The sequence below is a fragment of the Pseudomonas sp. DR208 genome (assembly GCF_019823005.1).
Lineage (GTDB): Bacteria > Pseudomonadota > Gammaproteobacteria > Pseudomonadales > Pseudomonadaceae > Aquipseudomonas > Aquipseudomonas extremorientalis.
This window is the reverse complement of record NZ_CP081944.1, coordinates 5,981,020-6,036,401: the sequence shown is the minus strand read 5'-3', so window position 1 is coordinate 6,036,401 and position 55,382 is coordinate 5,981,020. Positions and strand designations below refer to the sequence as shown.

Below are 55,382 nucleotides of genomic sequence, written 5' to 3'. Positions count from 1 at the left end.
TCAAGCTCGGGGCGCAGTTGCTCAAGGATATCCGCCAGGTTCAGCTCTTGCGGGCGGTTGACCACCAACCCCATGGCACCATTGGCCGTGTGCTCGACGATGTAGGTCAAGGTCTGCGCAAAGTTCGGGTCGGCCATATGGGGCATGGCGATCAGGAATTGATGCTTGAGGTAGGTCGGGCTGACGTTTTTCATGTTCGATAGTGTGGCGGTGGAGGGGCGAACTGACAAGCTGGTGATGTGCCACAGCTGGTAATTGTCATCAATTGCTCGACAGCCGATCGCCCTTGGCAAACTTCCAGGTGCGGATGATTTCCAGGCGGTCGACGTCGTTCAAATCGCCGCTGAACGGCGCAAAGGGCGCGGCCAGGCGCACGATGCGCTGGGCGGCCTGGTCCAGCAACGGCTGGCCGGACGACTCGAGCACCTGCACTTCATAGAGCGTGCCGTCGCGGTTGATTGACACCAATAGTCGCAAATTTCCGTAAATCTGCTGGCGTCGGGCTTCCTCCGGGTAATTGAGGTTACCGATACGCTCGACCTTCTTGCGCCACTCGTCTTTGTACCAGGCGCCTTTGTCGCGCATGGTCGATGCGGCGTTCAGCCGATAGATGCGCGGGCGCTTGGCGTACAGCTGCTGTTCGTTGGCCAGTTCGGCTTCGAGGCTGGAAATTTCGTCGGACAGGGTCGAACTGTCGAAAGTCGGTGCCGGTTTTACAGGCTCGGGCGTGGGTTCGGTCTTGGTTTTTTCGCGCTGGGCCGGGGCTTTCTGCGGTTTGGGTGCGATGGTGGTCACGGCGGGCTTGGGCGCTGCCTGCTTGACCTCCGGCTTGGGCGCCGGTGGTGGGGTGACTTTGTTGACCTTGTTGTCCTGGAACGGCGCCACTTCGGTGGTCTTCGGCACGGCTTTCTTGTCGAGGGTGCCGCTGCCTTGCTGGTTGTCCTGGGCGAGAAAGTCAGCCTTCTCGGGCTTCTTTTCGCTCTTGAACGTGGCGAGGGTGATTTCCAGGGTCTGGGTGATTTGCTTGGGTTCGACCATGGTGAAACCCACGCCGAGGATCAGGGCCAAGTGAATCAACGCTGCCAGGAACAGGGTAAATCCGAGCCGATCAGCCGGGCGCACGCCGCTGTGGGAGAGTTCGGGGGGTAGCTCGGACGGGAGTGTCATGACAAAAAAACCAACATCGCGCGTTTCACAGGTGGGGCATGATAGCGCAATGTTGGTGCGTGTCCGGCTGTTCTATATCACTTGGCTTGCAGCTTGCGCTCAATGGCGGCCATCAGCATTTCGCCGATGTTCGTGCCAAATGCGTTGTCGATCTCGCGAATGCAGGTGGGGCTGGTGACGTTGATTTCGGTGAGGTTCTCGCCGATGACGTCCAGTCCCACGAACAGCAGGCCTTTTTCGCGCAGGGTCGGGCCAACCTGGGCGGCAATCCAGCGGTCCTTGTCCGATAGAGGGCGGGCTTCGCCACGACCACCGGCCGCCAGGTTGCCACGGGTCTCGCCGGCGGCCGGGATGCGCGCCAGGCAGTAGTCCACCGGCTCGCCGTCAATCATCAGGATGCGCTTGTCGCCGTCCTTGATCGCCGGCAGGTAGGCCTGGCCCATGATCTGCTGGGTGCCCAGGGCGGTCAGGGTTTCCAGGATCACCGACAGGTTCGGGTCGCCGGCGCGGTGGCGGAAGATCGAGGTGCCACCCATGCCGTCCAGCGGCTTGAGGATCACATCGCCATGCTTGGCAGCGAACTCGCGCAGCACATCGGCGCGGCGGCTGACCACGGTCGGTGGTGTGCACTGTGGGAACAGGGTGGCGAACAGCTTTTCGTTGCAGTCACGCAGGCTCTGCGGCTTGTTGACGATCAGCACGCCGGCGCGCTCGGCCTGCTCCAGCAGGTAGGTGGAGTAGACGAATTCCATGTCGAATGGCGGGTCCTTGCGCATCAGGATCACGTCCAGGTCGCTCAGCGGGCTGTCGATTTCGTCTTGCAGCTCGAACCACTTCTCAGGGTTGGCAAACACCTGCAGCGGGCGCATGCGTGCGCGGGCCTCGCCGTCACCCTGGTAAAGATCGCGCTGCTCCATATAGAACAAGGTCCAGCCGCGGGCCTGGGCGGCCAGGAGCATGGCCAGCGAGCTGTCCTTTTTATAGGAAATGCTGGCGATAGGGTCCATGACAATGCCGACGCGAACGCTCATGGGGGATTTCCTCTAGCAAATTAGGGCGCATAAAAGTGGCGTCAGAGTGGCGCTGCGGCTGTTGTGGGTCAAGGAAAAACCACCTGGCCGGTTGCTCGATAGATTGCGCCCGGAGACTGTGCTAAAAAGACTGCCACGGCGCAGCAGCCCTTGAATTCCAAGGCTTGCGGCGCTCATCCTGTGCAACATCAGGCAGTACACACCGAAAACCGATTCGCTGTGGCGATGGCAGAGCAGATATGGAACAGCATTCCAACGCCTTGAGAGTGATGGTGATCGACGATTCGAAGACGATCCGCCGCACCGCCGAGACCTTGTTGAAGAACACGGGGTGCGATGTCATCACGGCCATCGACGGTTTCGATGCCCTGGCCCGGATTGTGGATCATCACCCGCACATTATTTTTGTCGACATCATGATGCCGCGCCTGGATGGCTATCAGACCTGCGCGCTGGTGAAGAACAACCCGGCGTTCAAGTCGATCCCGGTGATCATGCTGTCGTCCAAGGACGGCTTGTTCGACAAGGCCAAGGGGCGCATCGTGGGTGTCGATCAGTTTTTGACCAAGCCTTTCAGCAAGGAAGAACTGCTGGGCGCGATCAAGGCCTACGTGCCAGGGTTCGCCGTAGTAGAACAAGCACACTGACGCCGCCTCACAAGGGCCGGCGTCCACCTATGTAGTGGGGAAAACCATGGCACGTGTTCTGATCGTCGACGATTCGCCGACCGAAATGTACAAACTGACCGGCATGCTGGAAAAGCACGGCCACCAGGTCCTCAAGGCTGAAAACGGTGCGGATGGCGTGGCCCTGGCCCGCCAGGAAAAACCCGACGCCGTCCTGATGGACATCGTGATGCCGGGCCTCAATGGCTTCCAGGCCACCCGCCAGCTGTCCAAGGAGCCGGAAACCAACGGCATCCCGATCATCATCATCACCACCAAGGACCAGGAAACCGACAAGATCTGGGGCGCACGCCAGGGCGCCAAGGACTATCTGACCAAGCCGGTGGATGAAGAAACCCTGATCGCCACCCTGAACAAGGTGCTGGCCGGCTGACGGTTCGCCATCATGACCGAGTCGCAAACCGCCTTTGAGCTGCTGCTGGACATCGACCGCCGCTGTCGCCTGTTGGCCGCCGACCTGCCGTCCCAGGAAACCCGCCTGCAACGCTGGAGCGGGATCGGCTTTCGCCTGGGGCAGCACTGGTATGTGGCGCCCATGGGCGAAGTTGCCGAAGTCCTGCATGAACCGCGCTGCACGCTGATGCCCGGGGTCAAGGCCTGGGTCAAGGGTGTGGCTAACCTGCGTGGGCGCTTGTTGCCGGTGATGGATCTGGGCGGGTTCCTCGGCCTTGAGCTGTCCAAGGCACGCAAACAGCGGCGCGTACTGGTGGTGGAATTCAACGATTTGTTTGTCGGGCTGCTGGTGGACGAGGTGGTGGGAATGCAGCATTTCGCACAAGACGCACTGCTGGCGAGTGCCGCTCCCGGCGCGCCGTTTATCCAGGGACGTTTCGAGGGCACCCCGCAGTGGCAGGTCTTCAGCCCCTTCGCCCTGGCCCAGGCCCCAGGCTTCATGGATGTTGCCGCATGACCACCGTTACCCCGCCAAAACCCCAGGCCGCGTCGCGCAGTCGTTCCCAGATCATTGTGCTGTTCATTGCACTGATCGTGTTCATCATGTTGCTGTTTGCCAACTTTGCGTACCTCAACACCCAGTCCACCTATGACAAGCAGTACATTGGCCACGCCGGTGAGTTGCGCGTGCTGTCCCAGCGCATTGCCAAGAACGCCACCGAAGCCGCCGCCGGCAAGGCTGCTGCGTTCAAGTTGCTGGGCGATGCGCGCAACGACTTCGCCCAGCGCTGGGGCTACCTGAAAAAAGGTGATCCGGAAACCGGCCTGCCGGCTGCGCCCAGTGCGGTACGCGCCGAAATGCGTGCGGTGCAGACCGACTGGGAAGCGCTGCTGAAAAACACCGACGCGATTCTCGCCAGTGAGCAGACCGTGCTGTCCTTGCACCAGGTCGCCGCGACCCTGGCCGAAACCGTTCCGCAGTTGCAGGTGGAGTCGGAAAAGGTCGTCGACATCCTCCTGCAACGCGGTGCCCCGGCCAGCCAGGTCGCCCTGGCCCAGCGCCAGTCGTTGCTGGCCGAGCGGATCCTGGGGGCGGTGAACACCGTACTGGCCGGCGACGAAACCGCCGTGCAGGCCGCCGACGCCTTTGGCCGCGATGCCAACCGTTTCGGCCAGGTGCTCAACGGCATGCTCCAGGGCAACCCCGGCCTGCGCATCACCCAGGTCGAAGACCGCGATGCCCGCGCGCGGCTGGCGGAAATCGCCGAGCTGTTCGAGTTTGTCTCCGGCTCGGTGGATGAAATTCTCGAAACCTCGCCGCAACTGTTCCAGGTGCGCGCTTCGGCGAGCAACATCTTCAACCTGTCACAAACCCTGCTCGATGAAGCCTCGCACCTGGCCACCGGTTTCGAAAACCTGGCCAGTGGCCGCAGTTTCGACACCATCGGCGGCTATGTACTGGGCCTGCTGGCGCTGACCTCGATCATCCTGATCGGCCTGGTGATGGTGCGCGAGACCAACCGCCAACTGCATGAAACCGCCGAGAAGAACGAGCGCAACCAGAACGCGATCATGCGCCTGCTGGATGAAATCGAAGACCTGGCCGACGGCGACCTCACCGTGACGGCCTCGGTGACCGAAGACTTCACCGGCACCATCGCCGACTCCATCAACTATTCCGTCGACCAGCTGCGCGACCTGGTTGCCACCATCAACCTCACCGCCGGGCAAGTCGCCGGTGCGGTGCAGGACACCCAGGCCACTGCCATGCACCTGGCCCAGGCCTCGGAGCACCAGGCTCAGCAGATCGCCGAAGCGTCCACGGCGATCAACCAGATGGCCCAGTCCATCGACCAGGTGTCAGCCAACGCCGCCGAATCGTCGGCGGTGGCGGAGCGCTCGGTGGAAATTGCCAACAAGGGCAACGAGGTGGTGCACAACACCATCCACGGCATGGACAACATTCGCGAACAGATCCAGGACACCGCCAAGCGCATCAAGCGCCTGGGCGAGTCGTCCCAGGAAATTGGCGATATCGTCAGCCTGATCGACGATATTGCCGAGCAGACCAACATCCTCGCCCTCAACGCGGCGATCCAGGCGAGCATGGCCGGGGACGCCGGGCGCGGCTTTGCAGTGGTGGCCGATGAAGTGCAACGCCTGGCCGAGCGTTCGTCGGCGGCGACGCGGCAGATTGAAACCCTGGTGCGGGCGATCCAGGCCGACACCAACGAAGCGGTCATTTCAATGGAGCAGACCACCACCGAAGTGGTGCGCGGCGCACGGTTGGCCCAGGATGCCGGGGTGGCGCTGGAAGAGATCGAAGGCGTGTCGAAAACCCTCGCAGCGTTGATCCAGAGCATCTCCAACGCGGCGCAGCAGCAGACGAGTTCGGCGGGGCAGATCTCCCTGACCATGAACGTGATCCAGCAGATCACCACCCAGACCTCTTCGGGCTCCACGGCCACCGCGGAAAGCATCGGCAACCTGGCGAAAATGGCCAGCCAGCTGCGCCGGTCGGTGTCGGGGTTCACCTTGCCAGCGGCTAAACAGGCTGATGATTGAAATGCAGTACACATGTGGGAGGGGGCTTGCCCCCGATAGCAGTGGGTCAGTCACCCAATCTTTGACTGATGCACCGTCATCGGAGGCAAGCCCCCTCCCACATGTGATCTCTATCTGTCTTGATATCTCGCACCACCAGCAACCCATGAATTCCAAGCGGAGCAGTTATGGTTGATCGGCACGACTACGTGGCCCTCGAATGGGTCAAGGGCGACATTGCCGAAACCCTGAAACAGGCCCGTTCGGCGCTCGATGCGTACGTCGAAACCTCAGACGGCGATGCCATCGGCGAGTGCCTGGCGTGTGTCCATCAAGTGCATGGCGCGCTGCAAATGGTCGAGTTCTATGGCGCAGCCCTGCTGGCCGAGGAAATCGAAGAGCTGGCGCAGGCCCTGCAAGCCGACCGCGTGAGCCAGCGCGACGAAAGCATCCGCCTGCTGCAACAGGCCCTCAACCAATTGCCGCTGTACCTGGACCGTGTGCACAGCGCCCGCCGCGACTTGCCGCTGGTGGTGTTGCCATTGCTCAACGACCTGCGCAGCGCGCGTGGTGAAAGCCTGTTGTCGGAGACCAGTCTGTTCAGCCCGCAACTGCTGAGCATCGCGCCGCTGCCTGATGAGGCCCTGGCCCAACGTGCCGTGCCCGACCTGAAAGAACAACTGCGCCAGTGGCACCAAGTGCTGCAACAGGCCTTGGCCGGGTTGCTGCGCGAAGACCATGGCCCCAGCAACCTGGAAGACATGGCGCGGGTGTTCGCGCGCCTTGAAGCCTTGTGCCAGGGCGCGCCGTTGTTGCCATTGTGGCAAGTCACCTCGGCGCTGGTCGAAGGCATGCTCACCGGCGTGATCGCCAACAGTCCGGCGCTGCGCAGCCTGCTCAAGGCCAGCGACAGACAGCTCAAGCGCCTGCTGGCCCAGGGCATCGTCGGGATCAATCAGGCAGCGCCGGATGAACTGCTCAAAAGCCTGTTGTTTTACGTCGCCAAGGTCACTCGGCCGACGCCGCGCATGCAAAGCCTCAAGGAACGCTACGGCCTGGATGAGGCCTTGCCCGACAGCGCGGTGGTCGACGCCGAGCGCGCGCGCCTGGCCGGGCCGGACCGCAACGCCATGGGCTCGGTGCTGGGCGCGTTGTGCGAAGAGCTGGTGCGGGTCAAGGAGCGCCTCGACTTGTTCGTACGCAGCGACCGCCAGCACACCAGCGACCTGGATGCGCTGCTCGCACCACTGCGGCAGATCGCCGACACCCTGGCGGTGCTGGGTTTCGGCCAGCCGCGCAAGGTCATCATCGATCAACTCGCCGTGGTACTGAGCCTGGCCCAAGGCCAGCGCGAGCCTAACGACGCCGTGCTGATGGACGTCGCCGGCGCCTTGCTCTACGTCGAAGCCACACTGGCCGGCATGGTCGGCACCGTCGAGCCGGAAAGCCGCGAAGAAAGCCGCCTGCCCACCACCGATCTGACCCAGATCCACCAATTGGTGATCCGCGAATCCTGCCAGTGCCTCAAGCAAGCCAAGGAACTGGTGATCGACTGCATTGAAGCCGACTGGGACCGCCAGCGCCTGGAGTCCCTGCCCGAGCTGCTGAGCCAGGTGCGTGGCGCCCTGGCGATGATCCCTTTGCCCCGTGCGGCGAGCCTGATGCGCGGGTGCACGGATTACGTCGACGAACAGTTGATGGGCAGCGATGCGCCACCGTCCGAGATGCAATTGGCGCATTTCGCCGACGTGATCAGCAGCCTGGAGTATTACCTCGAGCGCATGCTCCAGGACCCCGATGCCGCAGGTGAGCGCGTGCTGGAGTTGGCCACTCAAGGCTTGGCGGCGCTGGGTTACCTGCCCGTCGAGAAACCCTGGCGCCAGGCGTTGGTTGCACCGGATGGCACACTGCCGGCCGAGCTTGCGCCGAGCCAATCGCAGTACGACGCCCTGGCCAGTCCGACGTCGCGCCTCAACCCGCCGGCCCTGCAACGCCCCGGCAGCCTGTTGCCGCCGCCCGCCGACGAGGAGCCCATCGACGACGAACTGCGCGAAGTCTTCCTCGAAGAGACCGACGAAGTCCTCGAGGTGCTGCACCGTCATCTGCCCAACAGCGCGGACAAAACCGCCCAGGGCGAAATGCGCCGCGCTTTCCACACCCTAAAGGGCAGCGGCCGCATGGTGCGCGCCCTGGTCTTGGCCGAGCTGGCCTGGGCCGTGGAAAACCTGCTCAACCGTGTGCTGGAGCGCAGCGTGGTGCTCGGCCCCGAGGTGCAACAGGTGCTGGATGAAGTGGTAGCCCTGTTGCCGGAATTGATTGCTGACTTTGCGATCGACGACCAGCGCCAACGTGATGAAGTCGACGCCCTGGCCGCCCGCGCGCACGCCTTGGCCAGCGGTACACAAGTAGCGACTGCCGAAGCCCATGACCCGATGTTGCTGGAGATCTTCCGCAACGAGGCCCAGAGCCACCTGGACAGCCTCAACCACTTCCTGCAACAGGCCGCCGAGCATGTGCCGCTGCAAGTCAGCGATGAGCTGCAACGCGCTCTGCACACCCTCAAGGGCAGCGCCTACATGGCCGGCGTGCTGCCTATCGCCGAACTGGCGCGCCCGCTGGACCACCTGACCCGCGAGTACAAGGCCCACCGCCTGCCGCTGGACCTGGATGAAGTGGAGTTGCTGCTGGAAGCCGAAGGCCTGTTCCAGCGTGGGCTGCGCGACCTGGACAGTGATCCCTTGGCGCCGATCAACGGTGCAGAGGGCCTGATCAAGCGCACCCAGAGCCTGTTGGATCAGCAGCTTGAAGCGCTGCTCGACGTGCGCATCAAGCGCGATCCGCAGCTGATCGCCAACTTTCTGGCCCAAGGCATGGACATCCTGCTTGACGCCGAAAGCCTGCTGCGCCGCTGGCAGCAGCACCCCGGCGAGCGCCAGGAGCTGACTGCGCTGCTGGATGAACTGACCACCCTGGGCGAGGGAGCGCATGTTGCGGATCTGCACGCCATCGACGAACTCTGTGAAGCCCTTCTCGACCTCTATGGCGCGGTGGAGGAGAGCAGCCTGGCGGTGAGCGAGCGGTTTTTCCACGAGGCCGAGCAGGCCCATGAAGCGCTGATCAGCATGCTCGACCAACTGGCCGCCGGCCAGGAAATCAGCCCGGCGCCGGCCCGTGTCGAGGCCTTGCGCGAGCTGCTCGATGAAGCCCTCGACCCGTCCGCCACCGGCTTGATCAAACGCGATGGCAGTCAAGTGCTGAGCATTGCCGAACTGGGCGCCGCTACCCAGCAGTTGGATCACGAAATCACGATGGACGACGAGATCGTCGAGATCTTTCTCGAAGAAGCCGTGGACATCCTCGACAGCGCCGGCCAGTCGCTCAAGCGCTGGTTGCTGGAACCTGACAACGCCGCGCCTTTGTCGTCGTTGCAGCGCGACCTGCACACCCTCAAGGGCGGTGCACGCATGGCCGAGATCGGCCCGATTGGCGACCTGGCCCATGAGTTGGAATGCCTGTACGAGGGGTTGGTGGACCGTCGCTACAGTTACTCCACCGAGCTCTCCCAGGTGCTGATGGCCAGCCATGAGCATCTGGCCTTGCAGCTTGAAGAGCTCCAGCATCACCAACCCTTGAGTGACAACGCCGAGTTGATCGCCAAGGTGCGGGCGTTGCGCCAAGGCAACGCGCCTGCCGCATCGGCCGCTGCGCCAGCAGCGTCGGGCGCCGACCCGGAATTGCTGGATATCTTCCTCGAAGAGGCGGCCGACATTCTCGACAGTTCCAGTGCGGCGCTGTCGCGCTGGCAGGCCGAGCCCGGCAACCGCCAGGAAGTGGAAACCCTGTTGCGCGACCTGCACACCCTCAAGGGCGGCGCGCGCATGGTCGAGATCACCCCCATTGGCGACCTGGCTCACGAACTGGAATTCCTCTACGAAGGCCTGTCTGCCGGCTTGCTCGCGCCGTCGCCTGAGCTGTTCGCGTTGCTGCAGGGCTGCCACGACCGCCTGGCGCAGATGATCGATGCCGTGGCGGACGGCTTGCCGGTCGGCTCGGTGGAAAAGCTCATCGAGCGCATCAAAAGCCTGGTGCACCCAAACCAGGAGCCGGTGACGCCGGTGGCGTTGCCCGCAGGCAAGGCGGAGGCCGTGGTGGACCCGGCTGCCGACATGGTGAAGATCTCCGCCGAGCTGCTGGATGATCTGGTCAATCTGGCCGGTGAAACGTCTATTTTCCGCGGCCGTATCGAGCAGCAGGTCAACGACGCACGCATTGTCCTCACGGAAGTGGAAACCACTCTCTCACGCATGCGCGACCAACTGCGTCGTCTCGACACCGAAACCCAGGGCCGCATCCTCAGCCGCCAGCAGGCCGAGGCCGAGCGCCTGGGCTACGAAGAATTCGACCCGCTGGAGATGGACCGCCATTCGCAGTTGCAGCAACTGTCCCGTGCGCTGTCCGAATCGGCCTCCGACCTGCTCGACCTCAAGGACACCCTTGAACGCCGCAACGAGGACGCCCATGGCCTGTTGCAACAACAGGCACGCATCAATACCGAGTTGCAGGAAGGCCTGATGCGCACGCGCATGGTGCCGTTCGAACGCATGCTGCCACGCCTCAAGCGCATCGTTCGGCAGGTGGCGGGCGAGTTGGGCAAGGACGTGGAATTCATCGTCGGCAACGCCGAAGGCGAGATGGACCGCAATGTGCTGGAACGCATGGCGGCGCCCCTGGAACATATGTTGCGCAATGCCGTCGACCACGGCCTGGAGTCCCGCGATGCGCGACTGCTGGCCGGCAAGCCGGAGAAAGGCCGCATCACCCTGGACCTGACCCACGAAGGCGGCGATATCGTCTTCGACATGCGCGACGACGGCGCCGGCGTGCCGCTGGAAGCCGTGCGGCGCAAGGCGATCAAGCGTGGCCTGCTCGGGGCGCATCAAGAGATGAGCGACCGCGACGTGTTGCAGTTCATCCTGCAGCCGGGGTTCTCCACGGCCGAAAAGATCACGCAGATTTCCGGGCGCGGCGTGGGCATGGACGTGGTGCATGAAGAGGTTCGCCAGCTCGGCGGCTCGATGGTCATTGACTCGACCCCGGGTGAGGGTGTGCATTTCCGCATTCGTTTGCCGTTCACCGTGTCGGTCAACCGTGCACTCATGGTGCAGTGCGCGGACGATCAATACGCGATCCCGCTCAACACCATCGAGGGCCTGGTGCGGGTGCTGCCCCATGAACTGGCCGGGCATTACCAGCAAGACCCGCCGTATTATGAATACGCCGGCCAGCGTTACGAACTGTTCTACCTGGGCGATCTGCTGCACACCGTCAGCCGCCCCAAACTGCTGGGCCAGTATCAACCGGTGCCGGTACTGCTGGTGCAGTGCAATGAACGGCACGTGGCCATCCATGTGGACGCCATGGCCGGCACGCGGGAGATTGTGGTCAAGGGCCTGGGGCCGCAGTTTGCCGGTGTGCAGGGCTTGTCCGGGGCGACAATCCTGGGCGATGGTCGCGTGGTGCTGATCATTGACCTGCTGGCGCATATCCGTGCGCGGCAACCCGCGCTGCCGGCCCAGCCGGTCGACGCGCCACTGATCCTCAACGACCCGCTGAAAAAGCGCCCGTTGCTGGTGCTGGTGGTGGACGACTCGGTTACCGTGCGCAAAGTCACCAGCCGCCTGCTGGAGCGCAACGGCATGAACGTGCTCACCGCGAAAGACGGCATCGACGCGCTGGCAGTGCTGGAAGAACATACACCGGACCTGATGCTGCTCGACATCGAAATGCCGCGCATGGACGGCTTCGAAGTCGCCACCCAAGTGCGCAACGACCCCCGGCTGATGCGCCTGCCGATCATCATGATCACCTCGCGCACCGGCCAGAAACACCGCGACCGCGCCATGGCCATCGGCGTCAACGACTACCTCGGCAAGCCGTACCAGGAATCGGTGCTGCTCGAAAGCATCGCCTACTGGAGCAAGTCCCATGCTTGACCACCGCACCAGCCAACTCACCGGCCTGCTGCTGCCCCTGGCCGATCGCCACCTGGTGCTGCCCAACGTCGCCATCGCCGAGCTGATCGACTTCCAGCGCGGCGAACCGGCCAGCGACGCGCCGCCGTGGTACTTGCGACAAGTGACCTGGCGCGACCGGCAGATCCCGCTGATCAGCTTCGAAGCGGTGTGCGGCGAAGCCAGCGTGACCGGCGAACGCTCGCGGATCGTGGTGCTGAATGCGCTGGGTGGGCGGCCGACGTTGAAGTTTATTGCGCTGGTGATCCAGGGGATTCCACGGTCGTACAAGCTCGACAGTGAGTTGAGCTACGTGGATGTGCCGCTGTGCCCGCTGGAGCTGGCGGCGGTGCAGGTGGGCGAGCATGTGGCGAAGGTGCCGGATTTGCTCGGCCTGGAGGCACTGCTGGTAGAGTCCGGCCTGGCCTGATCCCTCATTCTCAATCCCAGTGAATATCAAAATGTGGGAGGGGGCTTGCCCCCGATGGCTGACTGTCAGTTGATACTTCTATACCTGACCCACCGCAATCGGGGGGCAAGCTCTGTCTTACATTTGATCCTCTGTGTTTGACAGCCCGTCGCGACCCAAACCGCCCAAAAATGTCGGAACTGAATGTTATTTGTGTAAGTAATTTCTTTAACTGGATTGGGCCGGTTTTCTGGCCTGAGTGGGATGCTAGGTTCGGCGCTTCCCTTTGCCAGTAAGGACACGCAAATGGCTGTGCCGTTAATGCCTCCCGGTGTTTCAATGTTTGAAAATATGGCGATTGCCAAGTGCAAGCGCATCCATCTCAGGCCGGGTTCGGCGTTTGCCTACTCTTGGTTTTATTCGCAGGTCAGAGCTGCAGGGCCGTGGAACTACAAGAAGCAAGGGCGTCAATACGAGGCTTTTGGTAATTTCAATTACGGTGCCACGGGCACGGTGTTAGGCATTCCCGATCATGTGTTACTGCGGGCTGCAGGAGTTGCTCAAACCATCGCCAAAACCACCCTGCCGGATTTTGGCTCATGGTGGGGAGATGATCCTTTTGGTGATGACCCGCGAGATCAATATTGGATAAGGAGAGGTATCGAGTATGCGATTTCACAAGGCTACTGAAGGCCTCATACCGATCCTGCGTAACTGCCTGCTGGTGGGCTGCCTGATTTATATCGCAGGCAGTTGGTTACTATCACCCGGAACACCGGATTTGGACGAAGTGGTGTTGAAGCATTCCTTGGGCAACGGCTCCTCGATCTATGGCGCGCGGGATGGCCAAGGCGGTGCAACGGTGGGCTTTTCATACCGCTACTACGTGCATAGGAACTTGAGTAACGATCGGGAAATACTCACCACATTGGTGTCGGCGCATCCTTTTCTGAAAACCAAGGAACCCAATGTTCAAGTGAGTGAGCATGAGGGCGTGCTTACATTGGATATTCAGGGGCGAGTGTACGAGTACAACAGCTATGCCCTCGAAGGTCTTGGCCCGATCAAGGTGGTGATGGGGCTGTGATGGACTGGGCTTCGGATTTTTCCTGCAAGATTTTGGGCTGTGCATGAACTTGTCGGGCGCGGACAGCGCGCCTAGTCTTCGTCCCGTCATCGCAAAAAACGGTGACACGGACGTGCAAGTCCGACGAAACTGTTTAGGCGTACAAACGCCCAGCCATCCAACGGGCGTTTTTTGTGCTCGCTGCTTTATGGCGGCTGCGCGCAGGAGGTCTTCGGACCTGCTGGGTGTCCTAAACAGGCCCGGTCTTGCACACCTGCGCACGGTCGCCACCCTTATTCGCGTGCAAGCGAAAGGTGGCGCTCCTTACTCACTGTTTAGGAGTTTCATCATGATCAAACCAACCCCCAATCCGCCCCTCTTCACCGTAAACCCTCACCAAGACACCGAAGCCCTGCTGGTCAACGCCAGCGAAACCCTGTCCTCCCTCAACGCACTCACTTGCAACCTCGCCTTCGACCTGGACACCTCCCAGCGCGCGATCATGCTCGGCATCCAGCAAATGGCGGAGTTGGGGCAATTGCTGGTAGATCGGGCCTTGGAGCAAGTCAGCCCGGCGCCGGCCTCTTGAAACGGTCCCAAATAGGGACTGATCGTTCCCTATTTGGGACCGCTACTTAAGGCACCTCTGAACACGTGTGGCGAGCGGGGCAAGCCCGCTGGCCACAGAGGCATACCTTGCCGCGCTGCAATTGCTCGCTCCATCGTAAAGATCCTCACCCCACTGCCGATAGCCAAGGGAGTTTTTCGACAGAAGTATCGACGCAATGTGGCTTTTGGATGGGTTTGCCTGGCTGTACGACCTCAACCGTTTTACCGGCACGCTTCTGATGTGGTTTGGCGTGCTGGTGCTCACGGCAGCGGTGACCATGAACGTGCAGTCCAATCGTGGGAAGCTGTGGGGGTTCATGATTACCACCGCAGGCGCGGTGTTTATCCTGGTGTACCTGGAAAGCCTCAAGCTGATCGGTGCCGATAAGGCAATCAGGGGCGTCGTGAGTAATTTTGTGGTCATGACCCTGGGCGGTCTTGGCTCGGGTCTGCTGGCGGTGGCGATATCCAAGGGGCCGACCCCGGAAGAGGACAAACAGGCCCGAGGGTTTATCCGTGATCGTCTGCTGAACGCGCTTGAATACGCCTTTGTGTATGTCGCGATTTGCGCGTTCACCGTGTTCGCGGTGTGCTTGCCGCTCAACCTGCTGGGCTGGCCTCCCGTCGACGAGCACGACTTGCTGAGCCTGCTGATGGTGTGCCTGGGTGCCCTGCTGGGTTACGCGATAACCTCCCGTCCCAATCGCTTGAGAAACTGGGAGCAACTGGGCGGCTGCGCGCTGGTGGCGCTGCTCTTGCTGCTGTTGCCGGTTTACGCCCAGGCGCTATCAGGCCTGTGGGAGTGGAGTTGGGCGGCTGTGTTGGGGCTGCACGGTTTTGCCGCGTTGGCGTTGTTAAGAACCATATGGTTCCACCGCAGCGAATGGCACAGCACCTGAACGCCCGTGTTCATTGAGCCATCATTAATCCAGGCGTAACAGTCCAGCGCTCAGCTTGATTGATGGCCCCCTCAATCACTCCTAAGGTAAGCCCCACGACAGCAAACCCGTGGAGCGACCATGACAACAACAATCACCCCCGACTCACGCTGGACGCGGCGGCGCGACGAGAAGCAGCGGCGGCTCGGGCTGGTCAGGCAATACGCAGACGGTGCGGTGCTGCCCAGCGACAGGATCGTCGAGGCGCTTGAGGCGCTGATCCTCCCCGGCGACCGCGTGGTGCTGGAAGGCAACAACCAGAAACAGGCTGATTTCCTCTCGCGCTCCCTGGCCAAGGCCGACCCGGCCAAGCTCCACGATCTGCACATGATCATGCCCAGTGTCGGTCGCTCCGAGCACCTGGACCTGTTTGAAAAAGGCATCGCCCGCAAGCTGGACTTTTCCTTCGCCGGCACCCAATCCCTGCGCATCAGCCAGTTGCTCGAAGACGGCCTGCTGGAAATCGGCGCGATCCACACCTACATCGAACTCTATGCGCGGCTGGTGGTGGACCTGATCCCCAACGTGGTGCTCTCCGCCGGTTTCATGGCCGACCGCGCCGGCAACATCTACACCGGCGCCAGCACCGAAGACACTCCGGCGCTGATCGAGCCAGCCGCGTTCAGCGATGGCATCGTCATCGTGCAAGTCAACCAGTTGGTGGACGACGTCACCGACTTGCCCCGCGTCGACATCCCCGCGAGCTGGGTGGACTTTGTGGTGGTGGCCGACAAGCCGTTCTATATCGAGCCGCTGTTTACCCGCGATCCCCGCCACATCAAGCCTGTGCATGTGTTGATGGCGATGATGGCGATCCGTGGCATCTACGAAAAACACAACGTGCAATCCCTCAACCACGGCATCGGTTTCAACACCGCCGCCATCGAACTGATCCTGCCGACCTACGGCGAATCCCTCGGCCTCAAGGGCAAGATCTGCCGCAACTGGACCCTCAACCCGCACCCCACGTTGATCCCCGCCATCGAAAGCGGCTGGGTGGAGAGCGTGCATTGCTTCGGCACCGAACTGGGCATGGAAAATTACATCGCCGCCCGCCCGGATGTGTTCTTCACCGGTCGCGACGGCTCGATGCGCTCCAACCGCATGTTCTGCCAGCTCGCCGGCCAATACGCGGTGGACCTGTTTATCGGCGCCACCCTGCAAGTCGACGGCGACGGCCATTCCTCCACCGTGACCCGTGGCCGACTCGCCGGTTTTGGTGGCGCGCCGAACATGGGCCATGACCCACGCGGTCGCCGCCATGGCACACCCGCATGGCTGGACATGCGCCACGACGATGCGCCCGAAGCCTTGCTGGAGCGCGGCAAAAAACTCGTGGTGCAAATGGTCGAGACCTTCCAGGAAGGCGGCAAACCCACCTTCGTCGACACCCTCGACGCCGTGGAAGTCGCACGCAAAAGCGGCATGCCCCTGGCGCCGATCATGATCTACGGCGATGACGTCACCCACCTGCTCACCGAAGAAGGCATCGCGTACCTGTACAAGGCGCGCTCCCTCGAAGAGCGCCAGGCGATGATCGCCGCTGTCGCGGGCGTCACGGCCATCGGCATGCGCCACAACCCAAAGGACAGCGCACGCATGCGCCGCGAAGGCCTGATCGCCTTGCCCGAAGACCTGGGGATTCGCCGCACCGACGCCACCCGCGAGTTGTTGGCCGCCAAGAGCGTAGCCGACCTGGTGGACTGGTCTGGCGGCCTGTACAACCCGCCCGCCAAATTCAGGAGCTGGTAAATGCGCGCCCTCAAACTGCGTGAACTCAGCCTTGCGGATCGCCTGGCTGACATGGCCGTCGATGCGCTGATCGATGAAGCCGACCTGTCGCCCAAACCCGCCCTGGTGGATAGGCGTGGCAACGGCGCCCATAGCGATTTGCACTTGGGCCTGATGCACGCTTCGGCGTTGTCGCTGTGGCCGATGTTCAAGGAAATGGCCGAGGCCGCGATTGAGATCGGTGAAGTCGGTTTGCCCCTGCGTGAAGCCCTCGGGCGTCTTGGCCGTGACGGTGAGCAGGCAATGCTGACCACCACCAACGGCGTGAACACCCATCGTGGCGCGATCTGGGCACTCGGGCTGCTCACCGCCGCCGCCGCGCTGCAACCACGCGCCGTGACGCTGACTGCCGCCAGACTGGCCCTGCTCCACGACCGCTTCGCCCCACAACCCATGAGCCATGGCGCCCAGGTTGCCCAACGCTACGGCGCACGCGGTGCCCGTGAAGAAGCGCAGCTCGGCTTCCCGTCCGTGGTGCAACGTGGCCTGCCGCAACTGCGTAAAAGCCGCCTGCACCATGCCGGCGAACAGAACGCTCGCCTGGACGCCTTGCTCGCGATCATGACCGAGCTGGCCGACACTTGCGTGCTCTACCGCGCCGGCACCGAAGGCCTTCAAGCCATGCAGCACGGTGCCCAAGCCGTGCTGGACGCTGGCGGCAGCGCAACCCTGGCCGGTCGGCGCCAACTGCATGAGCTGGACCAGCAACTCCTGGCCCTGAATGCCTCCCCCGGCGGCGCCGCCGACCTGTTGGCCGCCTGCCTGTTTATCGACCGCCTCGACGGAGCGTTGTGATGGAAACCTTATCCTTTGAATTCCCCGCCGGGCAGCCGCCAAAAGGCCGTGCGCTGGTGGGTTGCGTCGGCTCGGGCGACCTGGAAGTGCTGCTGGAACCGGGCACGCCGGGCACCCTGACCATCCAGGTGCAGACTTCGGTGAACGGCGCCGAACAACGCTGGCAACATCTGTTCGAGAGGATGTTCCAGGAGCAGACGCCACCGGCCTTGAACATCGATATTCACGACTTCGGTGCCACCCCTGGCGTGGTGCGCCTGCGCCTGGAGCAGGGTTTCGAGGAGGTCGGCCATGACTGACTTGCTCGCCAGACACAGCTTCGTCGAGCTGGGCGCTCGGCAGCGCGCCAAGGCTTTGCTGGACGTTGGCTCTTACCGCGAATTGATCGACCCGTTCCAGCGTGTCATGTCGCCGTGGCTCAGCCGCCAGGGTGTGGTGCCCCAGGCCGATGACGGTGTGGTGATCGCCAAGGGCAGCCTCGGCGGGAAACCGGTGGTGATTGCCGCCATCGAAGGCAACTTCCAGGGCGGCAGCCTCGGCGAAGTGGGCGGTGCGAAAATCGCCGGCGCATTGGAACTGGCGGCCGAAGACAATCGCAAGGGCATCCCGACCCGCGCTGTGTTGTTGCTGGAGACTGGTGGCGTGCGCTTGCAGGAGGCCAACCTGGGCCTGGCGGCGATTGCGGATATCCATGCGGCGATTGTCGACCTGCGTCAGTACCAGCCGGTGATCGGCGTGGTGGCGGGCAGTGTCGGTTGCTTTGGCGGCATGTCTATCGCGGCCGGGTTGTGCAGTTACCTGGTGGTCACTCGCGAAGCACGCCTTGGCTTGAATGGCCCGCAAGTGATCGAACAGGAAGCGGGGCTTGAAGAGTACGACTCCCGCGACCGGCCCTTCATCTGGAGCCTTACCGGCGGCGAGCAACGCTTCAACAGTGGCTTGGTCGACCGTTACGTGGCGGACGATGTGGCCGAGATTCAACAGACTGTGAGTGCGCTGCTGCAACAAGGCCTGCCCGCCCGACAACGCAGCCGCCAATCCGAATATTACCTGGCGCGCCTGGCCGAACTGGACGCTACGCCACAGATCGACCCGGCGACGGTGCGCGCGCTGTATCAAGGAGAACGCTCATGAGAGGTTTGCAGTGGTTCAACGCATTGAGCGCCGGCGCCACGCCTGTCGAGGGTTTGCCGAACTCCGTGAAAGTGGCCGACGGCCTGCTGGGCGAACACGCCGTACGCTTTATCGCCGTGGTCACCGACCCCCAAAACCGTTTCCCCCGCGCACGCAATGGCGAAGTCGGTTTGCTGGAAGGTTGGGGGTTGGCGAAGGCTGTCGATGAAGCCATCGCCCGTGGCGACAAGCGCCCCATCATCGCCATCGTCGACGTGCCCAGCCAAGCCTATGGCCGTCGCGAAGAAGCCCTCGGCATCCACCAGGCGCTGGCGGCCGCCGCCGACAGCTACGCTCGCGCACGGCTGGCCGGGCACCCGGTGATCGCGCTGCTGGTGGGCAAGGCCATGTCCGGCGCGTTCCTCGCCCACGGCTACCAGGCCAACCGCCTGATCGCCCTGCGCGACCCCGGCGTGATGGTGCACGCCATGGGCAAGGCTTCGGCGGCGCGGGTGACCCTGCGCAGCGTCGAAGAGCTGGAAGCCCTGGCCGCCAACGTGCCGCCGATGGCCTATGACATCGATAGCTATGCCAGCCTCGGTCTGCTCTGGGAGACGCTCTCGGTCAGCCAGATCGAACAGCCCACTGCGGACGACGTGGCGCGGGTCGGCGATTGCCTGGTGCATGCGATCAAGGATATCGGCAACACCGACTTGAGCAGCCGCCTCGGCGCTACCAACCGCGCCGCCTCCAGCCACGTGCGCCAACTGCTGCGGGAGCAATGGTGAACGCCCACGACCTGCTCTGGGGCATGACCCCGGCGCACCTGCCCGCTGACGCGCCGGCGTGGGCGAAGGATGCGGTTGGCACGGTAGTCGTGCGTCGCGCCATCGTCGCGCCGGGCTTTGTCGCGGTGGGCGTGCGTGGGCGTTTGCGCGAGCAGCGGTTTGCCGCGTTGATGCCGATGGCAGCCGTACAGCGGCGGGTCGCGCCGGAAGCGTTGCGCGATGTGGTGTCGACAAGGGATCTACCGGCATTGCAGGCCCTCGATCAACTGCGGCCCGTGCTGGCGCCATTGAGTTGGGGCGTCACGGGCAGCGCAGGTTTTGAGTTGGCAACGGGTATTGAAGCCCTGCATGCCCAGAGCGACCTGGACCTGATTCTGCGCACGCCCGAGCCGCTGGATCGCAACGATGCACGCGACCTGCTGGCCACTTTGGATGAAGTTACGTGTGCCGTGGACCTGCAACTGCAGACACCTTTCGGCGCCGTCGCCTTGCGCGAATGGGCCGGTCCATCACGGCGGGTGCTGTTGAAAACCGCCAACGGTGCGCATTTGGTCATTGATCCCTGGCAGGCCGTGGCATGAGCAGCCTTCTGGTGTTCCCAGGGCAGGGCGCCCAGCGCCCAGGCATGCTCCAGGCGGTGCCGGCCGACGTGCTGGAGCAGGCCAGCGATGCCTTGGGTGAAGACGTTCGCACCTTGGATTCGGCCGAGGCCCTGGCCAATACCCGCGCTGTACAACTCTGCCTGCTGATCGCCGGTGTCGCCCATGCCCGCCAGCTGCAACACACCCCGGATTACGTTGCAGGCCTGTCCATCGGTGCTTACCCGGCTGCGGTGATCGCCGATGCCCTGGACTTCAGCGATGCAATCAAGCTGGTCAGCCTGCGCGGTGAGCTGATGCAAAACGCTTACCCACAGGGCTACGGCATGACCGCGATCATCGGCCCCGAGTTATCCACCGTCGAAAACCTGCTGGCCGAAATCCACAGCCCTGAAACCCCGGTGTATCTGGCCAATATCAATGCCGATAATCAGACCGTCATCGCCGGCAGCGACCAGGCCATGAAATGCGTCGCCGACCGCGTCAAGGGCAACGGCATCGCCAAGCGCCTGGCTGTCAGCGTGCCCTCCCATTGCGCATTGTTGGACCAACCGGCACAGGCCCTGGCCCAAGCCTTCGGTACGCTCAAGACGCCGCGCATCACCTACCTGAGCAGCACCCGCGCACGGCCCATTCACACCCCCGAGCAACTGCGCGACGACCTGGCCTTCAACATGTGCCGCGTCGTCGACTGGCGCGGCACCGTGCAAAGCGCCTACGAGCGCGGCGTGCGCCTGCAAATCGAACTGCCACCGGGCGCCGTGCTCACCGGCCTGTCACGCCGGGTGTTTGAACAAGGCACGGTGATCGCATTTGAGGGCGCACGCCTGGACACCTTGCAGGCCCTGCTGCAAGAGGAGGAGCGCCGCCACCGATAGAGCACTACCCAAGGCTTTCGAAGCACAACAACAACAATTTCGATCGAGCACTTTGAGGACAACAACAATGATTATCTACGGTGTGGCATTACTGGCGATTTGCACGCTCGCGGGCGTGATCATGGGCGACATGCTCGGCGTGTTGCTGGGTGTCAAATCCAACGTGGGCGGGGTGGGGATCGCGATGATCCTGTTGATCTGCGCCCGCCTGTGGATGCAAAAGCGTGGCGGCATGACCAAGGACTGCGAAATGGGCGTGGGATTCTGGGGTGCCATGTACATCCCGGTGGTCGTGGCGATGGCTGCGCAACAGAACGTCGTCACCGCCTTGCACGGCGGCCCGGTAGCGGTGCTGGCGGCGATCGGTTCGGTGGTGGTGTGTGGTTGCACGATTGCCCTGATCAGCCGCACGCACAAGGGCGAACCGTTGCCCGATGAAGAGCCGCTGATTGCTCCAGTGGGAGGTCGCTGATATGTGGGATCTCATCGAAAAAGGCCTGGAACACAACGGCCTGATCACCGCGTTTGCCTTCGTGGGTGTGGTCATGTGGCTCTCCGTGGTGCTGTCCAGGCGCCTGACCTTCGGGCGCATTCATGGCTCGGCGATTGCCATCGTTATCGGCCTGGTATTGGCCTGGGTCGGTGGCACGATTACCGGCGGTCAGAAAGGCCTGGCGGACCTGGCGCTGTTCTCCGGCATCGGCCTGATGGGCGGCGCGATGCTGCGCGACTTTGCCATCGTCGCCACGGCGTTCGAGGTGCAAGCCACCGAGGCGCGCAAGGCCGGGATGATTGGCGTGATCGCGCTGCTGCTGGGGACGATCCTGCCGTTCATCGTAGGCGCGAGCATGGCTTGGGCGTTTGGTTATCGCGATGCGATCAGCATGACCACCATTGGCGCAGGGGCTGTGACCTACATCGTCGGCCCGGTGACCGGCGCAGCGATTGGCGCGACCTCGGATGTGATGGCGCTGTCGATTGCCACCGGCTTGATCAAGGCGATCCTGGTCATGGTCGGTACGCCGGTCGCGGCGCGCTGGATGGGCTTGGACAACCCGCGTTCGGCGATGGTGTTTGGTGGGTTGGCCGGCACCGTCAGCGGTGTGACGGCGGGGCTGGCGGCGACGGATCGGCGGTTGGTGCCGTATGGCGCGTTGACGGCGACGTTCCACACCGGGCTGGGCTGCCTGCTTGGGCCTTCGTTGCTGTATTTCATTGTGCGCGGCCTGGTTGGGTAAGGGGTCTATCAGGGCCTCATCGGGGGCAAGCCCCCTCCCACATTTGAACTGCGAACACATTCAAGTGTGGGAGGGGGCTTGCCCCCGATAGCGGTGTGTCAGGCCGGCACCTGGCGGTTGGCATACATCCGACACTCTGCCAGCAACGCCAGCAGGTTCGGGTCCCTTTCCTTGGCCTTCAGGAACACCACCCCGATATGCTGCTGCAACCGATACCTGGGTTGCAGCGGTATCAGCTTCACGCGGTTCTCATACACCGCCGCAATCCGCCCCGGCAGCAGCGCATAACCCACGCCCGAGCTGACCATGCTCAGCAGCGTGAAGATATCATTGACCTGCATCGCCACCTTCGGCTCGAACCCCGCCTGCTTGAACACACGGTTGCCATCCTGGTGCGTGGCGAAGCCTTGGGTGAGGGTGATGAAGGTCGCGTCGCGCACGTCGGCGAGGTCGATTTCCCGCTCGCGGTCGAAGGGTGAGTCGGCCGGGGTGGCGAGGAAGATATCGTCGGAAAACAGCGCGATCTGTTCGCAGTCGGGGTCGTTGGCGTGCTCATCCAGGGAGATGAGGATCGCGTCTACTTCCATGTTCTTGAGCTTGTAGAGCAGGTCGAAGTTTGAACCCAGGATCAGGTCGATATTGAGCTCGCTGCGGCGGATCTTCAGGCCCATGATCAATTGCGGCACGGTCTTCACCGTCAGCGAATACAGCGAGCCCAATTTGAAGCGTTCGGCGGAGAACCCGGCGGCTTCGCGTGTCAGGCGTACGCTGTCGACCACGTCGGCCACCAGTTTCTGCGCACGTTCTTCGAGGACGTACGCGCTTTCCAGCGGGGTGAGGTTGCGCCCTTCATGCTTGAACAGCGGGCAGCGCAGGGCGTTTTCCAGGGAGTGGATGGCGCGGTGTACGCTCACATTGCTGGTTTGCAGCTCGGCGGCGGCGCGGGTCAGGTTGCCGGTGCGCATGAACGCCAGGAAGATTTCCAGTTTCTTGAGGGTGAATTCTTCGTCGATCAGCATGGCCGTGGCTCTTGTTCGAATGCCGTCGATTGTGCCCGCAAAACCGTTCGGCGTCGCCGGAACGTCATAAGCCGCTTGCACTCTTATGCGCAAGGCTGGACGCTTGCCAGCCAGTCCTAACGGTTACAGGAGGCCAGTGACAGATGTACCACGGGGAACGATTCAACGCCTGGAGCCATTTGCTCGGTGCAGTCGCGGCGTGTATTGGCGCCGTGTGGATGTTGGTGGTGGCGAGCCTGGACGGCAGCCCCTGGAAGATCGTCAGCGTGGCGATCTATGGCTTTACCTTGATGGTGCTGTACAGCGCGTCCACCGTGTACCACAGCGTGCAGGGGCGGCGAAAAGAGATCATGCAGAAGGTCGATCACTTTTCGATCTATCTGTTGATCGCCGGCAGCTACACGCCATTTTGCCTGGTGACCCTGCGCGGGCCGTGGGGCTGGACGCTGTTCGGGATTGTGTGGGGGTTGGCGGTGATCGGGATTTTGCAGGAGATCAAGCCGCGCTCGGAGGCGCGCATCCTGTCGATCGTGATCTATGCGGTGATGGGCTGGATCGTGCTGGTGGCGGTCAAGCCGTTGCTGGCAGCATTGGGGACGGCCGGGTTTATCTGGCTGGCCTCGGGCGGCGTGTTGTACACCGTCGGCATTATCTTTTTTGCCTTGGAGGATCGCCTGCGGCATTCCCATGGCATCTGGCATTTGTTTGTGATCGGCGGCAGCCTCCTGCATTTTGTGGCGATCATGCATTACGTCTTATAGCCGCTCCAGAAGCTCCCTGGCACGGTGGCCAAAAATCTCCAGCAGATTGGCCAACATATGCGGCGGCGCCTCGTCGGCGCGGGTCAGGGCGTACAGGGTGACTGGCAGCGGCGGGGTCAGGGGGCGGATGCAGGTAGTGGTTGTCGACGCGCCCAGCGCGGTGAAGGGGTCGATCACCGTCAGACCCGCGCCGGATTCCACCATGGTGCGGGCCAGGGAATAGGTTTGCACCGAGATCGTCACCCTGGGCGGTGGGTCGACGTTTTCGAGGTAGCTGTCGAGCTTCGCCGCCAATGGGTCGGCGCTGGAGAGGCCGATCAGCGGTGCGCCTGCCAGGTCAGCCAACGGCAAGGGCTGGCTCAGTTCGGCTGGCGGCCAATAGCCTTTGGACGCCAATGCCACCAGCACACCGCCCGCCAGCACCTGCGTGGTCAACCCCGGATGGCCGGAAAAGTTGAGCGTCAGCGCCAGGTCAATCTCACGCATCAGCAGCTTCTGCACCAGCTCGCGGCTATGGTCGCTGGACAGCTCGCAGGTCATGTCCGGGTGATCGTTTTTCCACTGCAGAATCGCCGGCGGCAGCAGCGACAGCGCCAGCGCCGGGATCGCGCCGATGCGCACACTCTGGCCCGGTTCTCGGCGCAAGGCCTTGGCCAGGCGCCGCACACCTTGCAGGCTATCGGTGACTTTCTCCACTTCGCTTTCCAGCGCCAGGGCTTCCGGGGTGGGCAGCAACTTGCCGCGTACCCGCAGGAACAGGGGGAAACCCAACTGCAATTCGGCGTGTTGCAACACTTTGGTCACCGCCGGTTGCGAGACATGCAGCAACTGCGCGGCGGCGCTGACCGAACCGGTCTGGCGAATGGCCTGGAAGATTTCGATATGACGCAAGCGCATGGCAAGTCCATAACCTTTGTTTATAGGTGACCCATCTTTATTCATTGTCGGTGGCCTGTCACCTGCTCTTAGGCTTGAGGCCTCTTGACTCAACGGTGGGCGGCAAAGATGGTGTGCATCATTGGCGGTGGGGTGATTGGTCTGGCCAGCGCATACGCGTTGGTGCGTGCAGGTCATGAGGTGACGGTGATCGATGCACGCGAGACCCTGGGCAGTGAGACCAGCTTCGCCAACGGCGGGCAATTATCCTATCGCTACGTGGCGCCCCTGGCCGATGCTGGCGTACCGCTGCAAGCCATTGGCTGGTTACTGCGCGGTGACTCGCCGCTGAAACTGCGCCCGCGCCTTGACCCCCGGCAATGGCGTTGGATGGCGGCGTTCCTCGGCGCCTGCCGTGGTTCGGTGAACAAGCGCAATGCCGCGCACCTGTTGCGCCTGGCCTGCCTGAGCCAGGACACCTTGCAGCGGTGGCGCGAGCACGACCACCTGGACGGTTTCGACTGGCGGCGCAACGGCAAGCTGGTGACCTTTCGCAACGCCAGCTCCTTTGAGCATGCCCGAGGCAAGGTCACCGATATCCTGCAACAGCAGGTGCTGTCGGCCGCTGATTGCGCTCGCCTGGAGCCGGCGCTGGCGGGCGGTGGATTTGTCGGCGGGATCTATACACCCAATGAAGAGGTCGCCGATTGTCATGCCTTCTGCCAGCGATTGGCGGCGCGGCTGGAGGCATCGGGGCGTTGCACCTTCTTGTTGGGGCGCAAGGTCACCGGGATCCGCCATGCCGAGGGCGCGGTGCAGGCCATCGAGATCGATGATGAAGTGATGCCGGTCGAACACCTGGTGCTGGCGGCGGGGTATCGCAGCGCCGAGTTGGGCGTGTCGCTGCCGCTGTACCCGCTCAAGGGCTACAGCCTCAGCGTGCCGATTGGCGCTCGGCACCAGGCGCCGAACGTGAGCATCACCGACTATGACCGCAAGATGGTCTACGCACGTATCGGCGAACAACTGCGGGTCGCCGCCATGGTCGATATCGTCGGTTTCGACGCCCGCCTCGAACCCAAGCGCCTGGCGCTGATGAAACGCCAGGCCGTGCAGACGTTTCCGCTGGCGGGGGATTACGCCCACGCAGTGGAATGGGCCGGCATGCGCCCGGCCACCCCGACCGGTGTGCCGCTGATTGGCGCGGGTGTCTACCGCAACCTGTGGCTGAACCTGGGTCACGGCGCACTCGGCTTCACCCTGGCCTGTGGCAGCGGCCAGTTACTGGCCGAGTTGATCGGCCGGCGAACGCCTTCCATTGATATGCAGGGCCTTACGCCCCGCGCTGCGTAAAGACTCACAAACCGAAAACCAACGGAGAATAACAATGAAAAAGATCCTGTTGACCGGCTGCACCCTGGGGCTTTTGCTGGGCGCGCAGGCCCATGCCAATCAAACGCCGCTGGACGGTACGCTGGGCAAGATTGCCGACGCCAAGTCCATCACCTTGGGCTATCGCGATGCGTCGGTACCGTTTTCCTACGTGGGGGATAACAGTGGCAAACCCATGGGCTATTCGGTGGAGTTGGCGAACAAGATCGTCGAGCGCATCCAACAGAAAACCGGGGTGGCCAAGCTCACTGTGAAGTACAACCTGGTGACGTCTCAGACTCGTATTCCGCTGGTGCAGAACGGTACCGTCGACCTGGAGTGTGGCTCCACCGGGGTGACCGCCGAGCGCCAAAAGCAAGTAGCGTTTTCCTACGGGTTTATCTATGTGAAGGGGCAGTTGCTCACGGCAAAAGACAGTGGCATCCAAGGCTTTGCGGACCTTGCAGGCAAGAACGTGGTGACCACGGCCGGCACCACCAACGAGCGTTTCCTCAAAAGCTACAACGCCGAGCACAAGGCCAATATGTTCGTGATCAGCGCCAAGGACCATGGCGAAGCCTTCAAGATGCTTGAGACTGGCCGCGCGGCGGCGTTCTACATGGACGACGCGTTGCTCTACGGCGAACGCGCCAAGGCAAAGGACCCGCACAACTGGGTGGTGGTGGGCGAGGAGCAATCCCGGGAAATCTACAGCTGCATGGTGCGCAAGGACGACCCGCAGTTCCTGGCGGTGGTCAACGAGACGCTCGCAGACCTGTACCGCAGCGGCGAGATCAATGGGATTTACCAGCGCTGGTTCGAACAGCCGATTCCACCCAAGGGCCTGAACCTGGAATTCCCGATGACCAGCGAGTTGAAGGCGATCATTGCCCAGCCGATCAGCGATCCGGTGGAGTAACCCTAGAAGTCGCCCCACAACTGCTGGGCGACGGCCAGCGCCACTACCGGCGCCGTCTCGGTACGCAACACCCGCGGGCCGAGGCGGGCGGCGTGGTAGCCGGCGCCTTGGGCGGTTTCGACTTCATGGTCGGTCAACCCGCCCTCGGGGCCGATCAGAAAGGCCAGGCTGGCAGGCTTGGCATGGCTGATCATCGGCTCGGCCACCGGGTGCAGCACCAGCTTCAACTGCGCCTCGGTCTGCTTCAACCAGTCTGCCAGCAGCAGCGGCGGGTGGATCGCCGGCACCGTCGAACGCCCGCATTGTTCACAGGCGCTGATCGCCACCTGGCGCCAGTGCAGCAAGCGTTTGTCGGCACGCTCGTCCTTGAGGCGCACTTCGCAACGCTCGCTGAAAATCGGCGTAATCGCGTTGACGCCCAGTTCGGTGGCTTTCTGGATCGCCCAGTCCATACGCTCGCCCCGGGACAAGCCCTGTCCGAGGTGGATATGCAGCGGTGATTCGGCCTGGCCTGCGAAGCACTCTGTCAGTTGCACAGTGACGCGTTTCTTGCCGACTTCCAGCAGCGTGCCCAGGAATTCCTGGCCGGAGCCGTCGAACAATTGCACGGCATCGCCTTCGCCCATGCGCAGCACGCGACTGATGTAGTGCGCCTGGGCTTCGGGCAGTTCGTGGTCGCCGATGCTCAGCGGGGTGTCGGTGAAAAAGCGGGACAGTCTCATTTCTGTTCTCTGGAAAAGGAGTGCGGGCAATCAGCCCGGATCACGGAAGCCTGGGTGGAAGTCTTTTGGCACCGCCACACTGACTGTGCTGTTGGTGGCGATATCGATGCCTTCGCTGGCGACCTCGGCGAGGAAGTCGATCTGCTCCGGGGTAATCACATAGGGCGGCAGGAAGTACACCACACTGCCCAGCGGCCGCAACAGCGCACCGCGCTCCAGGGCATGCTCGAATACCTTCAAGCCACGGCGTTCCTGCCACGGGTAGGCGGTCTTGGTGGCTTTGTCCTGGACCATCTCGATGGCCAGCACCATGCCGGTCTGGCGTACTTCCGAGACGTGAGGGTGGTCCACCAGGTGCGCAGTGGCAGTGGCCATGCGCTGGGCCAGGGCCTTGTTGTTCTCGATGACGTTGTCTTCTTCAAAGATATCCAGGGTCGCCAGTGCCGCCGCACACGCCAGCGGGTTGCCGGTGTAGCTGTGAGAGTGCAGGAAGGCGCGCAGGGTGGGGTAGTCGTCGTAGAACGCGCTGTACACGTCTTCGGTGGTGACCACGGCTGCCAGCGGCAGGTAGCCGCCGGTGAGCGCCTTGGACAGGCACAGGAAGTCCGGGCGGATACCGGCTTGCTCGCAGGCGAACATACTGCCTGTACGGCCGAAGCCAACAGCGATTTCGTCGTGGATCAAGTGCACGCCGTAACGGTCGCAGGCTTCGCGCAATAGTTTGAGGTAAACCGGGTGGTACATGCGCATGCCGCCAGCGCCCTGGATCAACGGTTCGATAATCACAGCGGCCACGGTGTCGTGGTGCTCGGCGAGGGTCTGTTCCATCACCCGGGCCATCGTGCGCGAGTGGTCTTCCCAGCTCACGCCTTCGGGGCGCAGGTAACAGTCCGGGCTCGGCACCTTGATGGTGTCGAGCAACAGCGCCTTGTAGGTCTCGGTAAACAGCGGCACATCGCCCACCGACATCGCGGCGATGGTTTCGCCGTGGTAGCTGTTGGTCAGGGTGACGAAGCGCTTCTTGTTCGGCAGGCCGCGGTTGAGCCAATAGTGGAAGCTCATTTTCAGCGCGACTTCGATGCACGACGAGCCGTTGTCGGCATAGAAGCACCGGGTCAGGCCTTCGGGCGTCATCGCCACCAGACGCTCGGACAGCTCGATCACCGGCTGGTGGCTGAAACCGGCGAGGATCACGTGTTCCAGTTGATCGACCTGGTCCTTGATGCGCTGGTTGATACGCGGGTTGGCGTGGCCGAACACGTTGACCCACCACGAGCTGACGGCGTCGAGGTAACGCTTGCCTTCGAAGTCTTCCAGCCATACGCCTTCACCGCGCTTGATCGGGATCAGCGGCAGTTGCTGGTGGTCTTTCATCTGGGTGCAGGGATGCCACAGCACGGCAAGGTCGCGTTGCATCCACTGGTTGTTCAAGCCCATCGGTGATCTCCTCGAAGCGGTCCTGCGGCCGGCGCAGGTGAAACAATCGCGCAAGCCTATGCAATGGGCGGCTGTGTCACAAGCCATTACCGGTGAATTCGCAGTAAACGCGAGACGGTCTGTCACGTTTCTTAGGAATAGTCCTTAATCCATTGTTAACGTACTGTGCATAACCTCTTGATCGTATTTCTCGATATTTCAAAGCGAAATTTTCCGCTTTAATTCGATAGGTAAATCGCTAGTCTTGGGCACAGTTCTTACGGGATTAAGTACATGCAGCTACGCAATTCACCGGCCCGCTATGGTTGGGTCAGCATGGTTTTGCACTGGGGCGTGGCCCTGGTGGTGTTTGGCTTGTTCGCCCTGGGCCTGTGGATGGTCGGTCTCGACTACTACAGCGCCTGGCGCAAAGAAGCGCCGGACCTGCACAAGAGCATTGGCATCACGCTGTTCGCCATCATGCTGGTGCGTATCGTCTGGCGCCTGGTGAGCCCGCCGCCGCCACCGCTGGCCAGTTACAGCCGCATGACCCGTATCGGCGCGGCCTTTGGTCACGCCTTCCTTTATCTCGGGCTGTTTGCCGTGATGATCGCCGGTTACCTGATTTCCACCGCAGACGGTGTCGGTATCCCGGTGTTTGGTCTGTTTGAGATTCCTGCCGTGGTTTCCGGGCTACCGGACCAGGCAGATACCGCCGGCCTTGTGCACCTGTACCTGGCCTGGGTGTTGGTGGTCTTCGCTGGCTTGCACGGCGTGGCTGCATTGAAACACCACTTTATCGATCGTGATGCGACCCTCACGCGAATGCTGGGGCGCAAAGCCTGATGTTCAACCTCGACTCACAAGGAATAGAAAGCATGTTGAAAAAGACCCTCGCTGCTCTGGCAATCGGTACTGCCCTGCTGTCCGCAGGCCAGGTGATGGCTGCTGACTACAAGATCGACAAAGAAGGCCAGCACGCCTTCATCGACTGGAAAATCAGCCACCTGGGCTACAGCTACATTCACGGTACCTTCAAGGACTGGGACGGCACCTTCAGCTGGGATGCCGCCAAGCCAGAGGCCAGCAAAATCGCGGTCGATGTGAAGACCGCCAGCCTATGGTCCAACCACGCAGAGCGTGACAAGCACATCGCCAGCAAAGACTTCCTGGACGTTGCCAAGTTTGCCGACGCCAAGTTTGTGTCCACCGCAGTCAAGCCCACTGGCGAAAAAACCGCTGACGTAACCGGCGACCTGACCTTCCACGGCGTGACCAAGCCTGTGACCTTCAAGGCCACTTTCAACGGTGAAGGCAAGGATCCATGGGGCGGCGAACGTGCCGGCTTCAATGCCAAGACCACCGTCAACCTGAACGACTTCGGTATCAAAGGCCCAGGCCCGTCCTCGCAGACAGTGGACCTGGACATCTCGCTGGAAGGTGTTAAGCAGAAGTAATTTCTGCCTGCACAAAAAAGCCCCGCATCGAAAGATGCGGGGCTTTTTTAGGGGGCTATAAAACTCAGCGATTGCGTGTCAGCAGCGCTGGCTTCTCACCACGAGGACGGCCTGGCAACTGATCCAGTTGCTCCGGTGTCGGGAAGCGATCTACTTTCGACTCCTTGTGGATGATCTTCGGCGCCGGGCCACCGCGCGGGTTCTGCACAGCCGGTTCGGACAAGCGAGGCTGGTCGTCACGGGCCGGGCGGCGGTTGTTGTTGCGCGAGTCTTCGCGACGGGCCTGGCCGTCACGGGGTGCGCCATTGCGCGGGCCATTGCGCTTGGCAGGCGGCGTACCGGTGGTACCGCCGCTGCTGTTGCGAGGGCCATTCTGACGGCCGCCCTGTGGCTGGCCGCCACGTGGAGCGCCTGCACCCGCGCCTTGCGCCGGAGCACCAGGGCGACGGCCACGGCCTTGGGCCGGTTTGGCCTGGGGCACGTAGTCAACGCGGTTACCGAAGTTATCCACATCGTCGTCGAGGAACTCGTCCGGAGCACGGTCGGCAGCAGCGCGTGGCGGCTGGCTCGGCTGGCGCTGTTCGCGGGCCGGGGTGCCTTCGCGGGGCTTCTGCTCACGGGCCGGGCGTTCGCCACGGCCGCTGGTGGCGGATTTTTCCTTGCCCTTGTCCTTGCCCTTGTCGCGACGACCACCGCCACCCCCGCCGCCGTTCGGGCCATCGCCCTTCGGACCGCGTGGGTTGCGTGGGTTGCGCACGTCCGGGCGCTCGCGCGCTTCTGGCTTTTCGGCCTCCACGGCGCTGGCATCGAAGCCCATCAGGTCGCCATCGGCGATTTTCTGCTTGGTCATGCGCTCGATGCTTTTCAGCAGTTTTTCTTCGTCCGGCGCGACCAGGGAGATGGCCTCGCCCGAACGACCGGCACGGCCGGTACGGCCGATACGGTGTACGTAGTCTTCATCGACGTTCGGCAGCTCGAAGTTGACCACGTGCGGCAGTTGGTCGATATCCAGGCCGCGAGCGGCGATATCGGTGGCCACCAGGATGCGCACCGAGCCGGCCTTGAAATCAGCCAGGGCCTTGGTGCGCGCGTTCTGGCTCTTGTTGCCGTGGATGGCGACGGCGGTGAGGCCGTGCTTGTCCAGGTACTCGGCCAGGCGGTTGGCGCCGTGCTTGGTGCGGGTAAACACCAGCACCTGTTCCCAGGCGCCTGCGGTGATCAGGTGCGCCAGCAGCGCACGCTTGTGGCTGGCGGCCAGACGGAAGACGCGTTGCTCGATACGCTCGACCGTGGTGTTCGGCGGCGTGACTTCGATGCGCTCCGGGTTGTGCAACAGCTTGCCGGCCAGGGCGGTGATGTCCTGGGAGAACGTGGCCGAGAACAGCAGGTTCTGGCGTTTGGCCGGCAGGCGGGCGAGGACCTTTTTCACGTCATGGACAAAGCCCATGTCGAGCATGCGATCGGCTTCGTCCAGCACGAGGATTTCCACGTGGGACAAGTCGACGCTGCCTTGGCCGCACAGGTCGAGCAAACGACCGGGGCAGGCCACCAGCACGTCGACGCCACGGGACATGGCCTGAACCTGTGGGTTCATGCCGACGCCGCCGAATATGCAGGCGCTGACGAACTTCAGGTCGCGGGCATACAGCTTGAAGCTGTCATGCACTTGGGCGGCGAGTTCGCGGGTTGGGGTCAGGACCAGTACACGCGGTTGGCGTGGGCCGTGACGCTGGGATTTGTCCGGATGACCGTTGGGGAACAACCGCTCCAGAATCGGGAGGGCGAAACCGCCGGTTTTACCCGTACCTGTCTGAGCCGCAACCATCAGGTCGCGGCCTTGCAACACGGCGGGAATGGCCCGCTGTTGCACCGGAGTAGGCTCGGTATAGCCCGCTGCCTCGATGGCGCGGACTAAAGCCTCGGAGAGACCGAGGGAAGCAAAGGACATGAGTAATCCTGTTTTAGTTAGGGCTTGGCCCAAAGGGATAATCTTGCCGGGCGTGAATGGCGCTTAGGGGAGCGCAACCCCGTCCGGTCCTGCTGCGTCTGGCGGGCACTCCACCGGCTCGCGCGGGCTGAAAGCTGCGCTGTAGCGGGGTTGGCTGCCTTTTTCAAGACCTCAGCGGCCGGGCGTGAGCCTGGCGGAAAGGCCGGAGTATAACAGAGCAATCACGGCGCGCTGCTTTCCTGCTGCTCAACGGTGTGTTCAGAGGCCGTAATGGCCTGGATTCCACCATATTTGGCACTCAAGGCGCTATAGGCCGGCTCCTGCTTGAAACGTTTGAGCTCGGCGGCAAAGCGCTGTACCAGGAGGTCCATGCCTGCACCACGGCGTACCGCGAGGAATTGCTGCTGGCGGCTGACCACGGCCGGTGCCTGGCTGACCTTGCCTTCCAGGCCTAGCGCCTTGATCACATGCTGGCCCACTCGACGGTCGGTGATCACCAGGTCGATGCGTCCCAGCATCAATTTGCCAAAGTTGGCCTCATGGCTCGGTGCCGGTTCGCGGTTGAACAGACTGGAGTCGCTGAACGCCGCGCCGTACAGGTAGCCCGGCGACGTGCCGACGGTCAGGCCGCTCAGGTCTTCGAGGCTTTGCACTGGGTGGGGTCGCTCATTGGCGTAGAACAGCGTGAACTGCACTTCGGACAACGGCTCACTGGGGTATAGCAGCAAGGCGTCGCGCTCATGGCTGTGGAAAATATCCAAAGCGCCATCGGCATGGCCTTGGTCCAGCATGGCCAGGCAGCGCTTCCAGGGCAGGAACTGCCATTCCACATCTACGCCCAGGCGCTGGAACACAATCACTGTGGTTTCATAATCCAGCCCCCGCATGCTGCCCTGGTCCTCATACACGTAGGGCGCCCAGGGCTCGGTGACAATGCGCAGTTTCTCGCCATAAGCGGCGAGGCTCAAGCAAGTGAAGAGGGCAGCAGTCAACAACTTCAGAATGACGGGCATGCCCTGAGGTTACGACGCTCCCGCACTAAAGAGAAGCTCTGGCACGCGCATCTGCGGGCGGGGCTATTTGCCCGGAGAGGTCATCAAGTGTTCGTAGATCGCTGCCCGTCGCTCGCCGAGGATCAGGCGTACCACGGGGTTGGCAAACCAGTGCTCCAACTGATGAGTGTCGATCGGGCGCTTCTGGCGTTCTTCCAGGTTCTGCCGGGCCTTGTCCCACCAAACCGGGCCACACGCCTGGTCGAACTCGTTCTCATGCTCGTAGCAGCCGTAGAGAATTTCACGGATGAATTGCTGCTGGTGCTTGGGCAGCACCAGCGTGATCAGCTTGTACAGAAGGCGCTGCAAGCGGGGAGGGCGTGGCAGGTGCGAGGACACCTTGCGAGTGTCGGCCAACGCCAGTGCGCTGGTGGGCGCGGCCGCATGCTTGGCGATCCAGGCCTTGACCTTGGCGCGAAACAGCTGCTTGCGACTCCAGTAGTGGTGGATCAGGTCCGGGCATTCGCGCACGTTGACGGTGCGATAGGCGGCGATCGACAGGCAGAACTCTTCGAGGGTGTACGCGCCTTGGGCATAGGGGAACAGTTCGTCCATCAAGGCGATGGAGCGGTCGAGGATGTGCGCATCCTGTTGCGTCAGGCCCATGACCCCGGAGTTGAGCGTCATCATGTCATCGTCGGCCACGCCCATGTCCAGCAGGCGCTGGCGCAAGGCGGTGTAGAGAATGCTCTCGTGGTTGTCGCCGTACTTGCTGTAGAAGGCATTGCACAGCAGGGTGCCGGGTTGCACGCGCTCGAACAGGTCCATCGGTGAGTGATGGAAGAAGGTATCGGTGTCTATCAGCATGGCCACCGGCGATTCTTCCAACACTTGGCGCAATACCACATGCTTGGTACGGAAGTGATAGCCGTAGGGTTCGCTCCAGCGTTTGCGGGTAGCTTCGTCCAGCGGGCGTACGCGTACCGGCAAAAGGCGATAGGGCTCGGGGTTGTCGCTGAATACCTGGATATCCACGGCGGCTTCCGGGGTTGCCTGCAGGAAAGCCAGCGCACTGGCGATGCTGAACACCGCTTCCTGGTGGTAGGTCTCGGAGCCGAAGACCAGGTAGACCAGTTGTGGGCGGGACGGCGTGGGCACTGTATTCATGGACTGCTGGGTTCCGTGGGCATGTAAAACGACAAAGGCCCTCGTAGACGAGGGCCTTGGCACCGCCGGGCAACCTTCAGCGCGGCAGCTTGAGGTTGTTCCAGATGGCCAGGCTCGGCTCAGCCTGGTTAAGGGTATAGAAGTGCAACCCTGGCGCGCCACCTTGCAACAATTCTTCACACATTGTGCTGATGACCTGTTCGCCGAACGCCTGGATGCTCTTGACGTCGTCGCCATAGGCTTCCAGCTGTTTGCGCACCCAGCGTGGGATCTCGGCACCGCAAGCATCGGAGAAACGCGCCAGCTTGCTGTAGTTGGTGATCGGCATGATGCCCGGCACGATCGGGATGTTCACGCCCATGGCCCGTACACGCTCGACGAAGTAGAAGTAGCTGTCGGCGTTAAAGAAGTACTGGGTGATCGCACTGTCGGCGCCAGCGTTGGCCTTGCGCACGAAGTTCTGCAGGTCGTCTTCGAAATTGCGTGCTTGTGGATGCATCTCCGGGTAAGCCGCGACTTCGATATGAAAGTGGTCGCCGGTTTCTTCACGAATGAAACTCACCAGGTCATTGGCGTAGCGCAGCTCGCCGCTGGCCATGCCCATGCCGGACGGCAGGTCGCCACGCAGGGCGACGATGCGCTTGATACCAGCAGCTTTGTACTGGGTCAGCAGGCCGCGCAGGTCGGCCTTGCTGTCGCCCACGCATGACAAATGCGGAGCGGCGGGAACTTTGACTTGGCTTTCCAGCTGCAACACGGTGTTGATCGTGCGGTCACGGGTCGAGCCGCCAGCGCCGTAGGTGCAGGAGAAGAAGTCCGGGTTGTAGCTGGCCAACTGCGTGGCAGTCGCCATCAGTTTTTCATGCCCAGCATCGGTCTTGGTTGGGAAGAACTCGAAGCTGTAGCGACGGTCTTGGGACATGGTAATAACCCTTTGAAACTCAGATACCGGAAGTCATGCACCGATTTAATGTGGGAGGGGACTTGCCCCCGATGAGGGCGTGTCAGTCGACATATCTGTTAACTGGCATTTCGTTATCGGGGGCAAGTCGAATCGTCGCACCGCCCCTCCCACATTAAAGGCCCGCCCTCACAAGGAGAGCGGGTGGTGAGCAAATCAGTAGCGGTAAGCGTGCGGCTTGAACGGACCTTCAACGGTCACGCCGATGTAGTCGGCCTGGGTCTTGGTCAGTCGAGTTACCACGCCGCCGAAGCCGCGGACCATTTCCAGGGCCACTTCTTCGTCGAGTTTCTTCGGCAGTACTTCCACGGTCAGGCGCTCGGCTTTCTGGGCAGGCGACAGGTCGGCGTACTTCTGGCCGAACAGGAAGATCTGGGCCAGTACCTGGTTGGCGAACGAGCCATCCATGATGCGGCTTGGGTGGCCGGTAGCGTTGCCCAGGTTAACCAGGCGGCCTTCAGCCAGCAGGATCAGGTAGTCGTCGTTCTGTGGGTCGAAATCACCCGGGCCGGTACGGTGAACCTTGTGCACCTGAGGCTTCACTTCTTCCCATGCCCAGTTCTTGCGCATGAAAGCGGTGTCGATCTCATTGTCGAAGTGACCGATGTTGCAGACCACGGCACGCTTCTTCAGGGCTTTGAGCATGTTCGCGTCGCACACATTCACGTTGCCGGTGGTGGTCACGATCAGGTCGATCTTGCCCAGCAGGGCTTTGTCGATGCTCGCTTCGGTACCGTCGTTCTGACCGTTGATGAACGGCGAAACCACTTCGAAACCGTCCATGCAGGCTTGCATGGCGCAGATCGGGTCGACTTCGGAAACCTTGACGATCATGCCTTCCTGACGCAGGGACTGGGACGAACCCTTGCCCACGTCGCCGTAGCCGATCACCAGGGCTTGCTTGCCCGACAGCAGGTGGTCGGTGCCGCGCTTGATGGCATCGTTCAGGCTGTGACGGCAGCCGTACTTGTTGTCGTTCTTGCTCTTGGTCACCGAATCGTTGACGTTGATGGCCGGGATTTTCAGCTCGCCCTTGGCCAGCATGTCCAGCAGGCGGTGTACGCCGGTGGTGGTTTCTTCGGTCACACCGTGGACGCGGTCGAGGACCTGCGGGTACTTCTTGTGCAGCAGCTCGGTCAGGTCGCCGCCGTCGTCGAGGATCATGTTGGCATCCCAAGGCGCGCCATCTTTGAGGATGGTTTGCTCCAGGCACCACTCGTACTCTTCTTCGGTCTCGCCTTTCCAGGCGAACACCGGGATACCGGCGGCAGCAATTGCGGCAGCGGCCTGGTCTTGAGTCGAGAAGATGTTGCAGGACGACCAGCGCACTTCGGCACCCAGGGCAACCAGGGTTTCGATCAGCACGGCAGTCTGGATAGTCATGTGGATGCAGCCGAGGATCTTCGCGCCCTTGAGCGGCTGCTCAGCGGCGTACTTGCGACGCAGGCCCATCAGGGCAGGCATTTCGGATTCGGCGATAAAGGTTTCGCGACGGCCCCAGGCAGCGAGGGACATGTCGGCGACTTTGTAGTCGTTGAAATCTGCAGGCGTGTTGACAGCGCTCATGAAGAGCCTCCATTCGTAGTGTGCGAATGGGCGCCGTTGTGCGTTTAGTATCAGGCCAGGTAGACCAGGCCGGACAACGCCCCATCCGAGCCTGACAGGTTGAACCTGCTGCAGCGCCCCTCGGACAGGTGGCGGGAGAACGGTATCAACCGAAGATAACCGTTTTGAAGCGGGGGCGATTATAGCCGTGTGCGCCAGACTTCCCAAGCCTTTCTGTCGGCCATATGAAGATCGCTCATGGGGTTGATAGGCAATGGCGCGTAGAGCTTGGGGCGGGCGTCTGCCATGATGTTGCCCATCATTGGGCAACACGCTTTGGAGTGAACATGAACTTCCACACCCGCAAATGGGTAAAACCCGAAGACCTCAACCCCAACGGCACCCTGTTCGGCGGCAGCCTGCTGCGCTGGATCGACGAAGAAGCGGCCATCTACGCCATTGTTCAACTGGGCAACCAACGCGTCGTCACCAAGTACATCTCCGAAATCAACTTCGTCAGCGCCTCGCGCCAGGGCGACATCATCGAACTGGGCATCACCGCCACTGCGTTCGGTCGCACCTCCATCACCCTGACCTGTGAAGTGCGCAACAAGATCACCCGCAGTAGCATTCTCACCGTGGAAAAAATGGTCTTCGTCAACCTTGGTGAAGATGGCCTGCCAGCGCCTCATGGCCGCACTGAGATCAGGTATGTGAAGGACCAGTTCAAGGACGACATTCCTCCACAGTAATCGCGGACCGGGTCGATTTGCTTTACCAAATCATTCCGGATGGACCTGTCCAGGCTCTCGCGTCACTCAGGATGACATCCTGTAGAGAATGGCGCGTATGAATATGAAAGTGTCCAGCTCGCATTCCACTGCTCAGTCTCAGCCGCCGGAGAATGTAGAAAAGAATGTAAAGGCATCGCTGGTCAAAGACGTGGGCGAGCGCAAAGTGAGCCTTGAGCGATTCAGCGATGGCCAGGTGGAAGTGGTTTTGTCACCGCCGCCGCTTACGCATCTTGTATTGAGTGGGGGTGGGGCCAAGGGCATTGCTTTCCCGGGCATGGCCCAGGCACTTGAAAACCACAAGGCACTGGTGGGCGTCAAAGTGATCTCCGCGTCCTCCGCGGGCGCGATTTCTGCTGCGTTGCTGGCCAGTGGCCTGGATGCCAAGACCTTTGAAAACCTGTCGAACAGACTCAACCTGGCTGAATTGCTGAACAGCAAGAATCCTTTTATTGCAAAGCTACAGAATGCCAGTACTGAAATTGGAAAATTGGCAGGGCGCTTGTCAGGTACGGCGGGAAATATCGCGCAGTTATTGTTCACCCTGATACCGCGCCTGCAAACCGAAGCGCAGCCCCTGAAAGACCTGATCGGCAATGAGGCGCGCAAGTCGCTGCTGGCGAAGATCGCCGGGACCCGGCGGGTAGACCGGCCCGCCGGCGTCATGAAGATTGCAGACCGGCTCAGTGCCGGGAAAGGACCGACTTTTCGCGACATTGAGGTGTTGAGTCGTCACATTCCTGCAGTCAAGCAGCTCAACATCACGGGAACCGGCCTGTTCGATGGCCGACCGCAGTTGGTGGTGTTCAATGCGAGCACCACACCGGACATGGACATTGCCCGGGCGGCTCTTATATCTGGCTCATTACCTGGGTTGTTCAAAAGCCCGATAGAGCAGGGCCATGCCTTTCAGGAGCACGCTGAGCAAACGGCATTTCTGGATGGTGGACTGCTGGTCAACACGCCGTCTTCTGCGGTGATTGATCCGCCTTTTCCAGAAAGCCCTCTGAGCAAGACCGAGTCACTGGTCGTCAGGTTCGAGTCGGAAACCCCGGAGCCTGCCAAGGCAGGCAGCGCTGTGAGCGGCTTGCTCGATAGGATCATTGGTGTCCCGCATGCGGCGGCCTGGAGGTATCAGGAAGACAAGCTCAAGGCACAAGCGGATCAGACTGTCGTGTTACCGCTGAAATCAGAAAAGGGCGACTTCCGTGGCGTGTTCGGTGGCACGGTCAATTTCACCATGACCGACGATCAGAAGAAGCATCTGCAAGCATCGGCGCGTACGGCGGTAAGCGCGCACCTGGAAAAGCGTGCCGCGTTGCGTGAGCGTTACCAATTCCAGTCATTGGACGACGCTGTGTTGGCCATGGACGACAAAATGCTGGCGAGCGTTGAGAGTTATCTGGAGAAGGATCCCGCCGCCAAGGATGTGTTGATGTTTCGCAAGAGCGCACAGCAAGCAATGCAGGAACTGGATGCCGCCATTACCGAAGCCAATCAGGCCAGTGACAAGCTGACGCTGACTCCCAGGTTGGCGGCGGCGTTGCGTAACCTGGATGCGCTGGCACGTCGTCCCGAGCGTGTCGAGTGGTTGGGACGGCGTCTCAACGCAGCCGGCAGGCCTAATTTTCAGCAGCTTCTGCAAGTGATGAACGGGCAGCCTTCTGGTAACGAAGTGGCGATGTCGAAGGTCATGACGAACGCGGTTGTGCAGATGAACAGGCGTGATGTGGCGGTAAAGGCCGAAAATTTCATGCGGGAAGTCATTTACCCGTCGCTCTATCGGCCTGGCCAGCCGCAGGCCAATATCGAACTGTTGCGGCGTGCCGCCCGTGACTTGGCGGATGCCACCAAGTGATCGACGATATCGTCAAGCACTACAAGTGCGCGCAATAACCCCTGGAGTACTCCGATCTGTCTACCACTGTGGAAGCTGCCAAAGCCTGGCGCATACCAGTTAAATCGTCAGGCCACTGAACAGCCATCGTCGGGCCGTGTCGTAGCTACAGGTACCCCTCGGACTCTGGTAAATCATGGCCACCCAAACAGACGGCAAGACCCCCAACCTGTCGCAGGAAGAGCAGCAGGACGTGGACAAGAACCAGCCGCCTCGCGCGGCGGTGCTGCACGAAATCATCCGCACCCAGGGCGACCAGGAGCTCGAGCGCAGCGTCGCCGCCCTGTGGTGGTCGGCGCTGGCGGCCGGCCTGACCATGGGCCTGTCGCTGATGGCCATGGGGCTGCTCAACTCGCGTCTGCCGGAGGGCGAAGCCTTCAAGGTGATCGCCAGCTTCGGTTACTGCGCGGGCTTCCTGGCGGTGATCCTCGCTCGCCAGCAGTTGTTCACCGAAAACACGCTGACCGCCGTGTTGCCGGTGATGAGCAAGCCCACCCTGAGCAACGCCGGGCGCCTGCTGCGGTTATGGTCGGTGGTGCTGGTGGGTAACCTGTGCGGCACCTTGCTAGTGGCGTACGTGATGCTGCACCTGCCGATCTTCGATACCAAGACCGACATGGCCTTCCTTGAGATCGGGCGCAAGATCATGGAGAACGACCCCGGCCAGATGTTCGCCAAGGGCATCGTTTCCGGCTGGATGATCGCCACCATGGTATGGATGATCCCGTCCATGGAGAGTGCCAAGATGTGGATCATTATCTTGATCACCTACCTTATGGCATTGGGCGACTTCACTCATATCGTTGTCGGCTCGGCGGAGGTGTCGTACCTGGTGTTTGCCGGCGAGTTGCCGTGGAAGGACTTCTGGCTGGTGTTCGCCGGGCCGACCCTGGCGGGCAATATCATTGGCGGCAGCTTTATCTTTGCACTGATCAGTCATGCACAGATTCGCAGCGAAAGCAGCCTGCCGGGCAAAAAAGCTGCGGACCCGAGGCATCCGCAGCGGATCAACAAGGATCAGTGAGTGTCAGGCGCGGCCTGGGGCTCGTCCCGGGTTACGCGCTTGACCAGCTTGCCGATGCTCAACCCCTGCAACAGGATCGACGACAGCACCACGATATAGGTGATGCTCAGCAGCAAATCGCGCTCCGGGCCCAGTGGCAAGGCCAATGCCAGCGCCACTGAAACCCCGCCGCGCAAACCACCCCAGGTCAGGATGCGGATGGTCCCGCGTGGCACCGTGCGCCAGCGGCGCAACAACAGAATGGCCGGAGCAACCGTCAGCAGGCGCGACAGCAGAATCGCCACGGCCAGGAGGCTGGCGGCGAACACGTGCAGCCAGTTGAACGGCAACAGCAACAGTTCCATGCCGATCAGCGCAAACAGCAGGGCGTTGAGCATGTCATCGAGCAGTTCCCAGAAGCCGTCCAGGTAGCGACGGGTCATATCGTTCATGGCCAGCTTGCGCCCCAGGTTGCCGATGATCAGGCCGGCGACCACCATCGCGATCGGCGCCGAGACGTGCAGTTCGGTGGCCATTGCCGAGCCGCCGATGACCAGAGCCAGAGTCAGCATCACTTCGATCTGGTGCTGCTCGATACTCTTGATCATCAGGTAAACGAGGTAGCCGATCAGGCCACCGAACACCACGCCGCCGATGGCCTCATGGGCAAACAGCATGGCGGTAGCGCCCACGGTGGGCGTCTCGCCCAGCTGTGCGATCCCCAGCAGTACGGTAAACACCACGACTGCCGTGCCGTCATTGAACAGCGACTCGCCGACGATGGTGGTTTTCAGGGGTTTGGAGGCATTGGCGGTACGCAGTACGCCCAGCACCGCAATCGGGTCGGTGGGGGAAATCAGTGCACCGAACAGCAGGCAGTAGAGGAAGCTCACATGCCAGCCAAACAAGGCAAAGATGTAATACGCCAGGCTGCCAATCACCACGGTGGCGATCAGCACGCCGAAGGTCGCCAGCAGGCCGATGGGCCAGCGGTAGCTGCGCAGGTCGTTAAGGTTGACGTGCAGGGCGCCGGCGAACAGCAGGAACGAGAGCATCCAGTTCATCAACAAATCGCCGAAGTCGATCTGGCCGATCAGTTGCTGGATGCGTTCCTCAAGACCGGGGTAGCCGAGAAAACTCAAGCCTTGCAGGATCAGTGAAAACACCAGCGCCGTGACCATCACGCCGATGGTAGGTGGCAGGCCGATAAAGCGAAAGTTCACGTAGGTGAGCAGGGTGGTGAGGCAAATGAAGGCGGCGACAAGTTCAAGCATCCGGGGTCCTTGGAAGGTGGGGGAGAGCGTTGATGGGGGATGGACCGCAACAGCGGCACGATGTTGCAGGGGTGGGGACAAATCACCGATAGAACCTTTCCGGACGTGGCGGTTCATAGCGGTGGGTGCGGTTTTACAGGTTTAGTGCTAAAACTCTAATTTCTGTTTAAAACTTAAAACAAAATTAAAAAAGGAATCAGTGATGACGGTGGCCTTCTGGTGTGTGTTGATCGCAATTTTCCTGCCTTATCTGTGTACAGGTGTGGCCAAGTTCAGTGGTGGCAAGTTCGGGCCACGGCAGAACCACGACCCCCGGGCGTTCCTGGACACCCTCGAAGGGTTTGCCAAGCGTGCGCATAGTGCGCAGCTCAATAGCTTTGAAGTCACGCCGGCGTTTGCGGCTGCAGTGATCATCGCGCACCTGGCCGGTACGGCCGAATTAGTGACCATCAATGTGCTGGCTGTGCTGTTTATCACCAGCCGCCTGCTGTACATCATCTGTTACCTGGCGGACTGGGCGATGCTGCGTTCGCTGGTGTGGTTTGTGGGGATGGCGTTGATTGCGAGTTTCTTCTTTGTCTCGATCTGACGGTTAAATATGGGCTTTTTGGTGAGCGCGCGTCTTGTGGTGAGCGCGCTTGTCCATCCCAATGAACCGATTTTGGCAAAGCGTTTTCAGGTCCCGCTAGGTGCATCCGGTACATGCGGCAGTGCTGCGCCCTTGGGCCACAGCATCCAGATCTGCCCCTGCTGTTTCATGTTGCCCGCCAATTCTCCCGCTGCGTCGCCGGTGCCCCAGAACAGGTCAGCGCGCACTTCGCCCGTGATCGCACCGCCGGTGTCCTGGGCGGCGACGGGCCTAGTGATGGGTGAACCGTCCGGTTTGGAAGTCGATAGCCACAGCAGGCTGCCCAGTGGAATCACCTTGCGATCCACCGCCACACTGTAGCCTGCGGTCAACGGCACGTTCAACGAACCGCGCGGGCCTTCGTTACTGTCGGGGCGGGCGCTGAAGAAGACGTAGCTGGGGTTGCTCGCCAGCAGTTCCGGGATGCGCTGCGGGTTGGCCTTGGCCCAGGCGCTGATGGCGCCCATGGTCACATCTTCTTTCTTCAACTGCCCTTGCTCCACCAACCAGCGGCCGATGGGGCGATAGGGGTAGCCATTCTGGTCACCATAACCGACGCGCAGTTGGCGCCCTCCGGCCAGTTGGATCCGGCCTGAGCCCTGGATTTGCAGGAATTGCAGGTCCATCGGGTCAGTCAGCCAGGCAATCGGTTTGGCCGTGGAACCTTGGCCATTGATGGCACTGGCGTCGTCGTAGGGCTTGAGTACGCGACCTTCCAGGCGACCGCGCAGGCGTTTGCCCTTGAGTTCGGGGTAGATGCTTTCCAGGTTAACGATGATCAGGTCGTCCGGTACGCCATACACCGGCACATTGGCTTTGGCGGTTTTGGTCAGGCTGCCGGGGTAGACCGGTTCGTAGTAACCGGTGATCAAGCCGTTCGGGGTGTTGTCGGCCGAACGCAGGCCGAACACATCCAGGCGCTCCTTGAGAAACCCGCGCACGGCCACGGCATTGGCGGGCACCGTAGCGGCGGCTGCGCAGGTCGCGCCCCAGACCGGGTCGGCCTTGAGGCGTTGGCAGGCGCTGCGCCAGGATTCGAAACCGGCCAGCAAATCGTTGTCGGATACTGCGGGTAGCGCTTCCCACGGCGCGCTGACATAGGTCGCGACGGCGTGAGGCTTGGAAGTTTCATCTTTGGCTGCTTCTTTACCCGCATCGCAGCCGGCCAGCAGCACGATTATCGGCAGAGCCCACGCCAGGCGGCGGCTCCAGGGTTTCGACATGACATACATACAAACACTTCCTGAAGCGATTGCCCGCGCTGTAACACCTTCGGGCAACCCTTATTATTAATAGGGCTATTGGTCTTTGTGGGTGGGGCGAGGATACTGGCCGCCGTTTCCCGTGACCTCGAAGCCACCATGACTTTTAAACGACTGACTGTTGTACTGCTGGCCTGCCTGGCCCTGTCCGCCTGCGGCGGTGTTGATCCGAATTCGCCGCTGGGCCAGCGCAAGGCAATCTTCAAACAGATGCTCAAGACCGGCGAAGACCTGGGCGGCATGTTGCGCGGGCGCATCCCGTTTGACGGCGCCAAGTTTGCCGAGGGTGCGGTCAAGCTCGACGCCTTGTCCCATGAGCCTTGGAAACATTTCCCAAGCGTGCGCGAAGAAGATAACACCAGCGCCAAGGACGATGTCTGGCAGAAACAGGCGCAATTCCAGCAACTGGCCCGCAACCTTGAAGCGGCCACCGGCGAATTGGTGACCGCCAGCCAGGTGCAGCCTTACAAGGCCAGTAACCTGGGGCCGGCCGTGCAGAAAGTCGAAGATGCCTGCAGCGCCTGCCATAAACAGTTCCGGGACCACTGACCGGTTTTACTGGTCGAGTTCTTCCACCGCGTCCTGCAGTTCCTTGCGGGACTCGGCGAGCTTGTCCTTACGCTTGTTGATCTTGTCCGCGTCGCCTTTTTTCATGGCCTTGTCGAGGTCGGCCTGACGGCGGCTGACTTCGTGCTTGGCGTCGAGTACCTTGTTTTCACGCTCTTTCTTCAGGGATGCGTCGGTGCAGTTGGCGGTGACTTCACTCAGGGCTTTTTCCAGGCCGGCTTGTTGCGCGCTGTTGCCGTGGGCCTTGGCTTGTTCGATCTGGCTGCTGATGGCTTGGCGTTTGGCGGCGCAGCCGGTGAGGGGGGCGGCTTGTTCAGCGGCCAGCAACGGTGTGGTCATGAAGCTTGCGACGGTCAGCAAGGCAAAAGGGGCTAGAAATTTCATGTGGGGCTCCAAAGTCGCAATCTGATGGCGGGGGGCAGCGGGGTTCAAAACCCGTCTATCCCCGCCATGCGTAATGTTTCAGCCAAGGCCTGTACATGCGGGTCGCGAAAAAAAGCGCTCAGTTGCGCTGCGCGGCCCGGGCCGATGCCATCAATGTTCAGCCAGGCCTGGGTGTCTCTGGCGACCAGCGTCTGCCAGTCGCCCTCCAGGTTGTTACGTGCCGCAGGCGGTACACCCAGGGCCTTGAGCCATTGTGCAAAGGGCCGCTGCCGAGCGCTGTGAAGGCTTTCGAGTAGGCGTTCGCGGCTGCGATCACCGAAGCCATCAATGTTAGCAAGCTCTGCCGCGTCCAGGGTTAACCAATCGAGAAAGCCTGCGATTAGACCGGCCTGGATCAATACGTTCCAGGTTTCGCGACCTACGTGTGGCAACGCGAGGCCCTGGTTGCCGCTGAGCCAGGTAAGGCGTGCCAGTAATTGTTCCTCGCAATCGGGGTCCAGTTGCCAGCAGCTCAGCGCATGGAATTTGGCAGGGTTGGGCACTGGCAGGTCAACCCTGGTGGTATTGCGCAAAATGACCGCGTCCAACCGAGGAATAACCTGGCCCGCCAGGCTGACCGCGACCTGGTCGCCAGGTCGGATATCCAACGCTTGCCAGCGTACCAATGAGCCGACACTTACCCGGCTGATTTTCCGGTCGTCCAAGCGTACCGGCTCCAGTTCCAGCATGGGGGTGATGCGTCCGGTGCGTCCGACCTTGAACTCAACGTTGCGCACCAGTGCCAACGCCTTGGCCGCTGGGTACTTCCAGGCGACTGCCCAATACGGCGCATTAACCTGCCAGCGTTCGGCGGGTGCGTGCTGCGCCTGGTGCAGCACCACGCCATCGCTGGCGAACGGCAATGGATGGTTGTACCAATAGGTGCGCCAATGCGAGGCTTCGGTGATGTTTCGAATGGGATGGCTGTAGCGTCGGCTATCGGTGAAGCCCCAGCGTGCCAGTGTGGCGAGGCGTTCGGTAAATGTCGCCGGCCCTTTCGGCCAAGCCCAGACGAACAAGCCAATGCCTGCGGCGTCGGTGTCGCTCAATTGCTTGCGGTTCATCAACCCGGCCACCTTGCTGCGGGCATTGAGCCCGCCATTTGCCGACTGCACATGGTCGCCGAGGCGCCAATAGAGTTCGCCTTGCAATACGAGATCAATGGGCTCGGGCAACTGCTGGACTATGCCGGGGATTTTGCGCGCCGAGGCAGACCAGTCGTGACCCCTTGCTCCATCGCCGCGGCTGATGACTTGGCTCAGGCGCCCCTTGCGATACACCAGGGTCACCGCCACACCGTCCACCTTCGGTTGAATCCAGACATCCTCGCGGTTGACCAGCCAGGCAGCGACTGCCTGTTCATCCAGCAGTTTCTCCAGGCCGGTATGGGCAACGGGATGCGGCCGGGTACCGCGTGCGCTCGCCAGTGGGTTGTCGGGCGTCAAAGGGGTGTCGGGGAAGCACTGGCGCCAGTGGGCCAGTCGCTGGCGGGCCTGGTCGTAGAGCTCATCGCTCACAGGGGATTGGCCAAGCCGGTGGTAGCTGTCATCCCACTGGCGGAGTTGTTCGGCCAGGGTGCTGACCTGTGCCCGAGCATCGTCGGGGCAATCTTCGGCCCACAGGCTGAACGGTAAAATACTGAGTAAAAGGGCTATCGGTAGACGCATCATGAGCATCCTTGCTCGAAAAGGGTGCCCAGCCTAATGGAACCCTGCGGCTACAAAAAAGCCCCGACAGCGCGGGGCTTTTTACCGGGTGTTTCTGTTTACTTGAACAGGCCGCCCAGGGCTTTCACCGCGTCAGGTTTATCAGCCTTGGCTTCCTGTGTTTGTTGCTTGGCATCGGCTTTGGCCTGCGCTTGGGAAAGTTTGTCACAGCCTTTGTTGATCTGGTCTTGAGCGGCTTTGAAAGCCTTCACTTTCAAGGTGTCCTTCTGGGCTTCGGCTGCATCGATCTTGGTTTGCAGGTCTGCGGCTTGCTTCTGGCAGTCGCCGGAATTGCCGCCACCGAGCTGCGAGCTCAGGGCACCGCTCAGTGCGCTCAGGTCGGCGGCGTGGGCCGGCACGGCGAACAGGCTGAGCAGAAGGGCGGCAGGGGCGAGCGTGGAGATGCGCATGAAAAACCTCAATGTTCGATTGCCTGCGCGCTTGGGAATCCCGGGCTGGCGCAGGGCAATATCCAAATAAGGTGAGAGGCCCGAGAGGGCGCGGATTCTAGAGGGCCATCATTGGGCCTGCAAGCTTTGGATCCAAAAAGTGTGAGGGGTGTCGCGCAAAGTGCAATGCAATAAAAAGCCCCGCCAGGCGAACCTGGCGGGGCTTTTGTGCACCTTGAGCGTTTACAGGCCGGCGGCGGTACGCAGGTCGTTGGCGCGGTCGGTTTTTTCCCAGGTGAAGGTGGTGAAGGTGTCGTCGCCGACAGTCTTCTGCGCAGGGGTACGGCCGAAGTGACCGTACGCTGCGGTTTCCTGGTACATCGGGTGCAGCAGGTCGAGCATGGTGGTGATCGCGTAAGGGCGCAGGTCGAAGACCTCACGCACCAGCTTGACGATCTTGTCGTCGCTGATCTTGCCGGTGCCGAAGGTATTCAGCGAGATCGACGTAGGCTGAGCCACGCCGATAGCGTAGGAAACCTGGATCTCGCAGCGCTCGGCCAGGCCGGCCGCGACGATATTCTTTGCCACGTAACGACCCGCGTAGGCTGCCGAGCGGTCAACCTTGGACGGGTCTTTACCCGAGAACGCGCCGCCGCCGTGACGGGCCATGCCGCCGTAGCTGTCGACGATGATCTTGCGACCGGTCAGGCCGCAGTCGCCTACCGGGCCACCGATGATGAACTGGCCTGTCGGGTTGATGTGGAACTGGGTGTCCTTGCTCAGCAGTTCGGCCGGCAGCACGTGCTTGACGATCAGCTCCATCACGCCTTCGCGCAGGTCGGCGTAGGACACGTCTGGGTTGTGCTGGGTCGACAGTACAACCGCGTCGATACCCACGACCTTGCCGCCTTCGTAACGGCAGGTCACCTGGGACTTGGCGTCAGGGCGCAGCCACGGCAGCAGACCGGATTTGCGGGCTTCTGCCTGACGCTGCACAAGCTGGTGCGAGAAGGTGATCGGTGCTGGCATCAACACGTCGGTTTCGTTGCTGGCGTAGCCGAACATCAGGCCCTGGTCGCCGGCGCCCTGGTCTTCGGGCTTGGCGCGGTCTACACCCTGGTTGATGTCCGGGGACTGCTTGCCGATGATGTTCATCACGCCGCAGGTAGCACCGTCGAAGCCGACGTCGGAACTGTTGTAGCCGATGTTGGTGATCACATCACGAACCAGCTGCTCCAGGTCAACCCAGGCGGTGGTGGTCACTTCGCCAGCGATGATCGCTACACCGGTTTTCACCAGGGTCTCGCACGCCACACGGGCGAACTTGTCTTCAGCAATGATGGCGTCCAGCACCGCATCAGAAATCTGGTCGGCGATTTTGTCCGGATGCCCTTCAGACACGGACTCGGAGGTGAAAAGGGAGTATTCGCTCATCTCGATGTTTTCCTGATATTTACCGATGGTGAGTGTCGCCAGCCGGCCGCTGAAAGTGGCGGACCTGGATCTGGAAACCATTGCGTAAACCTACATAGAGGCTATCCCCGGGAACGAGTCCCGCAGCGGTGGCCCAACGGGCCAGGTCATCCTGTTCAAAACCCAACCAGAGATCACCGCAGGCCTCCCTGGCCCAATTCTGGTTGTGGCTGCATAAATCCGTAACCAACAGGCTACCGCCGGGGTGCAGCAGCCCGGCCATTTGCCTGAGGGCCTCGGCGGGGGCGGCGAAATGGTGCAAGACCATATTCAGCACCACGCAGTCCGCCTTGATTGTCGTGCTGCTCAGTGCGTCGGCCAGTTGCAGGCGGACATTGCCCAGCGACTCGCGCTCGCAGAGCTGGCGTGCCAGGTCGAGCATCGCCGGGCTGTTGTCCAGTGCCGTGACCTGGTGAAAGCGCCGCGCCAGTTCCGGCAGGAAACCGCCGTCACCCGGGCCGACTTCCAGGGCCGTGGCCTCATCACTGAAGCTCAGCTTGTCCAGCAGCGCCAGTACGCTGTCGCGGTATTGAGCCAGACCTGCGATCAGGTCCTGCTGGGCGCGAAACTTCTCTGCTACCCGCGCGAAAAAGTCCTGGCTGGCGGCGGCGCGCTGCCCGTGGACCTGGCCGATGCGCGATTGCACGTCAACCGGCAGGCTCAGGCTGTCCACTTCTTCGAGCAGCGCGGCGTGCAGCTTGCCGCCCAGCAGCTCGGTGTGGGGCAGGGCGCGCCGATAGAAAATCGCATTGCCTTCACGGCGGGTCGCCACCAGCTCGGCCTGGGCCAATACCTTCAGGTGGTGGCTCATGCCGGACTGACCGATGGCGAAGATCTGCGCCAGCTCCAGTACGCCAAAGGAATCGTTGGCCAATGCGCGCAACACGTTCAAACGCAACGGGTCGCCAGCGGCCTTGCACAAGGCTGCCAGTTCATCGCCGTCGTCGGGGCGCAGTGAGGGCATGGGTATATTCATAAGGCCAGCAGTCTAGTGACGGGTGGGCGTCCCCGCAAGGCCAATATCAAAAAGTTTTGATATTGGTCGATAAGTGGCGGTTATAAGCAGTCGCTATAACCTTTAGACGAACCGCTTAAAGGGTTCTGCAAGGTATTGACGCCCAAAGCACAGGAAAAACCTCCTCAAGTGACTATCTGTCATTGCCCGCAGGCGGTGGCTGAGGGAAAATGCCGGTCCTTTTTTCCGTTTCTTTTATATTCAAACCTCAGGAGATCAGCGATGCCCAGCCGTCGTGAGCGTGCCAACGCCATTCGTGCCCTCAGCATGGATGCCGTGCAAAAAGCCAACAGCGGCCATCCCGGTGCCCCGATGGGCATGGCGGATATCGCCGAAGTACTTTGGCGTGACTACCTGAAACACAACCCGAGCAACCCGTCGTTCGCCGACCGTGACCGCTTCGTGCTGTCCAACGGCCATGGCTCGATGCTGATCTACTCGCTGCTGCACCTGACCGGCTACGACGTCACCATCGACGACCTCAAGAGTTTCCGCCAGCTGCACAGTCGCACCCCGGGCCACCCGGAATTCGGCTACACCCCAGGCGTCGAGACCACCACCGGTCCCCTGGGCCAAGGCCTGGCCAACGCCGTAGGCTTCGCGCTGGCTGAAAAAGTCCTGGGCGCGCAGTTCAACCGTCCTGGCCACGACATCGTCGACCACCACACCTATGTATTCCTGGGTGATGGCTGCATGATGGAAGGCATTTCCCATGAAGTCGCGTCCCTGGCCGGCACCCTGGGCCTGGGCAAGTTGATTGCCTTCTACGACGACAACGGCATCTCCATCGACGGCGAAGTCGAAGGCTGGTTCACCGACGACACCCCGAAGCGTTTCGAAGCCTATAACTGGCAGGTGATCCGCAACGTCGACGGTCACGATCCGGAAGAGATCAAGACCGCCATCGACACCGCCCGCAAGAGCGCGCAGCCGACCCTGATCTGCTGCAAGACCACCATTGGCTTCGGTTCGCCGAACAAGCAGGGTAAAGAAGACTGCCACGGCGCCCCACTGGGTGACGCGGAAATCGCCCTGACCCGTGAGGCCCTGAAGTGGAACCACGGCCCGTTCGAAATCCCGGCTGACATCTACGCTGAGTGGAGCGCCAAGGAAAAAGGCCTGGCCACCGAAGCCGAGTGGGACCAGCGCTTCGCGGCCTACTCCGCCGAATTCCCTGAGCTGGCCAACGAGCTGGTGCGTCGCCTGGCCGGCGACCTGCCTGCCGACTTCTCGGAAAAAGCCTCGGCCTACATCGCCGAAGTCGCGGCCAAGGGCGAGACCATCGCCAGCCGTAAAGCCAGCCAGAACACCCTGAACGCCTTCGGTCCGTTGCTGCCAGAGATCCTCGGCGGTTCGGCTGACCTGGCCGGTTCCAACCTGACCCTGTGGAAAGGCTGCAAAGGTGTCTCGGCGGAAGACGCCAGCGGCAACTACATGTACTACGGCGTACGTGAGTTCGGCATGAGCGCCATCATGAACGGCGTGTCACTGCACGGCGGCCTGGTGCCTTACGGCGCGACCTTCCTGATGTTCATGGAATACGCCCGCAACGCCGTACGCATGGCTGCGCTGATGAAGAAACGCGTGATCCACGTGTACACCCATGACTCCATCGGCCTGGGCGAAGACGGCCCGACGCACCAGCCGGTCGAGCAACTGACCAGCCTGCGCACCACGCCGAACCTGGATTGCTGGCGCCCAGCCGACGCGGTGGAATCCGCCGTGGCCTGGAAGCACGCCATCGAGCGCAAGGACGGCCCATCGGCGCTGATCTTCTCGCGTCAGAACCTGCAGCACCAGGTGCGTACCGACGCGCAGATCGCCGACATCAGCCGTGGCGGCTACGTGCTCAAGGATTGCATCGGCGAGCCGGAACTGATCCTGATCTCCACCGGTTCCGAAGTGGGCCTGACCGTGCAGGCGTACGACAAGCTGACCGCCCAGGGCCGCAACGTGCGCGTGGTGTCGATGCCTTGCACCAGCGTGTTCGAAGCCCAGGACGCCGGCTACAAGCAGTCGGTATTGCCGTTGCAGGTCAGCGCGCGTATCGCCATCGAAGCGGCTCACGCCGACTACTGGTACAAGTACGTGGGCCTGGAAGGCCGCGTGATCGGCATGACCACCTACGGTGAGTCGGCGCCGGCGCCAGCGTTGTTCGAAGAGTTCGGCTTCACCCTGGAAAACATCCTGGGCCAGGCTGAAGAGCTGCTGGAAGACTAAGTCAGTCTGCGTTGTCTGTACTGGCGCCATCGCGGGCAAGCCCGCTCCCACATTTGGATCGCGGTCTAATGTGGGAGCGGGCTTGCCCGCGATGGCGATGGTGCTTTCAACACCGAACTCACCTTGATCGAGAACCCCATGCCTCAACCGCGTCCCTACAAAGTTGCACTCAACGGCTACGGCCGCATTGGTCGTTGCGTCTTGCGTGCTCTGTTCGAGCGAGGGACGACGGCCGGGTTTGAAATTGTTGCAATCAACGACCTGGCTGACATGGCCAGCATCGAATACCTGACACGCTTTGACTCCACCCACGGCCGCTTCCCCGGCGAAGTGCGGGTCGAGGGCGATTGTCTGCATATTAATGGCACTTGCGTGCAGGTCTTGCGCAGTGCCACCCCCGAAGCCATCGACTGGAAAGCACTGGGCGTCGACCTGGTGCTGGAATGTTCCGGTGTCTACCACACCCGTGCCGATGGCCAGCGTTTCCTCGACGCCGGCGCACCGCGTGTGCTGTTTTCCCAGCCGATGGCCAGCGAGGCAGATGTCGACGCCACCATCGTCTACGGCATCAACCAGGATTGCCTGACCGGCGATGAGCGGCTGGTGTCCAACGCCTCCTGTACCACCAACTGCAGCGTGCCGCTGTTGCGCTTGCTGGATCAGGCGATCGGCCTGGACTATGTGTCGATCACCACGATTCACTCGGCGATGAACGATCAGCCGGTAATCGACGCCTATCACCACGAGGACCTACGCCGTACGCGCTCTGCGTTTCAGTCTGTGATTCCGGTGTCTACCGGCCTGGCCCGGGGTATCGAGCGACTGCTGCCGGAACTTGCCGGGCGAATCCAGGCCAAAGCCGTACGGGTGCCGACGGTGAACGTGTCCTGCCTGGACATCACCATGCAGACCGTCAGCGATACTGACGCGACGGAGGTCAACCGGATCCTGCGCGATGCCGCCACCAGCGGCCCGCTCAAAGGCTTGCTGGCCTACACCGAGTTGCCCCACGCCAGCTGTGATTTCAACCATGACCCGCATTCGGCGATTGTCGATGCCAGCCAGACCCGCGTTTCCGGCCCGAGGCTGGTGAACATCCTGGCCTGGTTCGACAACGAATGGGGTTTTGCCAACCGAATGCTGGATGTTGCGGAACATTATCTGCACATCGCCTCTAAACAACCTCATCAACAGTAATTCAGGAACTGCGACCCATGACCGTGTTGAAGATGACCGACCTCGATCTGCAAGGTAAGCGCGTACTGATCCGCGAAGACCTCAACGTCCCAGTCAAGGACGGTGTAGTCACCAGCGATGCGCGAATCCTGGCTTCGCTGCCGACCATCAAGCTGGCCCTGGAAAAAGGCGCGGCCGTGATGGTCTGCTCCCACCTGGGTCGCCCGACCGAAGGTGAGTTCTCCGCCGAAAACAGCCTCAAGCCTGTGGCCGACTACCTGAGCAAAGCCCTGGGCCGCGACGTGCCGCTGGTGGCTGACTACCTGGGTGGTGTGGACGTGAAGGCCGGCGACATCGTGCTGTTCGAAAACGTGCGCTTCAACAAGGGCGAGAAAAAGAACAGCGATGAACTGGCCCAGCAATATGCGGCACTGTGCGACGTGTTCGTGATGGACGCCTTCGGCACCGCCCATCGCGCCGAAGGTTCCACCCACGGCGTAGCCAAATACGCCAAGGTCGCTGCGGCTGGCCCACTGTTGGCCGCTGAGCTGGACGCACTGGGCAAGGCCCTGGGCGCGCCGGCCCAACCGATGGCGGCCATCGTCGCTGGTTCCAAGGTGTCGACCAAGCTGGACGTGCTCAACAGCCTGAGCCAGATCTGCAACCAGCTGATCGTCGGCGGCGGCATTGCCAACACCTTCCTGGCGGCCGCCGGTCACCCGGTAGGCAAGTCCCTCTACGAGCCAGACCTGCTCGACACGGCCCGTGCCATCGCCGCCAAAGTCAGCGTACCGCTGCCGGTGGACGTGGTAGTGGCCAAGGAATTCGCCGAAAGCGCCGAAGCCACCGTCAAGCTGATCGCTGACGTGGCCGCCGACGACATGATCCTGGATATCGGCCCGCAAACAGCGGCCAACTTCGCTCAATTCCTGAAAGCTTCGCAGACCATCCTGTGGAACGGCCCGGTCGGTGTGTTTGAATTCGACCAGTTCGGCAACGGCACCAAAGTGCTGGCCAACGCCATTGCCGAAAGCTCGGCCTTCTCCATCGCTGGTGGCGGCGACACGTTGGCGGCGATCGATAAATATGGCGTTGCTGAGCAGATCTCCTACATTTCTACCGGTGGCGGTGCGTTCCTCGAATTCGTCGAGGGCAAGGTACTGCCGGCCGTTGAAGTGCTGGAAACCCGAGCCAAAGGCTGAGGCTCGTGATCTGGAAAAGGAGTATTCCCATGATCAAGTCGTTGGCATTGGTGATCGCAGCGGGCCTGTTGGCCGGCTGCGGCAGCACGCCGAACGCGAAGTCTGCGGCAGATGAACCTGCCTCCGGGCAGAAAAAGAGCTGCTACCAGGCCGACTGGCAAGCCGAAACCATGCCGGTGATCAACAAGCGCATCGGCAACGAACGGCTGGAGAAATACGACTCCGTGCCCAACGGTCAGGAACAGGGTTGCCCTTGACGGGTCTGATCAACTAACCGACAGCAGCGGCGGCCATGGTCGCCCTGTGAGGATTGGCAATGAAAGGCGTTTTCGCCCTGGCAGCCCTGGCCTTGTTGGCCGGCTGCAGCAGCATGAACATGTTCAACGGCAAGGCCGAAACGGCCGACAAGTGGACCACCTGGACCTGCGACAGCAAGGCCGAGGTCAACTGGCGCTTTGCCAACCCGGCCAAATCCGAGGTGGATGTACGCCTCGGCGGTTCCGACCAGGTCTACCGCCTCAAACAGGACGTTGCTGCCTCGGGCGTACTGTATGCCAACGACCAATTGGCGTTTCACACAAAAGGTGAGGAAGGCCTGGTTTACTGGGTCGCCACCGATGATTTGATTGGGCGCGGCTGCAAAGCGCAGTAAGCGTGAGAGCAATAACGATTCAGCAGGCCAGGCATGCAAACCCTGACCTGCAATAACTTGAATAGCAGCCGCCGCTACGGCAGGCTTGCACGATTAACGACCCTCGACCGGGAGAGACAACACAATGGCACTTATCAGCATGCGTCAAATGCTGGATCACGCAGCCGAGTTCGGCTACGGCGTCCCAGCCTTTAACGTCAACAACCTTGAGCAGATGCGCGCCATCATGGAAGCCGCTGACAAGACCGACTCCCCCGTGATCGTCCAGGCTTCGGCCGGTGCCCGCAAATACGCCGGCGCGCCGTTCCTGCGTCACCTGATCCTCGCCGCAATCGAAGAATTCCCGCATATCCCGGTGTGCATGCACCAGGACCACGGTACCAGCCCTGACGTGTGCCAGCGCTCCATCCAACTGGGCTTCAGCTCGGTGATGATGGATGGTTCCCTCGGCGAAGACGGCAAGACTCCGACCGACTACGAATACAACGTGCGCG

At 61.8% G+C, this 55,382-nt stretch carries 53 protein-coding genes, 1 pseudogene and 1 riboswitch (2 of these 55 only partly in view); of the genes and pseudogenes, 35 read left to right on the top strand and 19 right to left on the bottom strand.

All coding sequences use genetic code 11. The features are described from left to right. From K5K89_RS27360 to gshB, 3 genes are all read right to left on the bottom strand, one after another. Positions 1–194 carry the beginning of a YqgE/AlgH family protein gene (locus K5K89_RS27360; protein WP_222540585.1) on the bottom strand. The gene continues 376 nt to the left of window position 1, outside the view, so 194 of the gene's 570 nt are visible here — the first part of the coding sequence; the start codon lies at positions 192–194; its stop codon lies beyond the left edge, outside the window. 67 nt (positions 195–261) lie between these two features. Further along, positions 262–1,167, bottom strand: a complete 906-nt coding sequence (locus K5K89_RS27355; RefSeq protein ID WP_058426564.1) for an energy transducer TonB — start codon at positions 1,165–1,167, stop codon at positions 262–264. Between the two features lie 77 nt (positions 1,168–1,244). Beyond that, positions 1,245–2,198: a glutathione synthase gene (gene gshB, locus K5K89_RS27350; RefSeq protein WP_028618297.1), complete on the bottom strand. Its 954-nt coding sequence runs from the start codon at positions 2,196–2,198 to the stop codon at positions 1,245–1,247. 239 nt (positions 2,199–2,437) lie between these two features. On the opposite strand from gshB, the gene pilG reads away from it, so the two are divergent. From pilG to madM, 19 genes are all read left to right on the top strand, one after another. Then, positions 2,438–2,845, top strand: a complete 408-nt coding sequence (gene pilG, locus K5K89_RS27345; protein WP_071490365.1) for a twitching motility response regulator PilG — start codon at positions 2,438–2,440, stop codon at positions 2,843–2,845. A 46-nt stretch (positions 2,846–2,891) separates the two neighbouring features. Next, positions 2,892–3,257 (top strand): twitching motility response regulator PilH, encoded by a 366-nt coding sequence (pilH, locus tag K5K89_RS27340; RefSeq protein ID WP_014720320.1) that lies wholly within the window; start codon positions 2,892–2,894, stop codon positions 3,255–3,257. Between the two features lie 12 nt (positions 3,258–3,269). Next, complete coding sequence (locus tag K5K89_RS27335) at positions 3,270–3,794, top strand: chemotaxis protein CheW (RefSeq protein WP_071490364.1); 525 nt, start codon at positions 3,270–3,272, stop codon at positions 3,792–3,794. Continuing rightward, positions 3,791–5,842: a methyl-accepting chemotaxis protein gene (locus tag K5K89_RS27330; RefSeq protein ID WP_071490363.1), complete on the top strand. Its 2,052-nt coding sequence runs from the start codon at positions 3,791–3,793 to the stop codon at positions 5,840–5,842. Before K5K89_RS27335 ends, K5K89_RS27330 begins: the two co-directional genes overlap by 4 nt. A 167-nt stretch (positions 5,843–6,009) precedes the next feature. Next, the gene (locus K5K89_RS27325; RefSeq protein ID WP_222540584.1) at positions 6,010–11,814 is read left to right on the top strand and encodes an Hpt domain-containing protein; all 5,805 of its coding nucleotides are present in this window, start codon (positions 6,010–6,012) and stop codon (positions 11,812–11,814) included. Then, positions 11,807–12,262, top strand: coding sequence for a chemotaxis protein CheW (locus K5K89_RS27320; RefSeq protein ID WP_058426570.1), 456 nt, complete (start codon positions 11,807–11,809; stop codon positions 12,260–12,262). The genes K5K89_RS27325 and K5K89_RS27320 overlap by 8 nt, the downstream gene beginning before the upstream one ends. 285 nt (positions 12,263–12,547) lie before the next feature. Then, positions 12,548–12,931, top strand: coding sequence for a polymorphic toxin type 44 domain-containing protein (locus tag K5K89_RS27315; protein ID WP_081049329.1), 384 nt, complete (start codon positions 12,548–12,550; stop codon positions 12,929–12,931). Next, positions 12,909–13,328: a hypothetical protein gene (locus K5K89_RS27310; RefSeq protein WP_058426571.1), complete on the top strand. Its 420-nt coding sequence runs from the start codon at positions 12,909–12,911 to the stop codon at positions 13,326–13,328. Before K5K89_RS27315 ends, K5K89_RS27310 begins: the two co-directional genes overlap by 23 nt. Before the next feature lie 328 nt (positions 13,329–13,656). Beyond that, positions 13,657–13,896 (top strand): DUF6124 family protein, encoded by a 240-nt coding sequence (locus K5K89_RS27305; RefSeq protein WP_222540583.1) that lies wholly within the window; start codon positions 13,657–13,659, stop codon positions 13,894–13,896. Positions 13,897–14,092: 196 nt separating this feature from the next. Then, complete coding sequence (locus tag K5K89_RS27300; RefSeq protein WP_222540582.1) at positions 14,093–14,815, top strand: hypothetical protein; 723 nt, start codon at positions 14,093–14,095, stop codon at positions 14,813–14,815. Positions 14,816–14,935: 120 nt separating this feature from the next. Further along, positions 14,936–16,606, top strand: coding sequence for a malonate decarboxylase subunit alpha (gene mdcA / locus K5K89_RS27295; protein WP_071490359.1), 1,671 nt, complete (start codon positions 14,936–14,938; stop codon positions 16,604–16,606). After that, entirely contained in the window at positions 16,607–17,440 is an 834-nt protein-coding gene (locus K5K89_RS27290) for a triphosphoribosyl-dephospho-CoA synthase (protein ID WP_071490358.1), read from the top strand. Beyond that, entirely contained in the window at positions 17,440–17,739 is a 300-nt protein-coding gene (locus K5K89_RS27285; RefSeq protein ID WP_071490357.1) for a malonate decarboxylase subunit delta, read from the top strand. The genes K5K89_RS27290 and K5K89_RS27285 overlap by 1 nt, the downstream gene beginning before the upstream one ends. After that, positions 17,732–18,574 (top strand): biotin-independent malonate decarboxylase subunit beta, encoded by an 843-nt coding sequence (locus K5K89_RS27280; RefSeq protein WP_222540581.1) that lies wholly within the window; start codon positions 17,732–17,734, stop codon positions 18,572–18,574. Before K5K89_RS27285 ends, K5K89_RS27280 begins: the two co-directional genes overlap by 8 nt. Next, positions 18,571–19,341, top strand: a complete 771-nt coding sequence (gene mdcE, locus K5K89_RS27275) for a biotin-independent malonate decarboxylase subunit gamma (RefSeq protein ID WP_222540580.1) — start codon at positions 18,571–18,573, stop codon at positions 19,339–19,341. Before K5K89_RS27280 ends, mdcE begins: the two co-directional genes overlap by 4 nt. Next, positions 19,335–19,922: a malonate decarboxylase holo-ACP synthase gene (locus tag K5K89_RS27270; RefSeq protein WP_092242018.1), complete on the top strand. Its 588-nt coding sequence runs from the start codon at positions 19,335–19,337 to the stop codon at positions 19,920–19,922. Before mdcE ends, K5K89_RS27270 begins: the two co-directional genes overlap by 7 nt. Further along, positions 19,919–20,818, top strand: coding sequence for a malonate decarboxylase subunit epsilon (gene mdcH, locus K5K89_RS27265; RefSeq protein WP_222540579.1), 900 nt, complete (start codon positions 19,919–19,921; stop codon positions 20,816–20,818). Before K5K89_RS27270 ends, mdcH begins: the two co-directional genes overlap by 4 nt. A gap of 67 nt (positions 20,819–20,885) precedes the next feature. Further along, on the top strand, positions 20,886–21,290 hold the full coding sequence (gene madL, locus K5K89_RS27260) for a malonate transporter subunit MadL (protein WP_015886323.1): 405 nt from the start codon (positions 20,886–20,888) through the stop codon (positions 21,288–21,290). Position 21,291: 1 nt separating this feature from the next. After that, positions 21,292–22,056 (top strand): malonate transporter subunit MadM, encoded by a 765-nt coding sequence (madM, locus tag K5K89_RS27255; RefSeq protein WP_071490352.1) that lies wholly within the window; start codon positions 21,292–21,294, stop codon positions 22,054–22,056. 98 nt (positions 22,057–22,154) lie between these two features. Here the strand turns inward: madM and K5K89_RS27250 are convergent, their stop codons facing one another. Then, positions 22,155–23,075: a LysR substrate-binding domain-containing protein gene (locus K5K89_RS27250; protein WP_071490351.1), complete on the bottom strand. Its 921-nt coding sequence runs from the start codon at positions 23,073–23,075 to the stop codon at positions 22,155–22,157. A gap of 143 nt (positions 23,076–23,218) precedes the next feature. On the opposite strand from K5K89_RS27250, the gene trhA reads away from it, so the two are divergent. Continuing rightward, on the top strand, positions 23,219–23,836 hold the full coding sequence (gene trhA, locus K5K89_RS27245; RefSeq protein WP_058426584.1) for a PAQR family membrane homeostasis protein TrhA: 618 nt from the start codon (positions 23,219–23,221) through the stop codon (positions 23,834–23,836). Here the strand turns inward: trhA and K5K89_RS27240 are convergent. Then, positions 23,831–24,733, bottom strand: coding sequence for a LysR family transcriptional regulator (locus tag K5K89_RS27240; protein ID WP_222540578.1), 903 nt, complete (start codon positions 24,731–24,733; stop codon positions 23,831–23,833). The genes trhA and K5K89_RS27240 overlap by 6 nt on opposite strands. Before the next feature lie 84 nt (positions 24,734–24,817). Between K5K89_RS27240 and K5K89_RS27235 the strand changes: the two genes are divergently transcribed. Continuing rightward, positions 24,818–26,065 carry a D-amino acid dehydrogenase gene (locus K5K89_RS27235; RefSeq protein WP_261400822.1) on the top strand — a complete coding sequence of 416 codons (1,248 nt, stop codon included), beginning with the start codon at positions 24,818–24,820 and terminating at the stop codon, positions 26,063–26,065. A gap of 34 nt (positions 26,066–26,099) precedes the next feature. Then, positions 26,100–27,002: a transporter substrate-binding domain-containing protein gene (locus K5K89_RS27230; protein ID WP_071490348.1), complete on the top strand. Its 903-nt coding sequence runs from the start codon at positions 26,100–26,102 to the stop codon at positions 27,000–27,002. 2 nt (positions 27,003–27,004) lie between these two features. On the opposite strand, the gene K5K89_RS27225 is transcribed toward K5K89_RS27230, so the two are convergent. Then, complete coding sequence (locus K5K89_RS27225; protein WP_071490347.1) at positions 27,005–27,724, bottom strand: 16S rRNA (uracil(1498)-N(3))-methyltransferase; 720 nt, start codon at positions 27,722–27,724, stop codon at positions 27,005–27,007. 30 nt (positions 27,725–27,754) lie between these two features. Continuing rightward, positions 27,755–29,161: an adenosylmethionine--8-amino-7-oxononanoate transaminase gene (locus tag K5K89_RS27220; RefSeq protein ID WP_093120675.1), complete on the bottom strand. Its 1,407-nt coding sequence runs from the start codon at positions 29,159–29,161 to the stop codon at positions 27,755–27,757. Positions 29,162–29,434: 273 nt separating this feature from the next. Between K5K89_RS27220 and K5K89_RS27215 the strand changes: the two genes are divergently transcribed. Both K5K89_RS27215 and K5K89_RS27210 read left to right on the top strand, forming a co-directional pair. Further along, on the top strand, positions 29,435–29,986 hold the full coding sequence (locus K5K89_RS27215; RefSeq protein ID WP_222540577.1) for a cytochrome b: 552 nt from the start codon (positions 29,435–29,437) through the stop codon (positions 29,984–29,986). A gap of 32 nt (positions 29,987–30,018) precedes the next feature. Next, a complete protein-coding gene (locus K5K89_RS27210; RefSeq protein WP_071490344.1) occupies positions 30,019–30,597 on the top strand; it encodes a YceI family protein in 579 nt (192 codons plus the stop codon). 64 nt (positions 30,598–30,661) lie between these two features. Here K5K89_RS27210 and K5K89_RS27205 read toward each other — a convergent pair whose 3' ends face one another. The 5 genes from K5K89_RS27205 to ahcY form a co-directional block, all read right to left on the bottom strand. Beyond that, positions 30,662–32,545, bottom strand: coding sequence for a DEAD/DEAH box helicase (locus K5K89_RS27205; protein WP_071490343.1), 1,884 nt, complete (start codon positions 32,543–32,545; stop codon positions 30,662–30,664). A 221-nt stretch (positions 32,546–32,766) separates the two neighbouring features. Beyond that, positions 32,767–33,558, bottom strand: a complete 792-nt coding sequence (locus K5K89_RS27200; protein ID WP_222540576.1) for a substrate-binding periplasmic protein — start codon at positions 33,556–33,558, stop codon at positions 32,767–32,769. Positions 33,559–33,621: 63 nt separating this feature from the next. Then, complete coding sequence (locus tag K5K89_RS27195) at positions 33,622–34,704, bottom strand: hypothetical protein (RefSeq protein WP_222540575.1); 1,083 nt, start codon at positions 34,702–34,704, stop codon at positions 33,622–33,624. A 76-nt stretch (positions 34,705–34,780) separates the two neighbouring features. Then, positions 34,781–35,626, bottom strand: a complete 846-nt coding sequence (gene metF, locus K5K89_RS27190; protein WP_071494443.1) for a methylenetetrahydrofolate reductase [NAD(P)H] — start codon at positions 35,624–35,626, stop codon at positions 34,781–34,783. A gap of 195 nt (positions 35,627–35,821) precedes the next feature. Further along, entirely contained in the window at positions 35,822–37,231 is a 1,410-nt protein-coding gene (gene ahcY, locus K5K89_RS27185; RefSeq protein WP_071490339.1) for an adenosylhomocysteinase, read from the bottom strand. Between the two features lie 21 nt (positions 37,232–37,252). Beyond that, positions 37,253–37,359, bottom strand: a riboswitch (S-adenosyl-L-homocysteine riboswitch). 198 nt (positions 37,360–37,557) lie between these two features. Here ahcY and K5K89_RS27180 point away from each other — a divergent pair. From K5K89_RS27180 to K5K89_RS27170, 3 genes and pseudogenes are all read left to right on the top strand, one after another. Beyond that, on the top strand, positions 37,558–37,962 hold the full coding sequence (locus K5K89_RS27180; RefSeq protein ID WP_222540574.1) for an acyl-CoA thioesterase: 405 nt from the start codon (positions 37,558–37,560) through the stop codon (positions 37,960–37,962). Between the two features lie 103 nt (positions 37,963–38,065). Next, a pseudogene (locus K5K89_RS27175) lies at positions 38,066–39,978 on the top strand (patatin-like phospholipase family protein). A 56-nt stretch (positions 39,979–40,034) separates the two neighbouring features. Next, on the top strand, positions 40,035–40,922 hold the full coding sequence (locus tag K5K89_RS27170; RefSeq protein ID WP_071490337.1) for a formate/nitrite transporter family protein: 888 nt from the start codon (positions 40,035–40,037) through the stop codon (positions 40,920–40,922). Here the strand turns inward: K5K89_RS27170 and K5K89_RS27165 are convergent. Further along, a complete protein-coding gene (locus K5K89_RS27165) occupies positions 40,916–42,175 on the bottom strand; it encodes a cation:proton antiporter (protein WP_092242070.1) in 1,260 nt (419 codons plus the stop codon). The genes K5K89_RS27170 and K5K89_RS27165 overlap by 7 nt on opposite strands. Before the next feature lie 202 nt (positions 42,176–42,377). Between K5K89_RS27165 and K5K89_RS27160 the strand changes: the two genes are divergently transcribed. Continuing rightward, positions 42,378–42,764 carry an MAPEG family protein gene (locus tag K5K89_RS27160; RefSeq protein ID WP_010207167.1) on the top strand — a complete coding sequence of 129 codons (387 nt, stop codon included), beginning with the start codon at positions 42,378–42,380 and terminating at the stop codon, positions 42,762–42,764. 86 nt (positions 42,765–42,850) lie between these two features. On the opposite strand, the gene K5K89_RS27155 is transcribed toward K5K89_RS27160, so the two are convergent. Then, positions 42,851–44,035, bottom strand: a complete 1,185-nt coding sequence (locus tag K5K89_RS27155; protein WP_222540573.1) for a murein transglycosylase A — start codon at positions 44,033–44,035, stop codon at positions 42,851–42,853. A gap of 129 nt (positions 44,036–44,164) precedes the next feature. Here K5K89_RS27155 and K5K89_RS27150 point away from each other — a divergent pair, with 129 nt between their 5' ends. After that, positions 44,165–44,614, top strand: coding sequence for a c-type cytochrome (locus K5K89_RS27150; protein ID WP_071490334.1), 450 nt, complete (start codon positions 44,165–44,167; stop codon positions 44,612–44,614). Positions 44,615–44,620: 6 nt separating this feature from the next. Here K5K89_RS27150 and K5K89_RS27145 read toward each other — a convergent pair whose 3' ends face one another. The 5 genes from K5K89_RS27145 to K5K89_RS27125 all read right to left on the bottom strand — a co-directional run bounded on the left by K5K89_RS27145 (position 44,621) and on the right by K5K89_RS27125 (position 49,599). Continuing rightward, positions 44,621–45,016, bottom strand: a complete 396-nt coding sequence (locus K5K89_RS27145; protein WP_222540572.1) for a DUF1090 domain-containing protein — start codon at positions 45,014–45,016, stop codon at positions 44,621–44,623. A gap of 44 nt (positions 45,017–45,060) precedes the next feature. Continuing rightward, on the bottom strand, positions 45,061–46,725 hold the full coding sequence (gene ligB / locus K5K89_RS27140; protein ID WP_222540571.1) for an NAD-dependent DNA ligase LigB: 1,665 nt from the start codon (positions 46,723–46,725) through the stop codon (positions 45,061–45,063). Positions 46,726–46,820: 95 nt separating this feature from the next. Beyond that, positions 46,821–47,171, bottom strand: a complete 351-nt coding sequence (locus K5K89_RS27135; protein ID WP_222540570.1) for a hypothetical protein — start codon at positions 47,169–47,171, stop codon at positions 46,821–46,823. Positions 47,172–47,393: 222 nt separating this feature from the next. Then, positions 47,394–48,584, bottom strand: coding sequence for a methionine adenosyltransferase (metK, locus tag K5K89_RS27130; protein ID WP_222540569.1), 1,191 nt, complete (start codon positions 48,582–48,584; stop codon positions 47,394–47,396). A gap of 19 nt (positions 48,585–48,603) precedes the next feature. Continuing rightward, positions 48,604–49,599 carry an ArsR/SmtB family transcription factor gene (locus tag K5K89_RS27125; protein ID WP_222540568.1) on the bottom strand — a complete coding sequence of 332 codons (996 nt, stop codon included), beginning with the start codon at positions 49,597–49,599 and terminating at the stop codon, positions 48,604–48,606. Between the two features lie 261 nt (positions 49,600–49,860). On the opposite strand from K5K89_RS27125, the gene tkt reads away from it, so the two are divergent. From tkt to fba, 6 genes are all read left to right on the top strand, one after another. Continuing rightward, the gene (gene tkt, locus K5K89_RS27120; RefSeq protein ID WP_071490328.1) at positions 49,861–51,858 is read left to right on the top strand and encodes a transketolase; all 1,998 of its coding nucleotides are present in this window, start codon (positions 49,861–49,863) and stop codon (positions 51,856–51,858) included. 138 nt (positions 51,859–51,996) lie between these two features. Next, positions 51,997–53,055: an erythrose-4-phosphate dehydrogenase gene (gene epd, locus K5K89_RS27115; RefSeq protein WP_071490327.1), complete on the top strand. Its 1,059-nt coding sequence runs from the start codon at positions 51,997–51,999 to the stop codon at positions 53,053–53,055. A gap of 17 nt (positions 53,056–53,072) precedes the next feature. Beyond that, positions 53,073–54,236 (top strand): phosphoglycerate kinase, encoded by a 1,164-nt coding sequence (locus tag K5K89_RS27110; protein ID WP_222540567.1) that lies wholly within the window; start codon positions 53,073–53,075, stop codon positions 54,234–54,236. Between the two features lie 29 nt (positions 54,237–54,265). Next, positions 54,266–54,493: a hypothetical protein gene (locus tag K5K89_RS27105; protein ID WP_222540566.1), complete on the top strand. Its 228-nt coding sequence runs from the start codon at positions 54,266–54,268 to the stop codon at positions 54,491–54,493. 59 nt (positions 54,494–54,552) lie between these two features. Continuing rightward, entirely contained in the window at positions 54,553–54,888 is a 336-nt protein-coding gene (locus K5K89_RS27100) for an MliC family protein (RefSeq protein WP_071490324.1), read from the top strand. Between the two features lie 124 nt (positions 54,889–55,012). Beyond that, positions 55,013–55,382, top strand: partial view of a class II fructose-bisphosphate aldolase gene (fba, locus tag K5K89_RS27095; RefSeq protein WP_003177554.1) — the 5' end (the start) only. It continues 695 nt past the right edge of the window; the window shows 370 of its 1,065 coding nt (coding positions 1–370); the start codon lies at positions 55,013–55,015; its stop codon lies off the right edge, out of view.

What these genes read in the sequence shown, in the direction of transcription:
- K5K89_RS27285 (WP_071490357.1), top strand. Translation starts at nt 17,440, where the DNA reads ATGGAAACCTTATCCTTTGAATTCCCCGCCGGGCAGCCGCCAAAAGGC.
- metF (WP_071494443.1), bottom strand. Translation starts at nt 35,626, where the DNA reads ATGTCCCAAGACCGTCGCTACAGCTTCGAGTTCTTCCCAACCAAGACC.
- K5K89_RS27240 (WP_222540578.1), bottom strand. Translation starts at nt 24,733, where the DNA reads ATGCGCTTGCGTCATATCGAAATCTTCCAGGCCATTCGCCAGACCGGT.
- K5K89_RS27170 (WP_071490337.1), top strand. Translation starts at nt 40,035, where the DNA reads ATGGCCACCCAAACAGACGGCAAGACCCCCAACCTGTCGCAGGAAGAG.
- ahcY (WP_071490339.1), bottom strand. Translation starts at nt 37,231, where the DNA reads ATGAGCGCTGTCAACACGCCTGCAGATTTCAACGACTACAAAGTCGCC.
- K5K89_RS27205 (WP_071490343.1), bottom strand. Translation starts at nt 32,545, where the DNA reads ATGTCCTTTGCTTCCCTCGGTCTCTCCGAGGCTTTAGTCCGCGCCATC.
- madL (WP_015886323.1), top strand. Translation starts at nt 20,886, where the DNA reads ATGATTATCTACGGTGTGGCATTACTGGCGATTTGCACGCTCGCGGGC.
- K5K89_RS27210 (WP_071490344.1), top strand. Translation starts at nt 30,019, where the DNA reads ATGTTGAAAAAGACCCTCGCTGCTCTGGCAATCGGTACTGCCCTGCTG.
- metK (WP_222540569.1), bottom strand. Translation starts at nt 48,584, where the DNA reads ATGAGCGAATACTCCCTTTTCACCTCCGAGTCCGTGTCTGAAGGGCAT.
- K5K89_RS27280 (WP_222540581.1), top strand. Translation starts at nt 17,732, where the DNA reads ATGACTGACTTGCTCGCCAGACACAGCTTCGTCGAGCTGGGCGCTCGG.
- K5K89_RS27135 (WP_222540570.1), bottom strand. Translation starts at nt 47,171, where the DNA reads ATGCGCATCTCCACGCTCGCCCCTGCCGCCCTTCTGCTCAGCCTGTTC.
- K5K89_RS27165 (WP_092242070.1), bottom strand. Translation starts at nt 42,175, where the DNA reads ATGCTTGAACTTGTCGCCGCCTTCATTTGCCTCACCACCCTGCTCACC.
- K5K89_RS27225 (WP_071490347.1), bottom strand. Translation starts at nt 27,724, where the DNA reads ATGAGACTGTCCCGCTTTTTCACCGACACCCCGCTGAGCATCGGCGAC.
- K5K89_RS27110 (WP_222540567.1), top strand. Translation starts at nt 53,073, where the DNA reads ATGACCGTGTTGAAGATGACCGACCTCGATCTGCAAGGTAAGCGCGTA.
- mdcE (WP_222540580.1), top strand. Translation starts at nt 18,571, where the DNA reads ATGAGAGGTTTGCAGTGGTTCAACGCATTGAGCGCCGGCGCCACGCCT.
- trhA (WP_058426584.1), top strand. Translation starts at nt 23,219, where the DNA reads ATGTACCACGGGGAACGATTCAACGCCTGGAGCCATTTGCTCGGTGCA.
- K5K89_RS27320 (WP_058426570.1), top strand. Translation starts at nt 11,807, where the DNA reads ATGCTTGACCACCGCACCAGCCAACTCACCGGCCTGCTGCTGCCCCTG.
- K5K89_RS27355 (WP_058426564.1), bottom strand. Translation starts at nt 1,167, where the DNA reads ATGACACTCCCGTCCGAGCTACCCCCCGAACTCTCCCACAGCGGCGTG.
- tkt (WP_071490328.1), top strand. Translation starts at nt 49,861, where the DNA reads ATGCCCAGCCGTCGTGAGCGTGCCAACGCCATTCGTGCCCTCAGCATG.
- K5K89_RS27215 (WP_222540577.1), top strand. Translation starts at nt 29,435, where the DNA reads ATGCAGCTACGCAATTCACCGGCCCGCTATGGTTGGGTCAGCATGGTT.
- K5K89_RS27250 (WP_071490351.1), bottom strand. Translation starts at nt 23,075, where the DNA reads ATGCTGATCGACGAAGAATTCACCCTCAAGAAACTGGAAATCTTCCTG.
- K5K89_RS27155 (WP_222540573.1), bottom strand. Translation starts at nt 44,035, where the DNA reads ATGTATGTCATGTCGAAACCCTGGAGCCGCCGCCTGGCGTGGGCTCTG.
- gshB (WP_028618297.1), bottom strand. Translation starts at nt 2,198, where the DNA reads ATGAGCGTTCGCGTCGGCATTGTCATGGACCCTATCGCCAGCATTTCC.
- K5K89_RS27270 (WP_092242018.1), top strand. Translation starts at nt 19,335, where the DNA reads ATGGTGAACGCCCACGACCTGCTCTGGGGCATGACCCCGGCGCACCTG.
- K5K89_RS27105 (WP_222540566.1), top strand. Translation starts at nt 54,266, where the DNA reads ATGATCAAGTCGTTGGCATTGGTGATCGCAGCGGGCCTGTTGGCCGGC.
- K5K89_RS27290 (WP_071490358.1), top strand. Translation starts at nt 16,607, where the DNA reads ATGCGCGCCCTCAAACTGCGTGAACTCAGCCTTGCGGATCGCCTGGCT.
- mdcH (WP_222540579.1), top strand. Translation starts at nt 19,919, where the DNA reads ATGAGCAGCCTTCTGGTGTTCCCAGGGCAGGGCGCCCAGCGCCCAGGC.
- pilH (WP_014720320.1), top strand. Translation starts at nt 2,892, where the DNA reads ATGGCACGTGTTCTGATCGTCGACGATTCGCCGACCGAAATGTACAAA.
- madM (WP_071490352.1), top strand. Translation starts at nt 21,292, where the DNA reads ATGTGGGATCTCATCGAAAAAGGCCTGGAACACAACGGCCTGATCACC.
- K5K89_RS27195 (WP_222540575.1), bottom strand. Translation starts at nt 34,704, where the DNA reads ATGAATACAGTGCCCACGCCGTCCCGCCCACAACTGGTCTACCTGGTC.
- K5K89_RS27300 (WP_222540582.1), top strand. Translation starts at nt 14,093, where the DNA reads ATGTGGCTTTTGGATGGGTTTGCCTGGCTGTACGACCTCAACCGTTTT.
- K5K89_RS27150 (WP_071490334.1), top strand. Translation starts at nt 44,165, where the DNA reads ATGACTTTTAAACGACTGACTGTTGTACTGCTGGCCTGCCTGGCCCTG.
- K5K89_RS27310 (WP_058426571.1), top strand. Translation starts at nt 12,909, where the DNA reads ATGCGATTTCACAAGGCTACTGAAGGCCTCATACCGATCCTGCGTAAC.
- mdcA (WP_071490359.1), top strand. Translation starts at nt 14,936, where the DNA reads ATGACAACAACAATCACCCCCGACTCACGCTGGACGCGGCGGCGCGAC.
- K5K89_RS27160 (WP_010207167.1), top strand. Translation starts at nt 42,378, where the DNA reads ATGACGGTGGCCTTCTGGTGTGTGTTGATCGCAATTTTCCTGCCTTAT.
- K5K89_RS27330 (WP_071490363.1), top strand. Translation starts at nt 3,791, where the DNA reads ATGACCACCGTTACCCCGCCAAAACCCCAGGCCGCGTCGCGCAGTCGT.
- K5K89_RS27230 (WP_071490348.1), top strand. Translation starts at nt 26,100, where the DNA reads ATGAAAAAGATCCTGTTGACCGGCTGCACCCTGGGGCTTTTGCTGGGC.
- K5K89_RS27325 (WP_222540584.1), top strand. Translation starts at nt 6,010, where the DNA reads ATGGTTGATCGGCACGACTACGTGGCCCTCGAATGGGTCAAGGGCGAC.
- K5K89_RS27200 (WP_222540576.1), bottom strand. Translation starts at nt 33,558, where the DNA reads ATGCCCGTCATTCTGAAGTTGTTGACTGCTGCCCTCTTCACTTGCTTG.
- pilG (WP_071490365.1), top strand. Translation starts at nt 2,438, where the DNA reads ATGGAACAGCATTCCAACGCCTTGAGAGTGATGGTGATCGACGATTCG.
- K5K89_RS27125 (WP_222540568.1), bottom strand. Translation starts at nt 49,599, where the DNA reads ATGAATATACCCATGCCCTCACTGCGCCCCGACGACGGCGATGAACTG.
- K5K89_RS27315 (WP_081049329.1), top strand. Translation starts at nt 12,548, where the DNA reads ATGGCTGTGCCGTTAATGCCTCCCGGTGTTTCAATGTTTGAAAATATG.
- K5K89_RS27145 (WP_222540572.1), bottom strand. Translation starts at nt 45,016, where the DNA reads ATGAAATTTCTAGCCCCTTTTGCCTTGCTGACCGTCGCAAGCTTCATG.
- ligB (WP_222540571.1), bottom strand. Translation starts at nt 46,725, where the DNA reads ATGATGCGTCTACCGATAGCCCTTTTACTCAGTATTTTACCGTTCAGC.
- K5K89_RS27100 (WP_071490324.1), top strand. Translation starts at nt 54,553, where the DNA reads ATGAAAGGCGTTTTCGCCCTGGCAGCCCTGGCCTTGTTGGCCGGCTGC.
- K5K89_RS27180 (WP_222540574.1), top strand. Translation starts at nt 37,558, where the DNA reads ATGAACTTCCACACCCGCAAATGGGTAAAACCCGAAGACCTCAACCCC.
- K5K89_RS27335 (WP_071490364.1), top strand. Translation starts at nt 3,270, where the DNA reads ATGACCGAGTCGCAAACCGCCTTTGAGCTGCTGCTGGACATCGACCGC.
- K5K89_RS27305 (WP_222540583.1), top strand. Translation starts at nt 13,657, where the DNA reads ATGATCAAACCAACCCCCAATCCGCCCCTCTTCACCGTAAACCCTCAC.
- K5K89_RS27220 (WP_093120675.1), bottom strand. Translation starts at nt 29,161, where the DNA reads ATGGGCTTGAACAACCAGTGGATGCAACGCGACCTTGCCGTGCTGTGG.
- epd (WP_071490327.1), top strand. Translation starts at nt 51,997, where the DNA reads ATGCCTCAACCGCGTCCCTACAAAGTTGCACTCAACGGCTACGGCCGC.